This window comes from Paenibacillus antri (assembly GCF_005765165.1).
Lineage (GTDB): Bacteria > Bacillota > Bacilli > Paenibacillales > YIM-B00363 > Paenibacillus_AE > Paenibacillus_AE antri.
Map to the genome: position 1 here is coordinate 1 of NZ_VCIW01000020.1, position 57,671 is coordinate 57,671.

46 protein-coding genes (1 of these 46 running past the window's edge) are annotated in these 57,671 nt (G+C 60.5%); 11 read left to right on the forward strand and 35 right to left on the reverse strand.

What is annotated here, in order from left to right:
• The 5 genes from FE782_RS24285 to FE782_RS24305 all read right to left on the reverse strand — a co-directional run.
• Positions 1-97, reverse strand: a 97-nt coding sequence (locus tag FE782_RS24285; RefSeq protein ID WP_138196955.1) for an NAD(P)-binding domain-containing protein, incomplete at its 3' end; no start/stop codon positions are given.
• 30 nt (positions 98-127) lie between these two features.
• Positions 128-901 carry an SDR family oxidoreductase gene (locus FE782_RS24290; protein WP_138196956.1) on the reverse strand — a complete coding sequence of 258 codons (774 nt, stop codon included), beginning with the start codon at positions 899-901 and terminating at the stop codon, positions 128-130.
• Between the two features lie 32 nt (positions 902-933).
• Positions 934-2,478, reverse strand: a complete 1,545-nt coding sequence (locus FE782_RS24295) for a gluconokinase (RefSeq protein WP_138196957.1) — start codon at positions 2,476-2,478, stop codon at positions 934-936.
• Positions 2,475-3,752: a nickel pincer cofactor-dependent isomerase, group 22 gene (locus FE782_RS24300; protein WP_138196958.1), complete on the reverse strand. Its 1,278-nt coding sequence runs from the start codon at positions 3,750-3,752 to the stop codon at positions 2,475-2,477. The genes FE782_RS24295 and FE782_RS24300 overlap by 4 nt, the downstream gene beginning before the upstream one ends.
• Positions 3,753-3,788: 36 nt before the next feature.
• Complete coding sequence (locus tag FE782_RS24305) at positions 3,789-5,297, reverse strand: tagaturonate epimerase family protein (protein ID WP_138196959.1); 1,509 nt, start codon at positions 5,295-5,297, stop codon at positions 3,789-3,791.
• A 150-nt stretch (positions 5,298-5,447) separates the two neighbouring features.
• Between FE782_RS24305 and FE782_RS24310 the strand changes: the two genes are divergently transcribed.
• The gene (locus tag FE782_RS24310) at positions 5,448-6,449 is read left to right on the forward strand and encodes a LacI family DNA-binding transcriptional regulator (protein ID WP_138196960.1); all 1,002 of its coding nucleotides are present in this window, start codon (positions 5,448-5,450) and stop codon (positions 6,447-6,449) included.
• Here the strand turns inward: FE782_RS24310 and FE782_RS24315 are convergent.
• Positions 6,426-7,274 (reverse strand): helix-turn-helix domain-containing protein, encoded by an 849-nt coding sequence (locus FE782_RS24315; RefSeq protein WP_138196961.1) that lies wholly within the window; start codon positions 7,272-7,274, stop codon positions 6,426-6,428. The two genes, FE782_RS24310 and FE782_RS24315, sit on opposite strands and share 24 nt — an antisense overlap.
• Before the next feature lie 138 nt (positions 7,275-7,412).
• Between FE782_RS24315 and FE782_RS24320 the strand changes: the two genes are divergently transcribed.
• Complete coding sequence (locus tag FE782_RS24320; protein ID WP_138196962.1) at positions 7,413-8,696, forward strand: Gfo/Idh/MocA family protein; 1,284 nt, start codon at positions 7,413-7,415, stop codon at positions 8,694-8,696.
• Between the two features lie 487 nt (positions 8,697-9,183).
• Here the strand turns inward: FE782_RS24320 and FE782_RS24325 are convergent, their stop codons facing one another.
• The 9 genes from FE782_RS24325 to FE782_RS24365 form a co-directional block, all read right to left on the reverse strand.
• A complete protein-coding gene (locus tag FE782_RS24325; protein WP_138196963.1) occupies positions 9,184-11,157 on the reverse strand; it encodes a beta-galactosidase in 1,974 nt (657 codons plus the stop codon).
• 11 nt (positions 11,158-11,168) lie between these two features.
• Positions 11,169-12,311, reverse strand: coding sequence for a glycoside hydrolase family 183 protein (locus FE782_RS24330; protein ID WP_138196964.1), 1,143 nt, complete (start codon positions 12,309-12,311; stop codon positions 11,169-11,171).
• Between the two features lie 13 nt (positions 12,312-12,324).
• Positions 12,325-14,007 carry a DUF4185 domain-containing protein gene (locus tag FE782_RS24335; protein WP_138196965.1) on the reverse strand — a complete coding sequence of 561 codons (1,683 nt, stop codon included), beginning with the start codon at positions 14,005-14,007 and terminating at the stop codon, positions 12,325-12,327.
• Positions 13,967-16,255, reverse strand: coding sequence for a DUF6259 domain-containing protein (locus FE782_RS24340; RefSeq protein WP_138196966.1), 2,289 nt, complete (start codon positions 16,253-16,255; stop codon positions 13,967-13,969). The genes FE782_RS24335 and FE782_RS24340 overlap by 41 nt, the downstream gene beginning before the upstream one ends.
• A 62-nt stretch (positions 16,256-16,317) precedes the next feature.
• The gene (locus FE782_RS24345; RefSeq protein ID WP_138196967.1) at positions 16,318-18,429 is read right to left on the reverse strand and encodes a DUF4185 domain-containing protein; all 2,112 of its coding nucleotides are present in this window, start codon (positions 18,427-18,429) and stop codon (positions 16,318-16,320) included.
• 99 nt (positions 18,430-18,528) lie between these two features.
• Positions 18,529-19,620: a glycoside hydrolase family 172 protein gene (locus FE782_RS24350; RefSeq protein WP_138196968.1), complete on the reverse strand. Its 1,092-nt coding sequence runs from the start codon at positions 19,618-19,620 to the stop codon at positions 18,529-18,531.
• A gap of 34 nt (positions 19,621-19,654) precedes the next feature.
• The gene (locus FE782_RS24355; protein WP_138196969.1) at positions 19,655-20,479 is read right to left on the reverse strand and encodes a carbohydrate ABC transporter permease; all 825 of its coding nucleotides are present in this window, start codon (positions 20,477-20,479) and stop codon (positions 19,655-19,657) included.
• 16 nt (positions 20,480-20,495) lie between these two features.
• The gene (locus tag FE782_RS24360; RefSeq protein ID WP_138196970.1) at positions 20,496-21,380 is read right to left on the reverse strand and encodes a carbohydrate ABC transporter permease; all 885 of its coding nucleotides are present in this window, start codon (positions 21,378-21,380) and stop codon (positions 20,496-20,498) included.
• 81 nt (positions 21,381-21,461) lie between these two features.
• Positions 21,462-22,847, reverse strand: a complete 1,386-nt coding sequence (locus FE782_RS24365; protein ID WP_238392646.1) for an ABC transporter substrate-binding protein — start codon at positions 22,845-22,847, stop codon at positions 21,462-21,464.
• 262 nt (positions 22,848-23,109) lie between these two features.
• On the opposite strand from FE782_RS24365, the gene FE782_RS24370 reads away from it, so the two are divergent.
• Complete coding sequence (locus tag FE782_RS24370) at positions 23,110-24,159, forward strand: LacI family DNA-binding transcriptional regulator (protein ID WP_138196972.1); 1,050 nt, start codon at positions 23,110-23,112, stop codon at positions 24,157-24,159.
• Positions 24,160-24,286: 127 nt separating this feature from the next.
• Here the strand turns inward: FE782_RS24370 and FE782_RS24375 are convergent, their stop codons facing one another.
• From FE782_RS24375 to FE782_RS24390, 4 genes are all read right to left on the reverse strand, one after another.
• On the reverse strand, positions 24,287-25,600 hold the full coding sequence (locus tag FE782_RS24375) for an ABC transporter substrate-binding protein (protein WP_138196973.1): 1,314 nt from the start codon (positions 25,598-25,600) through the stop codon (positions 24,287-24,289).
• Complete coding sequence (locus tag FE782_RS24380; RefSeq protein WP_138196974.1) at positions 25,597-27,177, reverse strand: response regulator transcription factor; 1,581 nt, start codon at positions 27,175-27,177, stop codon at positions 25,597-25,599. Before FE782_RS24380 ends, FE782_RS24375 begins: the two co-directional genes overlap by 4 nt.
• Positions 27,178-27,218: 41 nt before the next feature.
• Complete coding sequence (locus FE782_RS24385; RefSeq protein WP_138196975.1) at positions 27,219-28,988, reverse strand: sensor histidine kinase; 1,770 nt, start codon at positions 28,986-28,988, stop codon at positions 27,219-27,221.
• A 162-nt stretch (positions 28,989-29,150) separates the two neighbouring features.
• Entirely contained in the window at positions 29,151-31,211 is a 2,061-nt protein-coding gene (locus FE782_RS24390) for a glycoside hydrolase family protein (protein WP_202914598.1), read from the reverse strand.
• Between the two features lie 258 nt (positions 31,212-31,469).
• Here FE782_RS24390 and FE782_RS24395 point away from each other — a divergent pair, with 258 nt between their 5' ends.
• Genes FE782_RS24395 through FE782_RS24405 form a run of 3 tightly spaced genes read left to right on the forward strand, consistent with a single transcriptional unit; the run spans position 31,470 to position 34,498 of the window.
• A complete protein-coding gene (locus FE782_RS24395) occupies positions 31,470-32,474 on the forward strand; it encodes a Gfo/Idh/MocA family protein (RefSeq protein ID WP_138196977.1) in 1,005 nt (334 codons plus the stop codon).
• Positions 32,471-33,403: an AraC family transcriptional regulator gene (locus tag FE782_RS24400; protein WP_138196978.1), complete on the forward strand. Its 933-nt coding sequence runs from the start codon at positions 32,471-32,473 to the stop codon at positions 33,401-33,403. The genes FE782_RS24395 and FE782_RS24400 overlap by 4 nt, the downstream gene beginning before the upstream one ends.
• 12 nt (positions 33,404-33,415) lie before the next feature.
• A complete protein-coding gene (locus FE782_RS24405) occupies positions 33,416-34,498 on the forward strand; it encodes a Gfo/Idh/MocA family protein (RefSeq protein WP_138196979.1) in 1,083 nt (360 codons plus the stop codon).
• Between the two features lie 64 nt (positions 34,499-34,562).
• Here FE782_RS24405 and FE782_RS24410 read toward each other — a convergent pair whose 3' ends face one another.
• The 5 genes from FE782_RS24410 to FE782_RS24430 all read right to left on the reverse strand — a co-directional run bounded on the left by FE782_RS24410 (position 34,563) and on the right by FE782_RS24430 (position 42,019).
• Positions 34,563-35,600: an HD domain-containing phosphohydrolase gene (locus tag FE782_RS24410; protein WP_138196980.1), complete on the reverse strand. Its 1,038-nt coding sequence runs from the start codon at positions 35,598-35,600 to the stop codon at positions 34,563-34,565.
• 39 nt (positions 35,601-35,639) lie between these two features.
• Positions 35,640-36,005 carry a response regulator gene (locus FE782_RS24415; RefSeq protein WP_138196981.1) on the reverse strand — a complete coding sequence of 122 codons (366 nt, stop codon included), beginning with the start codon at positions 36,003-36,005 and terminating at the stop codon, positions 35,640-35,642.
• A complete protein-coding gene (locus FE782_RS24420; protein ID WP_138196982.1) occupies positions 36,002-38,239 on the reverse strand; it encodes a response regulator in 2,238 nt (745 codons plus the stop codon). The genes FE782_RS24415 and FE782_RS24420 overlap by 4 nt, the downstream gene beginning before the upstream one ends.
• A gap of 340 nt (positions 38,240-38,579) precedes the next feature.
• The gene (locus FE782_RS24425) at positions 38,580-40,253 is read right to left on the reverse strand and encodes a type 2 periplasmic-binding domain-containing protein (RefSeq protein ID WP_158299523.1); all 1,674 of its coding nucleotides are present in this window, start codon (positions 40,251-40,253) and stop codon (positions 38,580-38,582) included.
• Positions 40,254-40,288: 35 nt separating this feature from the next.
• On the reverse strand, positions 40,289-42,019 hold the full coding sequence (locus FE782_RS24430; protein ID WP_138196984.1) for a sensor histidine kinase: 1,731 nt from the start codon (positions 42,017-42,019) through the stop codon (positions 40,289-40,291).
• Positions 42,020-42,226: 207 nt separating this feature from the next.
• Between FE782_RS24430 and FE782_RS24435 the strand changes: the two genes are divergently transcribed.
• Positions 42,227-42,727: a hypothetical protein gene (locus FE782_RS24435; protein ID WP_138196985.1), complete on the forward strand. Its 501-nt coding sequence runs from the start codon at positions 42,227-42,229 to the stop codon at positions 42,725-42,727.
• Positions 42,728-42,760: 33 nt separating this feature from the next.
• Here FE782_RS24435 and FE782_RS24440 read toward each other — a convergent pair whose 3' ends face one another.
• The 3 genes from FE782_RS24440 to FE782_RS24450 form a co-directional block, all read right to left on the reverse strand.
• Entirely contained in the window at positions 42,761-43,921 is a 1,161-nt protein-coding gene (locus FE782_RS24440) for an AI-2E family transporter (protein ID WP_138196986.1), read from the reverse strand.
• Positions 43,888-44,622 carry a GTP pyrophosphokinase gene (locus FE782_RS24445; protein ID WP_138196987.1) on the reverse strand — a complete coding sequence of 245 codons (735 nt, stop codon included), beginning with the start codon at positions 44,620-44,622 and terminating at the stop codon, positions 43,888-43,890. Before FE782_RS24445 ends, FE782_RS24440 begins: the two co-directional genes overlap by 34 nt.
• A gap of 82 nt (positions 44,623-44,704) precedes the next feature.
• Positions 44,705-45,451, reverse strand: a complete 747-nt coding sequence (locus tag FE782_RS24450; protein WP_158299524.1) for a helix-turn-helix domain-containing protein — start codon at positions 45,449-45,451, stop codon at positions 44,705-44,707.
• A gap of 299 nt (positions 45,452-45,750) precedes the next feature.
• Here FE782_RS24450 and FE782_RS24455 point away from each other — a divergent pair, with 299 nt between their 5' ends.
• Positions 45,751-47,856: an alpha-galactosidase gene (locus FE782_RS24455; RefSeq protein ID WP_138196989.1), complete on the forward strand. Its 2,106-nt coding sequence runs from the start codon at positions 45,751-45,753 to the stop codon at positions 47,854-47,856.
• A 60-nt stretch (positions 47,857-47,916) separates the two neighbouring features.
• On the opposite strand, the gene FE782_RS33215 is transcribed toward FE782_RS24455, so the two are convergent.
• The 7 genes from FE782_RS33215 to FE782_RS24490 all read right to left on the reverse strand — a co-directional run bounded on the left by FE782_RS33215 (position 47,917) and on the right by FE782_RS24490 (position 55,517).
• Positions 47,917-48,414, reverse strand: a complete 498-nt coding sequence (locus FE782_RS33215) for an alpha/beta fold hydrolase (RefSeq protein ID WP_338016917.1) — start codon at positions 48,412-48,414, stop codon at positions 47,917-47,919.
• A 196-nt stretch (positions 48,415-48,610) separates the two neighbouring features.
• The gene (locus tag FE782_RS24465; protein WP_138196991.1) at positions 48,611-49,429 is read right to left on the reverse strand and encodes a GDSL-type esterase/lipase family protein; all 819 of its coding nucleotides are present in this window, start codon (positions 49,427-49,429) and stop codon (positions 48,611-48,613) included.
• Between the two features lie 69 nt (positions 49,430-49,498).
• Positions 49,499-49,828 (reverse strand): DUF5634 family protein, encoded by a 330-nt coding sequence (locus FE782_RS24470; protein ID WP_138196992.1) that lies wholly within the window; start codon positions 49,826-49,828, stop codon positions 49,499-49,501.
• Between the two features lie 121 nt (positions 49,829-49,949).
• Entirely contained in the window at positions 49,950-51,458 is a 1,509-nt protein-coding gene (locus tag FE782_RS24475; RefSeq protein WP_138196993.1) for an alpha-glucosidase/alpha-galactosidase, read from the reverse strand.
• Between the two features lie 115 nt (positions 51,459-51,573).
• On the reverse strand, positions 51,574-52,500 hold the full coding sequence (locus FE782_RS24480; protein WP_439116455.1) for a helix-turn-helix transcriptional regulator: 927 nt from the start codon (positions 52,498-52,500) through the stop codon (positions 51,574-51,576).
• Positions 52,497-53,486 carry a Gfo/Idh/MocA family protein gene (locus tag FE782_RS24485; protein ID WP_138196994.1) on the reverse strand — a complete coding sequence of 330 codons (990 nt, stop codon included), beginning with the start codon at positions 53,484-53,486 and terminating at the stop codon, positions 52,497-52,499. The genes FE782_RS24480 and FE782_RS24485 overlap by 4 nt, the downstream gene beginning before the upstream one ends.
• A gap of 18 nt (positions 53,487-53,504) precedes the next feature.
• Positions 53,505-55,517 carry a putative bifunctional diguanylate cyclase/phosphodiesterase gene (locus tag FE782_RS24490; RefSeq protein ID WP_138196995.1) on the reverse strand — a complete coding sequence of 671 codons (2,013 nt, stop codon included), beginning with the start codon at positions 55,515-55,517 and terminating at the stop codon, positions 53,505-53,507.
• A 164-nt stretch (positions 55,518-55,681) separates the two neighbouring features.
• On the opposite strand from FE782_RS24490, the gene FE782_RS24495 reads away from it, so the two are divergent.
• The 3 genes from FE782_RS24495 to FE782_RS24505 are packed head-to-tail and all read left to right on the forward strand — an operon-like array spanning position 55,682 to position 56,788.
• The gene (locus FE782_RS24495) at positions 55,682-55,912 is read left to right on the forward strand and encodes a spore coat associated protein CotJA (protein WP_138196996.1); all 231 of its coding nucleotides are present in this window, start codon (positions 55,682-55,684) and stop codon (positions 55,910-55,912) included.
• On the forward strand, positions 55,909-56,190 hold the full coding sequence (locus FE782_RS24500) for a spore coat protein CotJB (RefSeq protein ID WP_138196997.1): 282 nt from the start codon (positions 55,909-55,911) through the stop codon (positions 56,188-56,190). The genes FE782_RS24495 and FE782_RS24500 overlap by 4 nt, the downstream gene beginning before the upstream one ends.
• 28 nt (positions 56,191-56,218) lie before the next feature.
• Positions 56,219-56,788, forward strand: a complete 570-nt coding sequence (locus FE782_RS24505; RefSeq protein WP_138196998.1) for a manganese catalase family protein — start codon at positions 56,219-56,221, stop codon at positions 56,786-56,788.
• Positions 56,789-56,872: 84 nt separating this feature from the next.
• On the opposite strand, the gene FE782_RS24510 is transcribed toward FE782_RS24505, so the two are convergent.
• Positions 56,873-57,671, reverse strand: partial view of a hypothetical protein gene (locus FE782_RS24510; RefSeq protein ID WP_138196999.1) — the 3' portion only. The gene runs 185 nt beyond the window's last position; 799 of the gene's 984 nt are visible here — the last part of the coding sequence; its start codon lies off the right edge, out of view — the gene reads right to left on this strand; its stop codon occupies positions 56,873-56,875.

The window sequence follows — 57,671 nt, forward strand, 5'->3', positions numbered from 1 at the left end:
GGTTATAGACCGCTACGGAGAACCCTTTGCTCTCCATGTTCAAGGCGAGGTTCTTCCCCATGACCGCGAGGCCGACGACGCCGATTTGCTGTTTCATGTTCGGTTTCCCCCTGTTGTTCGGTACTGGTTAGATCGTCATCGCTCCGAAGCCGCCGTCGACGCGAAGGAACGTGCCGGTCACGAAGCCGGACGCCTTCTCGGACGCGAGGTACACGGCGGCGCCTTGCAACTCCTCCGCCGCGCCGAAGCGGTTCATCGGCGTGTGGCCCAGAATGCTCTTCACGCGCTCCTCGGAGAGAATCTTACGGTTTTGCTCGGCCGGGAAGAAGCCCGGAATGATGCCGTTCACGCGGATGTTGTGCGGCGCGAACTCGCGCGCGAGAAACTGCGTGACGGAGTTGACGCCCGCCTTGGAGGCGGAATACGTGAACACCTTGGACAGCGGCGGTCCGGAGGAGACGGAGGAGATGTTAATGATGCTGCCGCCTCGGCCTTGATCGATCATATGCTTGCCGAACACCTGGCACGCGAGCACGACGCCCTTCAGATTGACGTCCATGATGCCGTCCCATTCTTCTTCGGTGATGTCGAAGAACGGCGTCGCGCTGTTGCGTCCCGGGCAGTTGAGCAGCACGTCGACGGAGCCGGACCAAGCGACGACTTCGCTCAGGACGCGGGCGAGGTCCGCCTTGCTCGTCGCGTCCGCTTGGAACACGGCGGCTTCGCCCCCCTTGTCCGCGATGCGAGAGCGCGCCGCTTCCGACGTCTCCGCGTTGCGGCCGACGACCGCGATCTTCGCGCCGTACGCGCCTAGCGCTTCGCCCATGACGGAGCCTAACGTGCTGTTTCCGCCGATGATAACGGCGGTCTTGCCGGTGAGATCGAATAAGTTCAAAGTCATGCCGAGAAATTCCCTCCTGGGTATGGGATTCGTTATTCCGACGGATGCGTTTGGAAACGAACGATGCGTCGGAACGGATCGACGAGCCGCGGGTATAGGTCGCTGTAGATCGAGAACAGCTCGTCGTACGTCGCCCGCGTCGCGGGGTTCGGCTCGTGCGTATGCGAAGACGCCGACCACGCCTTGGCCCCGGCGAAGTCGGGCCAGTCGCCGAGCGCGACGAGGCCGAGCGCCGCCGCGCCGAGCGCGGAGCTTTCGATCGCGTCCGGGACGGTGAGCGGCGCGCCGAGCACGTCGGCGATCGTCTGGCGCCAGAACGGCGACCGCGCGAAGCCGCCCGACGCGCGAATTTCGCGCGGCCGGCCGGCGGCGTCCGCCACCGCCTCCGCGACGGAGCGCACCGCGTAGCCGACGCCCTCGAGCACGGCGCGCACCATGTGGGGCTTGCCGTGCGCGAGCGAGAGGCCGAAGAAGACGCCGCGCACGTCGGCGTTCCAATACGGCGCGCGCTCGCCGGCGAACAGCGGCAGCGTCACGAGGCCGCCGCTGCCCGGAGGCGCCTGCCGCGCGAGCGCCGTGAGCGCCTCGTACGGGTCGATGCCGGCGGCGCGCGCTTCGTCCGCTTCCTTCGTCGCGAGATGATCGCGCACCCAGCGGAACAGCACGCCGCCGTTGTTGATAGCGCCGCCCGCGACCCACCGGTCGTCGGACAGCGCGTAACAAAACGTTCGGCCCTGCGGGTCCGTGCGCGGTTCGCGTACGATCGCGCGCACCGCGCCGCTCGTGCCGATCGTCACTGCGAACTCGTCCGGCTCGAGCGCGCCCGCGCCGACGTTGGCGAGCACGCCGTCGGACGCCCCGACGACGACCGGCGTGCCCGGCGCTAAGCCGAGGCGCTCCGCAACAGCGCGATCGAGTCCCTCGAGCGTATGCGTGGTCGGTACGAGCTCCGGCAGGCGGGAGGCGTCGATGCCGGCCGCGAGCAGCGACGGCCCGTGCCAATCGCGGCGCTCGAGCGAGAACAGTCCCGTCGCGCTCGCGATCGAATGGTCGACGACGAGCCGGCCGCCGAACCAGCCGGCGAGCACGTATTCCTTAATGCCGGCGAACGTCTTCGCCCGCGCGAAGATCGCCGGCTCCTTGTCGCGAAGCCACATCAGCTTCAGCAGCGGCGACATCGGGTGGATCGGCGTTCCGGTCGCCGCATAGATCGCATGCGCGTCGGTCTGCGACTTCAGAACGTCTACGTAGGAAGCCGCCCGGTTGTCCGCCCACGTGATCGAGGGCGTCAGCGGCGCGCCGCTCTCGTCCAATGCGATCAGGCTGTGCATCGCCGAGCTGAACACGACGCAGCGGACCGCGCCAGCTGCGATCCCCGCCCGCTCGACGGCCGAGCGGATCGCCGTCTCGACCGCGCGAGCGATCTCGTCCGGATCCTGCTCCGCCCGATCCGGGGCGGGCGTGTGCAGCGGATATTCGATGGACGTCACGGCGCGGACGGCGCCGGCGGCCGTATCGACGACGACGGCCTTCGTGCTCGTCGTGCCGATGTCTGCGGCTACGATATACGGCTTCATTTGGGCAAGTACCCCTCGCCGTCGAACGTCCACTCGTACGGCGCTTCCGAGACGATCTCGATGTCCGGGCGGTTCCGCGCTTCCTCGAGCAGCGTCGTCGAAATTTCGATTTCGCCGAGATGGAGCGTGTCGCGGATGCGCACGAGCCGGCAAGCGTGGAAATCGAGCACGTTGCACGTCTTCACGGCCGCCTTGATCGCGAGTTCGTCGCTCTCGAGCGTCGTCGCGAGCTTCGTCGGCGCGCACACCGTCGACGTGAGGCCGTTCAGGTACGTCGCGGTGAAATCCATCTTGTCCGCGAGCCGGCGCGTCGTGAAGTCGGCCGTGCCGACGCCGTTCGCGTTGCCCTTCGACTCCTTCGTCACGTCGAGGACGACCATCTTGTTCACGTCCGGCCCGCCGGACGCGTACGGCGTCGGATACCTGCCGGTGACGTTCGGGTCCATGCCGTCGCCGCTAATGTTCTTGCCGATGTAGTCGATGACGAGCACGTCGATCTGATCGAACAACAGCCGCGGCATGCGGGACTTCGCCATCTTCTGAAGCTCGACTTCGCGTTCGTACACGTTCTCCGCCGGCAGCACCTCGATATGGCACGTCTCGTCGTACGCGTTCTCGACCGCCGCGACGCCGAAGACGATCGGCAGCTTCTTCATCATAAGCGTCGCCATCTCCGGCACGAATTCGGCCATATACTTAAAGCCGAGCTGATGGCACGCTTCCGCGCCCTTCTGCTTGCCGAGACCGATCGCGATCATCTTCATGATGCCGCTCTCGATCGGACCGCGGAACGCCGTGTGCGGCTTCACGCGGTTGATGACGACGATGGCGTCGGCGGTCGACGCGATCTTATCGACGTACACCGGCAGGCCGTTCGCCAGGCGGTCGATCTCCACGACCTCCATCGACGATTCGACCGGCGCGCCCATCGTCGACTCGTCGATGCCGAGATGCTTCAACACCTCGGCCTGGCCCTCCGCCGTCGCGCCGCCGTGGCTGCCCATGCACGGCACGATGAACGGCGACGCGCCCGCCGACTTGATCGCGTCGATCGTCGTCTTGGTCAGGCCCGCGATGTTCGCGACGCCGCGGCTGCCGACCGCGACGGCCACGCGCTGGCCCGGCCGGATGCGGTCGATCGCGCCCGGCTTCGCGAGCTCCTGCCTCAGCGCCGCGAGCGGGTCGACCAGCTTCGAGGCGTCGAATTTCTGTCGGACGCGCACGATCGACGGTATCGGAATCGGCTTCAACATATCTCGGATCATGTCGCTCATGGGAAACCCCTTCCTTGTGGTTGTAATCGACGCCAACTATTTGCCTAATAAATCCAAGTGTTTCCCGATATGCGAAATTAGAGCCGTCTCATAGTCGCGTTCCCGGTCGCGAAGCGTCGCGTAGAATTCGTCCTTGAACAGCGACGCTCCCGTTTCGTCCTTCGCCGTCAGCAGAAGGCCGTACGTAATATGGATCAGCTGCCGCGCGTTATCCTCGTTCATGTATTCCGGCAGCTCCGCGTCGGACGTCTCCGCGAGCGGCTTCACCTTGGCGAAGTCGGCCGTGACGTGGTAGTACTTCAACGCCTCTTCCACATGCGCGGCGGCGTATTCGTGCATCCGGCGATACAGCGAAGGGTTGACGCGAGCGACGGTCCGCACCGCTTCGAGCCAGTTCGTGCCCGCGGTCTTCAGATGGAAGCGGCCGTTCGTATATTTCGCGACGAGCGGGAACACGCTGAATTTGTCGCTGCCGGAATGCACGCTCAGCTTATAACCGAAGTGATCGCAGATCGCCGCGTGCACGCGCAGCTCCCGCTCGAATTGATCGAGGTCGCCGATGTAATCGATCCCCTTCTGGAACTCGCCGCAAAACCGCGGCGCCATGCTGTACGGCGCGACGCCCTCGCGCTTCAGCTCGTTCGCCACGAACCAATGCGCGGCCGGATCGGTCGGCGTCGCCGTCTCGTCGATCGAAATTTCGAAGTCGATGGCCCGCCCCGCCGTCGCGATATAGGTCCGGTAAATATCGACCATGAAGCGAACCGCCTCGCCGTACACGAGCGCGTACCGCTGCAGCGCCGCGCGGCCGACCTCGATCGAAGCGCCGGCGATGTCGAACGTCCGGTCCGCATAGTCGTTCTCGATGCGTTCCCGGTACGCCGCGTCCAGCTCCGCGTACCGCCGCGCCACTTCCTCGTCGCTCGCCGAGCCGGCGCCGTTGTCGATATGCTCCGAGGCGTCCAGCGTCAGCATCGAGAAGCCGAGGCGCAGCGCGTATTCAATGTCCTGCGTCGTCTTCAGGTGGTCGCCGTCGGCGCCCCATCCGTCTCGATATCCTTCTTGGAAAACGGCGTACGACGCCGCATCCAGCACGTCCTCGTACGTGCGGCCCGTCAACGTCAGCTCCCGAATGCTCTGCTGCGCCAAAATCGGACGGACGTTCTTGCCCGCGACCGTCTTAATGTGTCCCGGCGACGCGAGCCCGAGCCGGTCGCCGAGGCCGATCGTCGCCATCCGCGTACCGATCGCGCGCGGCTTCGTATAGTCGAACGCGTCGTTCAGCGCGAGCCGGTTCGCGTGCGTCAACGGACACAGCTTGTAACGCACGTCCCCCTCCGTCGACTCGGTCCCTTCCAGAGCGGCGTATAGCGCGCCTCCGCCCACGACGAGCAGCTTCCGTTCGCCGCCGTCCTTCACCATCGCGATCGTCGCGCCGTCGGATTCCGCGAAGGACGCCGCGTATACGTTCGCCAAGCCTTCCAATGACGCGCCTGCCGCCAGCGCTTTCGCCGCGGCGATGACCTCGTTCGTTGCTGTCACCATGTCTCGATCTCCTCCAATTATAACAACGTTGTTATTCTTCCATGCGTCTATCATATGTTGAAAATTCGCTTTCATCAATGATAAATTTTACGGTATACTAAAAATAATAACAACGTTTGCATTTTTCGCCGGAGGAGGCTGCATCAGCGCATGAACGTCACGATCAAAGACATCGCCCGACTCGCGGGCGTCAGCTACTCCACCGTCTCCAAGGCGCTCAACGACAGTCCGCTCGTCAAACCCGACACGCGGCGGCGCATCGTCGAGCTCGCGCGGCAGCTCGGCTACGAGCCGAATCTCGCCGCGAAGAGCCTCGTCTCGAGGCGCAGCATGACGGTCGGCGTCCTGCTGCCGTCGCTCGAACGCGTCGCCTTGTCCGCGCTCGTCGGCCGCATCAACGACGCGCTCGCCGCGCGCGGCTACGAGGTGATCTTGTCGATTCTGCCTCCGACGTCGGCGATCCGGCTGTTTCAGCGGCTGCAGGTGGACGGCATCGTCGTGTTCGAGGACATTACGCCGGAAGCGCGGCATGTCGAGACGGTGACGACCGACATTCCGGTCGTCTCCATCGGCGCCTCGCATCTCGTCGGCTCCCGCTTCGCCGTCGTCGACGCGAAGCGCAAAGACGCGCTGCGCGAGGCGGTCCGATACTTGGCCGGTCTCGGCCACAAGCGCATCGCCTATATCGGGGACGCGCGGGAGTCCGACAGCAAGCAGCAGGAGAAGGTCGCCGGATTTATGGAGGGCGCGTTCGCCTTCGGCCTCTCGGCCGGCGACGCGCTCGTCCTCGACTCCGGCGGCAATACGTGGCGGCACGGCTACGACGCCGGACGGCGGCTGCTCGAGCTCGACGGCCGACCGACCGCGGTCATCACCGGCGCGTACGACGTCACGGCCGGCCTGCTGCGCGCCGCGCTCGACGGCGGCCTCCGCGTGCCGGACGATCTGTCGCTCGTCAGCTACGACCACATTCCGCAGCTCGCGGAGCTCGACGTGCCGGTGACGGCGGTCGGCGCCCCGGTCGACGCGTTCGGCGAACGGATCGCGGAGGCGCTGCTCGACATTATGGCGGACAGCGGCCCGATCCGCCGCGAGACGCACCTGGACGCCGTGCTGGAAGAACGCGCTTCAGCGGTTCGCTTCCCCGGCTGACCCGGCGGGACCGCCCGCCCGCCGCCCTTTGCGGTATTGCAGCGGCGAGCAGCCGCACACCTTCTTGAACAGCTTATGAAATTGGGCTGCGGGGCCGATGCCGATCCGCTCGGCGATGTCGATCATCTTCAGATTCGTCTCCCGTAGCAGCCGCTGCGCCTCGCGGACGCGAACGAGCTGCACGTACTCGGCGAAGCCGAAGCCGGTGCAAGCCTTGAACTTGCGGCTCAGGTAATACGGGCTGACGAAGAACCGTTCGGCCACGTCCTTCAGGAGCAGCGGCTCCGCGTACCGCTCCCCGACGTAGGCGGCCACCTCCGACATCGTCCGGTGCACGGCGGACGGCGCCGCTTCGTCGACCGGACGCTCCGCCGCCGCGCGAAATACGAGCAGCAGCAGCTGTCTCAGGAGCGCCTCGAGCATCGCGTCGCGTCCCGGCGCCGCGCCGCGGCTTTCGTCGATCATCTCGCGCGCCAGCGCTTCTCCCTTCCATCGTTCCTGCGGCGGCAGCCGGAAGACGCCGCTCTCCGTAGGCAGCGGGAACGTACCCATCGCCGTCTCCGCGAAATTCAACACGACGCGTTCGTGATCCGGCACCCCGGTATCGAGCGTCCGGTGGAGCTCCCCCTTTTCGATAAACACGAACTCTCCCGCCCGCACCCGGTACGTCCGGTCCCGAATGAAGTAATCGCGCTCTCCTTCGAACAAATAATACAGCTCGTATCCGTCGTGCGCGTGATCCTCGTCCATCGAATAATAGCCGATCCGCCTCGTATAATCGACTTGAATCGCGCCGTCGTCCGTTCGGAACTGATGCTCCGCCATGCCGATCGCCTCCTCGAGCAAGAATTGCAACTTTACGAGCCAAAACGAGCAATTTTATACGAAGATTATAACGTATCGTTCCGTTATATTAAATGGTAACGGATTCAAATATTTCTTTCGAACGAAGGGGACGGGCATATGAAGAAGAGATACGCATTGATCGGCACCGGCGGACGGGCGATTTTCTTTTACGGCGCTTTAGCCAAAGACTTTCGGGACACCTCGGAGCTGGTCGCGTTCTGCGATACGAACCAGACGCGGATGAATTACGCCAATCGGCTGCTGACGACGCGCTTCGAGCACCCTGCGGTGCCGACGTACAAAGCGCACGACTTCGAGCGGATGATTCGCGAGACGAAGCCGGACGCCGTCATCGTGACGACGATGGACCGGACGCATCATACGTATATCGTGAAGGCGATGGAGCTCGGCTGCGACGTCGTCAGCGAGAAGCCGATGACCGTCGACGAAGAGAAATGCCAAGAAATTCTCGACGCCGTGAAGCGGACCGGCAAGCAGCTGCGGGTCACGTTCAACTACCGCTACGCGCCGCACAATACGAAAATCCGCGAGCTGATCATGAACGGCGAGATCGGCGACGTCCATTCCATCCACTTCGAGTGGCTGCTCAACACGGAGCACGGCGCGGACTATTTCCGGCGTTGGCACCGCGACAAGCGGAACAGCGGCGGCATGCTCGTCCACAAGTCGACGCATCACTTCGACCTCGTCAACTTCTGGCTCGGCAGCCAGCCGCAGACGGTGTACGCGCAAGGCTCTCTGATGTTCTACGGCAAGGAAAACGCGGAGAAGCGCGGCGTCACGGAGTTTTATAATCGGACGCGGGGCAGCGGGGCGGCGAAGAACGATCCGTTCGCGCTCGATCTCGAGCGAAGCGAGGAACTGAAAGGGCTGTACGCGGACGCGGAGCACGAGGACGGCTATTACCGCGATCAGAGCGTGTTCGGCGACGGCATCAGCATCGAGGACACGATGGGCGTGCTCGTCCGATACAAGAACAAGGCGATTATGACGTATTCGCTCAACTGCTACATGCCTTGGGAAGGGTTCCAGGTGAACATTAACGGCTCCAAAGGCCGGATCGAGATGAAGATCGTCGAAAAGTCGTACGTCAACTCCGGCGGCAAGAAGGAAGACGAAGGCGCGCTGAAGACGAAGAGCATCAAGGTCATTCCGATGTTCGGAGAGGCGTACGAGGCGGAGATCGTCGAAGGCGTCGGCGGGCATGGCGGCGGAGATCCGATTTTGCTGAACGACATCTTCGGCGAGCCGGCGGAAGATCCGTACAACCGGGCGGCTTCGCACGTCGACGGCGCGATGTCGATCCTTACCGGCATCGCCGGAAACATCTCGATGCGCACCGGACTGCCGGTGAACGTCGACGGTCTCGTTCGATTCTAAACGCGAAAAAGGTTGCCTCCGGCAGGTTACGCTGCTCGGGAAGGCAACCTTATTTTCTGCCGAGACCCATCCGCGTTCAAGCTTAGGCTTCGGCTCGACAGCGATAGGGAACATGAAAATCCCCTATTTCTACGAAGTCTCCCTGAAACCGGAAAATAGGGAAAATCAAAGTTCCCTATTTGCGGGTAAGCCGCCTGAAAACGGGCATATAACGGCGAAAAGGAAACATCGCTGTTCCCTATTGATTCAAAGCGTCCGCATCGGCAGGGGCGGCACTAGCGAAGTCGCACGCAAATGTAAATCTGCAGGTAAATGCGCAGAAAAACGCCCGATATCGCGGAATGCCTGCGAAACTGCAGGTATTCCGCCATGAAAGGGGGCATGGAGCGAAAAACAACTGCAGATTCGCAGTTCGCCCCTGGCGAAAGGGATGCCGCGAACGAAACTGCTGTATTTTCACAGTTGTCGGCCACCCGCTTTCACCTTCCTACTTCTCCGCCGCGACGATCAGCGCATCCAACCCTTCGATCAGCGCCTCGCCGGACACGGTCCTCCCCGTGAGCGCGTCGACGCCTGCCTTCGCGAGCCGCACGCGCCTGGGCTCTCTCGCATAGTTCAAATAAAACGTGTACCTCATCCGCTCGCCGACCCGGTGCGTGACGTACACCTCTTCCGGAAGCTCCGGCTTCGGCACGCCGCGTTCGTCGGCGACGTCGCTCAAGATGGCGCGAAACAACTCCGCGCTGCCCATCGCTCCGACATAATACACTGTTCCCTTCCCGTACGCGTTCCTTGCGATCGCCGTTCTTCCCGCGTAAAACTTCTCTTGGTAGATGCCTGCCGTCTCCGCCTCTTTCGTCCGGAGCAAATCCAGCCAACCGTTCACGCGATACGACTTGCCGTTATAGAGGACGCCGTTCGAGTAACGGTCGGGCAGCACCTCGAACTCGTCGATTTCGACGCCCGCCAAGTCCGACAACAAGCCGGGCCACGGCGTGTCGATCGTCGCGTTCTCCCAAGTTTTCATCCCGCTTCGCGCGCCGATGACGAGGCAGCCGCCGTCCGCGACGTACTTCTCCAAATTTCGTCTCGTCTCTTCGCTGACCATCGCCAACGACGGCGCGACGACGAAAGCGTATCGGGCGAGATCCATGCAGGGATCTACTACGTCCGGCGTGATCCCCATACGAAGCAGCTCCCGATAATACGACGTCAAATGGCCCCGGTACGAAAAGTTCGGATATTGCTTCTGCGCCTCGAACGCCCAAATTTGATCGAAGCTGTGAAGCAGGGCGACCGGCGCTTCCACCTCGGTCGCGGCCAGCTCCGCGCCGACGGCCGCGAACTCTCGCGTCGTTCGCCGGATCTCTTCGTAAGCTCTCCGCGGCGTCCCGTCGTGGCGCAGGATGCCGTTCGGGTTTTGCTCCCAGCTGAACCGCCCCGACCTCCAGCGATAGTACAGAACCGCATTCGCGCCTCGAGCGATGTCTTGAATCGTCCAATACCGGACGAGTCCGGGCTCGATCGCCAAGTTATAATCGCTGTAATTGAAGTACCCGTTCTTCTGCTCCATAATCCAGATGGGCTCCCGCTTCGCGCTGCGGTGAAGGTCCAAATTCAGGCAGGTGTACGTATTGTCGGAGTCGACGTCCGGATACAAATCCACGCCCATTACGTCGAGATGCTTCCCGAGCTTATACAAATCTAACCCCAAGTAAAGCCCTAGCGAGTTGTGCGTGACAATGTGGGTCGGCGCGTGCTTCTTGACGATGTCGGCCTGCCGACGAAGATGGGCGACCGTCGCCTCGGAGCAAAACCGGTTGAAAGCCAGCGCCTGACTGACGGACTTCGTCAGCTGGTCCGCCGAGGGGAGCGTCACCTCGTCCCAAGAGCGGTACGACTGGCTCCAAAACACCGTCCCCCACGCGTCGTTCAAGCGCTCGATCGTCCCGTACGCGCCGCGAAGCCACGCTCGGAAATCGAGCAGGCATTCCTTGCAATAACACGGAACGGCCCGAAGCTCGTTATCGATCTGCCATCCGACGACGGCGGGGTGACGGGCGTAATGCGAAGCCATGCGATCGACGATTCGGGCGACATAGTAGGCGAATGCCGCGTTCGTATGGCAATGATAGCCTCGATCGCCGTGAATGCGCCCGAATTCATCCGTCCGCACGACTTCGGGATGCTTCCGTCGAAGCCAAACCGGAGACGCTTCGATCGGCGTCGCCAGCACGAACCGGATCCCTTCCTTCGAAGCCAAGGCGATGAAGTCGTCCAACCACTCGAAATCGAATCGTCCCTCCTCCGGCTCCAGCCTGGCCCAAGCCAAATCGGCGACGCGAAGCAGCCGGATCCCCGCTTCCTTCATAAGCCGGACATCCTCCGGCCACCTCTCCCTCGGCCAGTGCTCCGGGTAGTACGACGCCCCGAAAACCAATTCTCGCTCCGCGGCCGCCACGACATCGCCTCCTACGACTTCTTCTCCAAATCCGCCTTAAACCAGAACACATTATATGGGTCCCACAACGATAGCGCGAAATAGATCGTCTTCCCGTCGTTTTCCGTATATCTCGGATTCATATAAGGACCGTACAATCCGGGATATTCGTCCTTATCGACGAGAACGATCGGTTCGCCCCAGGGCCCCCACGGCGCCGCGCCTTCCCGAATGACGACTCCTTGCCCTTCCCGCAAGTACGTCATGAGCCACCGCTCCAAATACGGGTTCCAGACGACGGACAGCTCGCCGACCGTATCGTCGACGACCGTCGCCGCTTCCTTCGGCTCGCTCGACCAGATCGGCTTTCCGTCGTCGTCCGTTCCGGCGAAATATGCGTAGCCGTCGAGGCTTTCGATTCGAGACTCCTTCGCCTTCATGAGCTTCACGCCGCCGAAGCGGCCGGAAGGAACGCCCCAGAAGTAAATGTCGGCCTCCCCGTCCCCCTCTTGAATCCGATAAGGGCTGACTTGGATAAACCCGCTGTCGCCCGGCCACTTGACGTCGTCGAGCACCGTCCAGGTTTGCCCTTCGTCCGCGGATTTCGCGACGCCGGCGTAATTCGCGTCCCAATGGCCGGGCTCTCCCCAATGATTTACGGACATGTAGTACAGATACATCGTATCGTTCGCGTACAAACCGTGGGTCGGGATCTTCGTTATCTCCTCGAAATCGCGCTTGACCGAGGGAAGGAGCTCCTTCGCAAGGCCGATGTCGTCGACGATCATGCCGTCGAACGCGATGCCGTCGCTCGGATCCGCGTCCGTCGAATACGCCATCGCGTTGGAGCGCCAGAAGCTCCCCCCGCCTCCCGTCATGTCCGGCGGCCGTTCCCCGAACGTGTCGCCGAAGACGAAATACGTCGTATCCCCTACGTTGAACATCGACCCGAGATCGGTGCCGTAGACGGCATACCCATCCGTTCGATTCATGCCGTCCGCGCCGGTCAGCAACGCGACTTGCTCCAGACCGGCGACGCTCTCCAGGACGAAGGCGCTTCCGTCCGGTTCCAGCATCTTCTCCGTCGTCCCTCGCTCTCCCGTGCCGCAGGCGGCGGCCGTACCCGCGGCGACGCCGAAGGCGAGCGCGCATGCCCAAGCTCTCCGAAGCTTCATGTCGTCCGTTCCCCTATTCACTGTAGTAAACTTCCAGCTCCGCGACCGAAGTGAACTTCGAGGCGCCGCCCGGCGTTCCGACGATGCGGACGCCGTCTCCCTGCGTCTCGTCGAAACGGAATTCGTATTCGGCGAACGCGCCTGCCGTCTCGTCGAACGGATACGCCGGCGAAACGACGACGCCTTCGACGTCGATCCACTCGAAATTACGCCTGACCTGCACGCGGAAATCCTCGAACCATCCTCCGTCCTCGAACATGCCCCCGGTCGTGTATACAAGCTTATTCATCTTATAAGCCTGCGACCACGTCATTCCCCAGTAATCCTCCGACTTCGCTTCTCCGTTCCAGCTGTCCTCGGAACGGTCCTTCGCGCCTTCGTGAACCGACCGGCCGTTCCCGTAATGGTTGGACCGCGAGATCGGCGTCGCGTCGCCGCCGTTCTCCGGAAGGGCGAGATTCGAGCCGCTCTTCTTGTTGGCGGCTTTGCTCTTCTTATACGGGGTCACCTTCAATTGGCGCAGCGAGAAATTATATATTTCGACCCCGCCGACGAACGTGTTGCCGTTCACCCACATCGTCTTCCCGTCTTCGCTGATGAATTTGGACGGAATGACCGTCGCGTAGCCGCCGTGCTTCTCCGGCGTCCAAGGGTATACGCCGAAGTCCTTCGAGAAAAACCGCTTCCACGGTCCCCACGGCTTCGGCGCTTCGTAAAATTCGAACGTAAACTCCGTCCAGGACGCGTAAATATATCGCTCCAGCGGCTTGTTATACACGACGTTGCTCTGCGAGAGAACGGCCATGTTCGATAAACCCTCGCCCAGCAGCTCTTTGTAGACGCGGCGATCGTCCCTTAAGACCGGCTTTCTGTTTTCCAGCTTCCCCGGCTCGGTCCACCTCGCATGTCCGTATAGATCGCCTGCGTAATACTCCCACCTCGACGCGTCCTGCACGGCGTCCTTCGGCATGCGGGCCAAATACAGCTTCGTCGGATCGGGTACGGCGTCCGAGAACGAATCCCGCCAATTGCCGTCCAGCCCGTACGCGTACACGTAGTCGTCGAACGTGTTGTTCGAGCCGTCTTTGCCGTAATCGAGGAACATGATCGTCGTAAAGGTATAATCGTCGAACATCGGCTTCGACGGATCGAACGTCCACGTTTTCCCCTTATCGGTAGACTTTAGAATCGTAGCGGCCGGCGCGTCGTTGAACGCCGGGGCGCCCTGCTGCTTGTTCAGATCCTGCACCGCAAGATAGAGGTCGCCGTCGACGGACGCCATGCCCGTCGGTTTTTTGTTATACTTTTCCGGATCGCTCCATACTTTCCCTACCTGCTCTCCGGCGGCCAACCGCTCGCCCGACAAGTCGTCGCTCGCCGGATGCCCGTCGATGCGATTGACGACGATGTCCGCCCAGGGCTGCGACCAGTCGAAGCCTCTGCCGTCCCCCATCGCCGCGTAGAGCCGATCGTCGTCTGACCAAGCCGCCGGCCATAAATCGCCGTTGCTGTCCGAGAACGTCCGCGTCGTCTCGTCGACCCATACGGTGGAGAAGAAAGTACTCTCCTCGGGGATATAGATTTCGTCCTCGGGAACGTCCGGCCGCACGGCTTGCCCTGCGTCGCCCGTACAAGCGGATATCAGAGTTACCATACTAATGACTAGCGGGATCGCGATTAACGCTTTCGTCTTCACTCCAGTCCTCCAGACCCTTGTCGGTAATCTCCAGAATGACGACGCGCTTCGGCGGAATCGACAACCGAACGGCTCTCGCTTCGTCCGCCGCGATCTCGCCCCCGTCTTCGATCGCGTCGCCCTCGATGCGACGGACGCGATAAGACCCCGCGGGCAAGTCGTATCGCTTCATGTCCAGCTCGAAGGAGACGTTCCGCGCCACGTCCGTCACGTTCGCGAAGAAGAACGCCAAACTCTCCTCCCGGTACTGCCAAACGGAATGAACGATCGCGTCGGCCTCGTAGACGCCGGACTCGTTGTACTCCGGGAAGTTCTTATCGCAGTTGTAATGGAACCAGTCCAGCGACGCCGTCTCTCTATCGAATGACAGCGGTCGAAGCATCTTGCCGTACGCCAAATATTTGTTGCCCGGGCCGACCCGCATCCGCGCCAGCATCCCCAAGTATCGGGCGCGTTCGGGCGATAGCGCATACCCTCTCGGTTCGAAAATGTAATAGTGTTCCTCCGGGTCGTTTTCCTTCCCGTCGATCGCTTCCATCGGGCTGTACTCGTAATTCAGCTCATAGATACCGCCCCACAGGTACGTTCGCGCGGCGGCGAAGTAAAACAGGGAGCCGATCTCCTCCGTCAGCTTGCCCCAGCCGTCCATCCGCAGCGCCCCGAATTCGTTGTATACATAGGTGAACATCGGAATCAGCGCCGCCTCGCCGGTCATAAGCAAGTTCTTGAAATTGTACATTTCCAAGGGGGCCGCCGGACGTCCTCCTGCCCTCGCTTGGTAATAATCGAGTACATCCAGGAAAACCTCGTTCATCATTTCGGTTCCCATCGGAATATACCGTCCGGCCTTCTCGATCATCGCTGCCTTCGTAGCCGCGTAGTTGTCTCGATACGCCGCCGCGATCTGCCTGCCGGCGCCGACCGGATGGCCGTGCGATTCGTCCATGCACACCTTCAAAATGTTGTTGGCGGAGATGTCGTAGTAGATCGAATCGACGTCGGCCTCCGTCTGCAGCCGCTCGTCCCGGCGCACGTGCAATTCCCGGATGTACGGGGCCGCCGGACATACGAGCGAAAATTTGTACTTGTCGATGCTTCGAAGGGCGCCTTCCTCCGGGAACCGCTGCAGCGCTTGGCGGCCGAGCTCCGCGTCGGCGCCGTTCAGACCGAATAAATAGTCGAATTCGAACGGCGCGTACTTGTCCCCGTACGCCTTCATCGCTTCGAGATTGGCCGGGTGAAACCGCGTCGGAAACCAATCGTCCATGCCGCCCGGGACGCCGTTGTAGAAGTTCTGCGTGCGATGAACCCAATCGGGCCCGAGGATATGGAACATCGGCGTCCCGATGTATTTATGGTACTCGCGAATCCATGCGCTTCGGTCGTGACCGGCGTTCATCCCGAACGTGCATACCCCCGTTTCCTCGTTCAACCAGCGGGCGCGTTCGGTATCGGGCCGCTCCGACAGCGGGCCGCCTCGGCACCATAACTGCTGTACGGCCCACTGTTTGTATAGATCGGCGGCCTCGTACCACCCTTCTCCGTCGAGCGGCCGAACGACGACCGGATATTCGACGGTCATCCCCGTCCCCGGCGCCATCGATTCCGCGCCGTGAAAGAAGGACGCCTCCAGCAGGCCGTTCTCGTTCTTGTAGAAATTCAGCCATTTGGGATGCATCTCTCCGTCGTACGCCGCGAAATACAATCCGCCTTGCCCTTCGCCGTAGTACGCGAAAAACTGCATCGAAGCCCCTGAGAAGCTTTCCGGGTAAGGCATATGCCGCAGCCCGACGTCCCCGCCGAAGTGCTTCGACGGGTTGCGGACGCACAGCCCCGTCGCAAAGCTGTGGGCGACGTAGTCGTCGGCCCCCTCGTCCGTGATCGCTTGCAAATCCGGTATGATCGGGTACTCCAGGCCGACGACGGTCTCCTCCGAGTCGTTGCGAACCTCGGAGAAGAACCGGATCTCTTCCCGTTCGGCGGACGCGACGACGGTACCTATGACCGTCAACGCCTTCGCCACTACCCACTCGAACGCGATCGTCGTCTCGCCGTCCGGCGATTCCGAGATCGAATGCGTGCAGCGCTCGAATCGGCTCGTCGTTCCGCCGGCCGTCTCGATCCGGAAGGCGTCGGCCTGCATCGCGACCGCGTAATCGATCCGTTTCGCTTTATCGAACAGCTCCCGCACGGAGCCGGTCGCCTCGTCGAACCGGATCCGGAGACGCCGGGTTTCCAACGTCAACATAAACCCCATCACCGCGCTTTCTTCGAATTATATCGCTTCGCGAAAGAGAGGCCGCGCGAGCTTCATTGCTCCGCGGGAGCCTCGGCCAAATACACGCGCAGATCGTAGCCGGCGTTGTTGCCCGGAAGCTTGAACCCGCCGGCGAACGTCTCCGTCGCGCCCGAAGGGATGCTGTGCGTCACGCTGGCGTATTGCTCGATGTCGCCCTTCTTATCGTACAGCGCGACGACGAACGTCGCCGGCGCCGCCTCCGCCGTATTGTTGCGGACGGTCGCCTCCGCCGCGACGAACCCCTTCTTCGGCAGCTCGTTCAGGACGTTGCCGCTTGCGTCGCGGATCGTCGTCTCGCCGAGCGTGAACGCCTCGCCCGTCACCTTCACCGTGCGAACGGCCGGCGCCGCGGCGGTGCCTTCGCGGTCGGACACCGTGTAGGTCAGCGTATACGTCCCCACGATATTCGTGTTCACGGCGCCTTCCACGTCGATGAAGCCCGTCAAGTCGCCGTCCGCATCGTCCGTCGCCGTCGCGCCGGGATCGACGAACGTTCCGCCGAGCGGCACTTCCATCGTCGCGTCGCCGCGCAGCGTAAGGACCGGAGGCGTCGCGTCGATCGGATACAACGAGAAATCGTCCGCCTGCACCCATGTGTCGCCGGAGGCGTGCATGCCGGCGAAGATCGTCACGGAGGCATGGTCGCCCGAGTTGAAGCGAACGGTAAGCGGCGAGTACGAATCGAACCGTTCGAACTTTACCTCTTGCAGAATGCTCCCGTCGGAACCTCTGGCCCCGAAATAGCCCGCTTGATTGTCGGTCGACGTTCGAACGAACGCCTTAAGCCGGTATTCCGTATGCGGCGTCACGGGAATCGTCTGGGTCACCGCGTTCCACCCGCTTGCGTTCCGCAGCCAGACGTTGTTGCGGCCGCCCCGGGCGAACGTTCCTCGGTCGATGCCGCCGTTGCCGGCTTCCAGCGTCCACGGCGCGGAGACGGTGCCGGACGTCTGCGCCTCGAAGGACGGATCGGCGACCAGATTCGCCGCCGGCTCGCCGATCGACAGCGTGGACCGCATCAGGATGACGTTATACGGCCCCCACTCGGAGACGAGCATGTATAAGTCCGCGCCGTCGTTCGTCCACGGATGGATGAATCCGCCGTATAGTCCCGGATGATCCGCTCCCGTGACGACTTCCGTCTCGGCCGACCAAGGCCCCGTCAATTCGGAGGCGCTGCGCATGACGATCGCGTACCGGTTCTCGTTCAAGTACGTCATCACCCACTTGTCGAAATGAGCGTTATAGGCGACCGACAGCTCGCTGACGGGAACGTCGACGACGGGAGCCGCGGCGGCCTCGTCGTTCGCGACCCAACCGGAGCCGTTCCAATATTCGTAACGCTCCTTCGACAGCAACTCGGTCTCCGGCACTCTGGCCAAATACGCGCTGTCGAATCGTCCGGCCGGCGTTCCGAACATGTACGCGTAACCGCCTTCCTTCGCGTACGCCGCCTGGGCGAACTTGCTGCCTGCAGCCCACGTCGTCCCGGATTTCGTCCACGTTTCGCCTTCGTCGTCGGAGTAGGCGATTTCGGAGAAGTTCGTATTCCAGCGTCCGTTCGCGCCCCAATTTTTAATTTGCATGTAGTGGATATAATGGCGCGAACCGACCGTGACGCCCGCCGTCGGGATCGCCGTGAAGTCGCTGGCGCCCGACGTGTCCTTCGCGGAATGGATAATCTCCTTCGCGTAATTCGGCCGCGCCGGATCGGCGATCATCGAAGAAAACGTCAGTCCGTCGGACAGATCGGCGTCTCGGGACAACGCGAGCAGATTGCTCCGCCATCCTTCCCGCGCGCCGCCGCCGCCGAAGCCGCCCCATCCGTCGTCGTACGAATCGCCGAACGCGATCATGACCTTCTTGTCGGCCGGATCGGTCGTCGCGTCCCACACGATGCCGAGGTCGGTCGCCGTCAGGCCGTAGTTGTCCGCGGTCTGATTCGGATTCGGCGCGGTCTCCCCTTCCAACGTCCTCCCGGTCACTCTCGCCACCTTCACCGCTTTGCTTGCCGTCAACCGGAAATCGTCGTCCCCGTCCGCGCCTGCCGGAACGGGCGCCGCGGCGGCCGCGCCGCACAACAACGCCGCCGTTAAGATAACGTTTACATATTTGTGTTTCAAACGTCATTCCCCTCCTTACGATAGGTCGGCGCGAAGCACCCGGGAGTCTCGCCCCCGGACGCCTGCGCTCCGCATCGATTCAATCGTGTATTCGGCCGGTTAATAGTCGAAGCACTTCTTCAGATCCTCGTCGTTGAACGGCAGAATGTCCGGCAGCGGCAATCGCCGATGCACCGGCAGGATGATCGGATGATCCTTATGCGGCTCGGTCTGGTACCAGTACGCCGTGCTCGAGTAATCGTCGCTCCGGTGGTTGTTATGTCCGTGCTCGATCGTGACGCGGATCGACTCGTCGAATAAAATCGGATCTTCGATATGGAACCGGTACGCGGAAATTTTCCCCGACCAGTTCGGTCCGCCGCCGAGCGTAATGCCGTGATAAGGCGAGTGGTACTCCTGCTGCGGGCACCACGCGGTATTGAAATAATCTTCCATGCCCGTGCCGTGCAGCGAAGGCGGCCACGCCTCGCCGTCGATGAAGATCATGTCGTCGCCCTCGCCGTACCAGTTCCATTCCCGCGTGGCGCGCAAATTATGAATGTTCAGGTTGCAGCCGACGTAATGCCCCTTGCCGACCGCGTCCAACATCACATAATTGCCTTCGCCCGTCGTATTTTTCCCGCCGAATTCGAACAGCGCGTTGGAGATGTCGTCCGCGATCCCCTTCGTGAGTTCTCTGTGCCAAATCGCATGGAACCGAAGCGGACTGTCGATGTCGCGATCGTATAATTCATAATCGATATAGAAATAAAACTTGATCGGCCGGTCCGCGTTGGACTCGATCGTAAACCGCGCCTCGCTGCCGAACGGCATCGCGAAGAAGGAGTTCAGCGCCTGCCCGTCTTCCGGACTCATCGCGAGCGGCGCGGACCAGTAGTTTTTCGTGATGCCGTGGCCGATGCCGAAGAAGTCGCCTAACGGCGCTTGCACGCTCGGGTTTTGTTCGCCGTCCCAATACATGCGCAGCACGAGCTTTCGATACAGCGCTACCTCCGGAACCGGGTCGAACGGCGCCGTCGTGATCCAGATATGCGTCACGCAGCCGCTGCCGGCGATTCGGCCGAGATCGACCGTCTCCCCGGGCCGAACCGTCAAGTAATCTTTGTTTCCGCCCGTTACATCGTAGGAGGAAATTCGTTTCCTCTTCCCATGTCTTTCCTTGTATAAGTCCCTTAGTGAAGTGCCCAGCATGTCTCTTCCCTCCGCAACGATGTCTAGATGTCGATTACTTCAAACCGGAAATCTTAATGCCTTGAATAATGTAACGTTGGAAAACGAGAAACAATCCGATCGTCGGCAGCGCGCCGAGCGTCGCGCCCGCGAGCATCAGTCCGAACTCCGACCCGCGGCCGGATCTGAACTGCGCCAAGTATTGGCTGATTTGGAACAAGCTTTCGTCCGTAATCGTCATGACCGGCCAAATGTATGCGTTCCAGAACCCTAAGAATGCGCCGATACCGACGATGACGAACGGAGGATACGACATCGGCAAGAAGATCGTCGTATAGATTTTGAATCGGGACGCGCCGTCGATCAGCGCGGCTTCTTCGACGGCGATCGGAATATTCAAATAGAACTGTCGAATGAAGAAGATCGAGCCGGCCGAAGCCATCCCGGGGATGATCAGCACGGACATCGTATCCAGCATCCCCAGCCGGGTGACGACGACGAAGGACGTAACCATGATCGCCATGCCCGGAATGAACATCGTCGTGATCACGTATAACCAGAGCGCTCCCTTAAAGCGGAAATCCAAGCGGGCGAACGCATAGGCCGCCATGGAGTTGATCCATAATCCTACGGCCGCGAAGATCAACGCGCCGACGAAGGTAACGAAGGCGGCTCGCGTGAACGCCGGATCGTTCAATATTTCGCCATAGTTCGAAAACAGCCACACTTCCGGGAAAATTCGCACAGGCGTCTGAAGCACTTCCGTCTTCGCCTTGAAACCCGATATCGCCATCCAAAGAAGCGGAAACAGGGCGAAAATCGCGAACAGGAAGCCGATGACGGACACGGCCGCTCGCTGCGACGCACTCATTGTTTTCATGGACGTCCCTCCTCGATTATTCGTCGATCGCCTTTTCGGAATTGATGACTCGGAAGATGATCGCCGAGATGCTGCCCAATACGACGAAGAGCAGCAAGGCGGCCGCGATCGTATGGCCCATCAGCAGATCGTTCCGGAAATGCTCGAATATGTAGAAGTTCGGCAGCAGCGTAGCGTCGGACGGCCCGCCGTTCGTAAGAAACAGAGGCAGCTCGAGCTGTTGAATCGCGCCCACGAATCCGGTGACGAGCAAATAGACGGCAACGTTCTTGAGCAGCGGGATCGTTATGTGGAACATCTTCTGGATAGCCGACGCGCCTTCCAGCGACGCGGCCTCGTAATAAGATTCGGGGATATCGAGCAGCCCCGCCAGCATGATCAGCGCCGTGATGCCGAAGCCTAACCAGATCGCCGGGATCGCAAGACCGAACAGGACGATTTGCTTTTCCACCAGCCATCCGACCTTCTCGAACCCGAACGAACCGATGATCGCGTTCAGCACGCCGCCGTCGAAGTTGTAGATGATTTGGAAAATAATGGCCGTAATAATCCCGGATATGATCGTCGGGATATAGATGGACGTCTTCACGAAGCTCGACGCCTTCCGCCCCATCGCCCGCACGACATGCGCGAACAAGAAGGCGAGCACGAGTTGAACCGGCACGACGAGCAGCACGAATTTGAGGCCTACGCCGATCGACGTATAAAACCGATCGTCCGTCAATACGAGATAGAAGTTCCGAAAACCGACGAACACGGGGTCTTGATAGAAGCTCCAGTCGTAGAAGCTGATCCGAATCGCGTAGATCAGCGGGATGACGACGAAAATGCTCAACATGATCACGACCGGGGAAAGCATGAGGTACGCGGTGCCGTTGTTGTACCTCTTCTTGTTTTTCATGCCCTTGCCACCTCATTTCGAGTAGGAGAGCATCCGGAAGCGTGGAACCGCTTCCGGATGCCGCCGAGAAATACCCGTCGGTTACGGCTTCTTGCTCGCGTAGTCGTTCTTCGCGATGAATTCGTTGATTTCTTTCTCCGCTTGCGCCAGCGCTTCCGCGGGGCTCTGCCCTTGGATCGCGCGTTCGATCGCGGAGCCGAAGGCGAAGCTGATCGCCCAATCGTACGTCGGCTCGGCGAGGGAATACGGGACGATCTTCTCCGCGATCATCTTGCGGACTTCGTCGCTCTGCGCCTGCGGATCGGCGTTGATCGCTTCGTCGACCGACTTGCGCGGCGGGAACTTGGAGAATTGGCTCGTTCGGAAGTAATCGACCATAATTTCCGGATCTCCCGCGAGGAACCAAGAGATGAATTCGCCGGCTTCCTTCGGATTTTTCGCCTTGCCGTCCATGACGAACGACCAACCTCCGAGCGTAGCGGACGGCTTCGTGCCGTCGCCGTCCGGCGTCGGCATCGGCGCGACGCCGACATTCGGCAGAATGTCCTTGTAATCGTTGCGCAGCTGGCCGATGCCCCACGAACCGTTCACGGACATCGCCACCTTGCCTTGGCCGAAATCGGCCATATCCGTGTACCCGTTCAGCGCTTGCGCCGGAGCGACCTTCTCGTCATAGAGACGCTTGTAGAAGGCGATCAGGCTTTCATAATGCGCGTCCAGGTTCGCCTTCGACCAATCCTCGGAGATCGCCTGATGGCCGCTGTTCATCTGAAGGCCCCACGTCGTCCAGGAAAACTCGACCGCATTGCTCGCGATATGAAGACCGTACACGCCGTCCTTCGTCAGCTTCTTGCCGGCGTCGATCAGCTCATCCCACGTTTTCGGCGGATTCGCCGGATCGAGACCCGCCGCTTGGAACAGATCCTTGCGGTAGTACAGCACCGCGGACGGCTCGACAAGCATCGGATACGCATAATGTTTATCTTTATAAAGTACGAACTGTTCGACATTCGGGTATAAGTCCGCCCAGATCGCCGGATCGACGTATTCGTCGAGCGGCATGAACTGGCCTTGCATCGCCGCGGGCACGATTTTGCCGTAGTCTCTCGTATATACTTGAGGCGCTTTGCCGGCGGCTTGCGCGGCTTTCATCTTCTGATCCCAAGCGTCGCCCGGCACGATCGTCAGCTTCACTTCGATATGTTCGTGCGTCTTGTTAAACTCTTCGACCCACTTCTTGAACCAAGCGCTCGTCGACTCCTCGAACTGGTTGACCCAGAAGTCGACGACGACCTTCTCCTTCGGCGCGTCGTTCGTCGCGGCCGCGCCGCCGTCCGACTTCGACTCTGAGCCGCTTGCGGCGTCCCCGCCGGTTCCGCCGCCGCCCGATCCTCCGCTGCAAGCCGACAGAACGAGCGTCGTTCCCATGACCGCGGCGAGCAGAAGCTTTGCTGACATCTTTTTCATGTGAAGCATCCTCCCTTTTTTGTTGTACCTATTTAAACGCGCGTCGCGCATTTAAACCGATTTCGTCGAACGAGGGTGTTATCGTTTACACATCATGATGGCGCGATTTGGTATCGCTTTCAGTTTACCGGTAAAGTTATTATAATCCATGTTTTTCCCCTTGACAACACGGTAATTTTAATTTTCTTTTTTGTTTACTTTTCCGATCAACTTCGATATAGTTTTATCGATAAAGCCTTAATTCGATAGGTGAGAGCAGCTTATGAAGAAACGCGTGAAGTTAGACGATATCGCGAAAGTCGTCGGTCTTTCGAAGATGGCCGTGTCCTTGGCGCTGCGCGAGGACGTATCCGTCAGCAAGGACACGATTCAACGGGTCAAGGAAGTCGCCGATCAGCTCGGGTACACGCCGAATCGGTTCGCGCAAAGCCTCGTGAACGGGCGGTCCCGTACGCTCGCCCTGCTACTCGGCGGCTCGCTGCACGACGATTATCAGAACCAAATCATTCGCGGCGCGATCCCGTACGCGATCGAGAAGGGCTATACGCTCTCTATCGCGCCCGCCGAATGCGATCCTTCGCTGGAAGCCTCCTATATTCGGAAATACCAGAACTTGATGGTCGACGGCTTCATGGCGTTCCACTGCCGAACGGCCGAGCCGTACAAGCAGCTGAAGAAGAACGGCGTCCCCTTCGTGCTGTATACGAAGTATTTCGAGGATTTGGAATGCGACTACGTCGTCTGCAACGATTTTGCGGGCGGGTACGAGATGACGAGGCGGCTGCTCGAGTTGGGACATCGCAACATCGCTTTCGTCTACGACGAGTATTTAAAGCAGTCTTCCGAAGTGTTGAACCGAAGGCGCGGTTACGCCGCCGCGCTCGAAGAATTCGGCCTTCCCGCCGGCGCGGCCTCGGCGATCTCCTTCGACTTCGATTTCAAGTCGAATCAGACCGATCCGGAGCATCTGTTGGCGAAGAACTCGGCCTTCCGCGAGCGGATGAGCGGCGCCGGTCGACCGACGGCGCTCTTCGTCTGCAACGACGTGCTCGCTTCGTCCGTATACATCGTGCTGAAGAAGCTCGGCTTAAGCATTCCGGGGGACGTCTCCGTTGCCGGCTACGAGGGCGTCTATCTCGGCCAAATTCTCGACCCGCCGCTCTCGACCGTGCGAAGTCCGATTCAAGACATCGGTCGCAAGGCGTGCCAGATTCTCATCGATAAGGTCGAGGGGACCCTTCCGAAGTCGGAGACGATCCAGGTGAAGCTCGAGCCGACGGTCGAACTTCGGGGATCGACCGCTCCGCTGTGACCGAGCGAGAAAAAACCTGAACGCGCGAGTACCGGCGTTCAGGTTTTTTCTCGCTCGAGGCCAAGTATAAACCGGCGGAGCGGCTTGCATAACGGGATAATTTTACGGGGGTGGACGATTTTTGGATTTAGCGAAGCGCCTCCTCCAACCGACGATGCGTGTCCCGCACGATGACGCTCGCTTCCTCGTCGCCTTTCAGCAGCCGCTGCAGCGATTCGGAGTAAATTTGATTGATTCGCTCGGGATACTGAGGCTCCTGCCGCTCCGTCCCGAAGATGCGCTTCGTAAATTCCGCCCGAAGCCCTTGGTTGTAAAATCGCTCTCCGGCCTCCATCACCGAACGGCGAGGAGAGTACGCGAACTTGGCCTCGCTGCTCCACTTGAGCGGAATGTCCGGATCGCCGGCGAACGCCCATAGGATGAACTTCGCCGCTTCGTCCGCATGCGCGCCGGCACGGTTGGCGGCGATCTTCCATCCGCCGGCGATCGTGGTCCGCGCCCCTCCCTCCGGATAAGGAAGCGGCACGACGCCGATCGGCGCGTCCGCGTATTCGGTTTCGAGCAGCCGGACGTTCCATGACCCGCTCACTTGCATGGCCGTCTCGCCGTTCGCGATAATGGCGATGTCCGTCGTCGGACGGGACGGGTTCATATTCAGCAAGCCTCGGCTTCTCAAGTCGGAGAAGTACGAATACGTCCGCAGCGCGCCGTCTTCGTCGAAGCCCGAGCTTCGCCCGTCGCCCGACAGTACGTCCGCGCCCGTCTGCCATAGGAACGGAAGCCAAGAGAAATTTTGATATACGTTGCCGAACGTCTCGATCGTTAGGCCGCTCGTCCCTTTCGTCGTCAACGCCTCCGCGGCGGCTTTCGTTTCCTCCCATGTCCGAGGGGGAGCGAGTCCCGCCTTTGCGAACATGTTTTTGTTATAATACAGTCCAAGCAGCTCCGTCTCGAACGGAATCGCGAGCAATTCCCCGTCGAGCGACGCCGAAAGCAGCGCCGCAGGGTCGAAGTCCGCTCGGACGTCCGGCGCTAGGCGGCCCGTCAACGGATAGAGCAGCGAAGCGTCCGCGAAGCGGCGGATCGTCGCGGACGAGACGAAGAAGACGTCCGGTCCGTGCCCCGACGCGAACGGCGCGAGCAGCCGCGTGCCCGAGAAGTAGATGTCGCTGGAAATATACTCCACCTTAATGTCGATGTCGGGAAATTCCGCCTCGTACCGTTCGCCGAGCCATTGCCAGAACTCGAATTCCTTCGCCTGGTGGAACGACCACAGCGTGAGCACGGTTTTATCCTCTCCCGTCTCCTCCGCGCCGGACGAGCGGAGCAGGGCGGACAGCTCCGGATCGTCCATCTTCTTCCCCGGCGCGCAGGACGCCAGCGCCGCGAGGGCGGTCCAGGCGAGCAGCAGCTTGCGACCCGTCGCGCGTAACGCCTTCATCCCGGCGATTCCTCCATTCGGCAGAAAAACTGTCTGTATTCCGCGGGGGTGACCCCCGTCGTTTTCTTGAACAATCTGGAATAATATTTCTGATCCTGATACCCTACCATCCGCGCGATCTCGTACAGCCGGAGCGACGGGTCTTTCATCAGCTCTTTCGATTCGTCGATACGCATTCCCGTGACGTATTCGACGAAGGAAGATCCGGTCTCTTGCTTGAAGATGGAGCTGAAGTAGCTCGGGCTCATCTCCGCCTGCTCCGCCGCCTCCTCCAGCGACAGATCCCGGTTATAGCGCTCCCGAATGTAAACCAGCGCCTTGTCCATCAGCCGGTGATGTTTATTCCGCTTGTTCCAGCGTACGTTAGCGACGTATGCGGAAACCAGCTCGTCCACGTACGCGAGGAATTGCTCCAGAGTGAAATGCCGGTGCAGCAAATCCATCGGCTCGATCTCCTGCAGCACGTAAGGCGGAACGTTGGTCCGATGCATCGTCCGCACGACGGCCGTGAGCAATTGAACGCAATGGCTCCTCGCGGCTTGGAACGTCGGATTTTTGCTTCGGACTTCGTCCGCGAACCTGCGAAGCTCTTCGTTCGCCTCTTCCTGCCGCCCGTTCTGCATCGCCCGCAGCAGCGCGACCTCTCGTTCGACCGGATAATCGAGCACCGTTTCGTTCGTCGAAGACGCGCCTAGGAACGCATGCGAGGTACCATCGCCGTACACCCACTTGCCGAGCAGCGCTTCCTGCGCTTGCCGAAGCGCCTCGGGCAGCTCGCCGAACGCATGCGTATCTCCGCTGAGGCCGATGGAGATCGAGATGTTCACCCAGCGCTTCACCTGTTCGATCATCCGGAGGCACAGCCGATGCGTCCCGACTCCGGCCGGCAGCAGGAAGTATAGCTGCGCCCCGTTCGCGAACAAGAACCGACATTCCTCGGGACGGGCCGACGCCTCGGAAGCGAGGATTTCCTGCACGATGTTCCGCACCGCGAACGACACCAACTGGCGGTCGCCCCATTGATCCTCCGTAATGAGCTCGTCGAATCGGGCCACCTCGATCGCCATGAGCTGCAGCGGACCGGCGGCGTCCGGCATCGTTCGCTCCAGCCGCTCGCGGTATTCCCGGCCGTCCTCGACGCCGAGCAGCCAGTCCTTCCACAGCTTCCCAAGCGTCGGATCGTTGCGAGGCGCGGAATCTTGAAGCCGCTTCCGACTTTGAAGCTTCATTCGGTGAAGCGCGTCGCGGATGTCGTCCGGCTTCAACGGCTTCAGTAAAAAATCGAAAGCCCCGAATTTGACGGCGGTCTGCGCGTATTCGAAATAGCCGTACCCCGACAAGATGACGACATGCATCGAATACTCCTTCAACGCGCTGAGCAATTCCAGACCGTTCATCCGAGGCATGCGGATATCGGTAATGACGGCGTCCGGAAGCTCTCGCTTCACGAGCTCGAGCGCCTCCGTTCCGTTCTTGGCTTCGCCCGCTACGACCCATTCCGGATCCAACTGCGGAATGAGCTTCGTTAACCCCCGCCGAACCTTCGGCTCGTCGTCGACGACAACGATCTTATACATATGCAACAACCTCCCGGGAATTCCCGATGACGCTTACCGAATTATGCGATGCACGGGAGTACGATTTCGATTTCCGTGCCGAGGCCCGGCTCCGAACGGACCGTCACGCCGTAGTCGGGACCGAACTCGAGCTTGAGCCGATCGTCGATATTATAGATGCCGATGCCGTAATGCTTCCGATCCTGAATGAATCGCAGCCGTTCCTCGGAGATGCCGACGCCGTTGTCGCGAATCGTCACGCGCATGCGGCGTTCGGCTTCCCGAAGCGCGATCTCGACGCGGATGACGCCCCCGGCCTCGGTGTCTTCCATGCCGTGGAGGACGGCGTTTTCCAAATAAGGCTGAAGCAGTAATCTGGGCACCTTGTACGGCAGCGCTTCGGGATCGGCGCGAAACTCGATGGCGAATCTCCCCTCGAACCGAGTCTCTTGCAGGTACGCGTAGCTTTGCGCCCACTTCATCTCTTCCTCCGCGCTTACCCAAGCGCCGCCCGGCTTGATCGCGTAGCGCAAAATATCGCCGAGCGCCGTGATCATGGAGCTCATGTCGCGCTGCCCTCTCTCGATCGCCATCCAGTTGATCGTATCTAACGTATTGTAGACGAAATGTGGGTTGATTTGCGCTTGCAAGGCGCGAATTTCCGCTTCCTTCTCCTTGTCGGAGACGCTCCTGACTTCTTGGATCAGGTCGCGGATGCGGTCCCTCATGTAATTGAACGAGGACTGCAGCAGCCCCATTTCGTCCGTCGATTGCGCGGGCAGGCGGAAGTCCCGATGTTCCTTATGGATTTGTTTCATCGCTACGGCCATCTGCATGATCGGACGGCTGATGTAGATCGAAGTCAGCGCGCCGAGCACGATGAACAACGCGGCGAAGGCGACGATCGTGACGAAGAGGAATTGCTTTTGGTTTTCCGTCTGCGCGTCCAAGTCCGAGTGCGGCACGAAGGAATATATGATCCAATCGCTCTTCTGCGAGCGGATCGAGCCGACGCGATACGCGTCGCCGTTCAGGCGGTAATCGGCGAACGTCCCCCCGCCTTCGGCGATCTCGCCGAACGCCGGGAGCACCGCGAGATCGACGCGGTATGCCTCGGGGTTGCTGTGCCAGACGACGTTCCCTTGCCGATCCGCGATCAGTACGATCCCCTTCGGGCTTACCTTCACGTCCTTCAGCATCGCGTCGAACGCTTGAATGTCGATGTTCATCGCGAAGGCGCCGAGCGGCTGCATGACGTCCGCGATGTTCTTAATTTGCACGCCTACGGGCAGCAGGTGCGTCACCCGAGCTTTATAGGGATTGGGCTCGAGCTCGTAGGTCGACAGCCATACGATGCGCCCGTCCGCGTTCCGAATCCGCTGCCCCCATTCGGGATGCTTGCGGAACGCTTGCAGGAAGAGCTCCGAGCCTTTGAAATCCGCGAAATGGATCGCCCCGCCTTCGGTCAACACGTACGCGGAATCGATCCCCTCCTTCCCCCGGAGGAAGTCGCGGAGAAAGCGATCGACGGAGCCCCCCGTCGCCCGATCTCCTTCGCCGGACGTCTCCGGCCGCGCCAGCTCGCGGATCACGTCCTCGTGGTCGTAGATGCGTAACAGGTGATTTTCGTATTCGTTCAGCGTCTGGTCGACGTTCCGCCGCAGCAGCTCCAGCAGCTGCGCGGTGCTTTCGTCGGTTCGCTCCGACACGAAGCTTCGCGAGCTGTTATAAAACAACATCCCCGCGAGCATGAGGGGAACCAAAACGAAGGCGACCAGCGTAACGGTGAGCTTGACGCGGAGATTCATGTTTTTAAACGCTTTCATCACCATGGTCGACGAATGAACTCCCTCTGCGCGGCGCACGATTTCAGTCCAAAGTATATCACCGCTCCCGGGATCGGTAAATCGGAATTGGCGCGCTTCTCCTTGCGGCGGAGCCGGTCCCCGAACGGCGAAAGACCGCCGGGCATCGGCGCCCGACGGTCTTCCTCCTTACCAGCCATACCGCTGCAGCAGCTCCGGGCGATGCGCTCGGATTCGCAAGTACGCCTCCGCCGCCGCGCCGGCTCCCCAATCGAAGATCGAGAACTCCCCGATGCCGAGCCCCCGTTCGCCGACGCGGCCGTTATGCCCGTAGTTTTCCATCATAAACCCGTAATCCTTCTCGTCGAAGAACGGATACTTCGCTTCCCACTGCGCCTTCGTCTTCGGATTTTCCGGGCAATACATCATGACGAACGACGCGCGGAGCGCCGCCAGCCCCCGCTCGATATATTCCTCGCGATCGAGCAGCTCCCCGTACTCGAGAATCAGCTCCGCGAACAAGCTTTGCCGGGCGTCGTTCCACTCCGCGTCCCCGTTCATGACGCCGAAGCCGCCGACGGCGTCGATCGGTACGTACGGCGGCTGCCACGACGCCTGCGTCATGAGCATCTCGTCCAGGCAGCGTTCGCCGAGCTCGAGGTACCGGGCTTCGCCCGAAGCGGCGTGCGCCGCCTTGCACGCCTCGGCCGTCCAGAACATCGAGAAATTGCACTGCTTATACATATCGTTGCGCTCGAACTTTCGTCCGACGCGGTCCCCGCCGAACGGACTGCACGACCAATATGTCTCGAAATCCTCCCAACGCCCGTGCGGCACGACGTCCCGCGCGACCGCGTCGAGCGCCCGCAGCGCCGATGCCGCGTAACGCTCCTCCCCCGTCAGCTCCGCCAGCTTGAAGAGGAACGTCGCCGACGCCGACGACTCCGGGCTGTCGGCCAAAACGTCCAAGGGGCGCAGCGAGTCATAATCGAGCCACGCCGGGAAGAAGCCGTCGCCTCGCTGAAGCGGAAGCAGCGCGTCCGCATACTCGACCGCGTACGCGAGCAACGCCTCGTCGCGCTCCAGCTCCTCGTACCAACGCAGCATCCACAGCGCCGTCCAGCTCATGTCGAGCACGTGGTACGGCGCTCCCTTCACCGAACGCCAAGGCGCTACGGGGTTGCGGTTGGAATTGCCCCAATAGGCCGTGTCCCACCCTCTCGACCGATTGACGATCGTGCCGTCGGTCAGGGTCGCTTGTTCCATCTCCGTCGCCAGCACCGCCGGGAAGAAACCGGCTCGCCGCGGCGCCGCCAGCGCCAGCCGCTTCGTCTGCTCCGCGCGGCGGACCAGCGCCTCGTCGCCCGTCGCGACGCCGTGCCGGAACATGCCGTGCGCGGTGCGCAGCGAGCTGAACCACGCTTGATTCCAGATCGAGCGAAATTCGCGTTCGTTGACGGGGCCCGGGTAATTCGGGCTCTGGGTGACGTTGACGATGAAGGCGGCCGCGCCGACCTGCTCGCCGTCGAGCTCGAGACGCTGCCACACCGCGGACTCCCAGCTGCGGAACGCCCACCGATACGCCCGTCCGACCATCGTCGTAAGGGAAGACCCGGACGCCGCGGACGCGCGGAACGCGCCGGCACCCCATCGCTCCCACAGGAAGCGAAGGATCGGCCGCCACGGATTGGCGGCGACGGACGCGTCTTCGAACGCCAGTAAGTAGAAGGCGACCTCTACCGTTCCCTCCGCGTGCGCGGCGCCCGGCCGCTTCGCGAACAACACGTGCGCCGCTTCGTCCGGCTCGGTCTCGCTCATACCGATCGTCAGTTCGCGGTCCTCGGCGTTCAGGTCGAGATACCATGGCACGCCCTCGCGGCGGGTCATCGCGTCCAAGTCCGGGACGAGCGCCAAGACGCGGCGATCGTCCGCCGCCAGCAGCGCCGGCGAGCGGAAGCAGTGGCGGTCGACGACGTGCCGGTCGGTCGGCGTCAGATGCGGCGACCAATGCAGGGACGGCTCGAAGGCCGGCGAGACGCGCGCTCTCCAGTCGTCGGCTTCGACGCGCCGATCGAGCTCGAACCGGATCGAGACGCGCGTCGCATGTTCGTCGATCCGTTCCACGGATAGATGCGGCGCTGCGCCGCCCAGCGGATCGATCTCGATCGCCTTGACGAAGCTTTGAAGACGGCGGCCGAGACGCACTCGCGTAGAGTCCCGATCATGAAGCAGTGCCGAAACTGTTGTCATCATTTCACCCTCCGGATCGCGGCCGGGACGCTGCCGGCGCAGCGCCGCCGATCGTATCGTTTCCCTAAGCATACCTTGAATTCGCCCCGTTTTCTTTAGCTGATCTTACTCCCCTTTTAACAATTATTGCTTTCGCACGTTTTATTGGAATGACGCATTCCCACACATATAACGTCACAATATTATAGTTAATATCTTGTTGTCAGTGTGGTACATTAAGAGGGCAATGTCTTGATTTTATAGACGGGAGAGATTAGGGTGACCATCCGAATCGGCAAGATCAGCTACTGGCACGTACATGCGTGGGAGTACACGAAGTACGCGCAGGAGCACCCCGGCACCGAGATGGCTGCGGTGTGGGACGAAATTCCGTCGCGCGGCAAGGAAGCGGCGGAGAAGCTCGGCGTTCCGTTCTTCGAATCGCTGGACGACATGCTTGCAAACGGTAACATCGACGCCGTCATCGTCGACGCGCCGACGAACCGCCACCATGAAGTGATCGTCAAGGCGGCTCGCGCCGGGAAGCATATTTTTACGGAAAAGGTCGTCGCGGCCACGCTGCACGAAGTGAACGATATTTTAGCGGAGATCGAGAAAGCCGGCGTGACGCTGACCGTCTCGCTGCCGCGACTCAACGACGGCTACACGCTCGCGATCCGAGACCTTCTGGATCGCAAGCAGCTCGGCCAAGTGACGCTCGTCCGCGTTCGCTTGTCGCATAACGGCGCGACGGCGGGCTGGCTGCCGGCTCACTTCTTCAACGCCGAACAAACCCAAGGCGGCGCGATGATCGACCTCGGCTGCCATCCGATGTACCTGACGCGCCTGTTCCTCGGCGAGCCGATCGTCGACGTAACGGCTCAATACGGCTACGTCACGGGCAAGGACGTGGAAGATAACGCGGTGACGACGTTGTCCACGGCGTCGGGCGCCGTCGGCGTCGTCGAAGCGGGCTTCGTGAACGCGCACTCGCCGTTCGCGATCGAAATCCACGGCACGGAAGGCACGCTGCTGTACGGCACGCCGAACGAAACGCTGCTCCTTCGGACGAAGGTCGGCGGCCAAGCCGAGGCCGGCTGGCAGGAGCAGCCGATTCCGCCGAAGCGCGAGAACGCGTTCAGTCAATGGGTCGGCCACATTCAGAACGGCACGGCCGCGGATGAAAACGTCGGCCTCGCCGTAGAACTGACGAAGCTCATGGAAGCATCCAACCTTTCGGCTCGCGAACGCCGCGCCGTCCGTCTCGAGGAACTTCGGAAATGAGCAAGTTTCCATACGCCGTCATGCGGGAAAGACAGGACGCGCTGGAGCGGTTGGACATCCGGGTCCGTTGGGGCCGGTACGACATCCGCGTGCTCCGCTTTCATCTGACGACGTTCCCGCCGGGACGCGTCGTCGAGTTTCACAAGCATGACGAATTCGAGTTTCACTTTATCCCGAGGGGTAGAGGGAAAGTCGTTATGGAAACCGAGGAATACGCGCTGCGGGAAGGGATGTTTTACTTGACCGGCCCCGGCGTCATGCATTACCAGGAAGCCGACGCGGCGGAAGCGATGGACGAGCTGTGCTTGCACGTCGACATCGCTTCGCGCGACGTCGGGGACGAAGCGCTCGACGCCGCGGATCGCCTCGAATTCGCAGAGGCGGACGATTGCGTCGGGAAGCTTCGCGCGATGCCCCTCGCGCCGACGCTCGATCTGCACGACGCGATGCGGCACTTCCTTGAAGCGTATCAAGCGTGCAGCGAAGGCTCGCTGGGCCTCTACACGACGATCAAGCAGCACGTCGTCCAGATTTTGCTCAAGGCGACGCTCGCTTACGACGCCGGAGAGACGCGGCCGCAGCTCCCTTCGCGGGACATGAAGTCGTACCGGTATCGCCTCGCGATGCAGTACATTCGAGCGAATTACGCCGGCACCGTCACGCTCGCGGGCGTCGCGGAGAAGCTGAACATCAGCTCGCGGCAGCTGCAGCGCATCTTCAAGGAAGTTCGCGGGGAAGGTTCCTTTAGCAGTATACTAGAGGAAGTACGCCTGGAAGCCGTATGCAGGAAGCTTGCCGAGACGGACTTGTCCGTCGAACGGATCGCGGTGAGCGAGGGATTTTCGAACGGGAATTACTTGCATGCGGTGTTCCGTAAGCGGTTCGGCATGACACCGTCGGCGTACCGCAAGTCACACCACCATATCTAGGAGGACTTATTCATGGCCAAGACGTATCGCATCGCAATCGTAGGCTGCGGCGGCATCGCCAACGGCAAGCATATGCCGAGCCTCAGCAAGCTCAATAACATCGAGATGGTCGCGTTCTGCGACATCGTGGAGGAGCGCGCCGTCGCCGCCGCGGAGAAATACGGCGCGGAAGGCGCGAAGACGTATACGGACTACACGGAGCTGCTTAAGGACGCTTCGATCGATATCGTGCATGTGTGCACGCCGAACGACTCCCACGCCAACATCGCGATCGCCGCGCTCGAAGCGGGCAAGCATGTCATGAGCGAGAAGCCGATGGCGAAGACGGCCGCGGACGCGAAGCGCATGGTCGAAGCCGCGAAGCGTACGGGCAAGAAGCTCACGGTCGGCTATAACAACCGTTTCCGTCCGGACAGCCAGCACCTGAAGAAGGTTTGCGAAGACGGCGAGCTCGGCGAAATTTACTTCGCGAAGGCGCATGCGATTCGCCGCCGCGCGGTGCCGACATGGGGCGTATTCCTCGACGAAGAGAAGCAAGGCGGCGGTCCGCTCATCGATATCGGCACGCACGCGCTCGATCTCACGCTCTGGATGATGAACAACTACGAGCCGAAGGCCGTCCTCGGCACGTCCTACCATAAGCTGTCCCAGAAGGAAAACGCCGCGAACGCTTGGGGTCCGTGGGATCCGAAGAAATTCACGGTCGAAGACTCCGCGTTCGGCATGATCGTCATGAAGAACGGCGCGACGATCCAGCTCGAGTCGAGCTGGGCGCTTAACACGTTGGAAGTGGACGAAGCGAAGTGCACGCTGTGCGGCACGGAAGGCGGCGCGGACATGAAGGGCGGCCTCCGCATCAACGGCGAGAAGCACAGCCGCTTGTTCACGAGCGAAGTGAACCTGAAGTCCGGCGGCGTTGCGTTCTACGACGGCAAGTCGGAGAGCGACGCGGACCTCGAGATGAGAATGTGGATCCAGGCGATCGACGAAGACAAAGATCCGGTCGTCACGCCGGAGCAGGCGTTCGTCGTCTCGCAGCTGCTCGAAGCGATCTATGAGTCCGCGCGTACGGGCCAGGCGGTATACTTCGACTAAACCGAATGTTCATAAGAAACGGGACGCCGCACACGATCGTGCGGCGTCCCGTTTTTTCGTTTCTTTACCCGCCGAGCCGTCCATCCTCATACAACTGCAGGAACGCGTTTACGACCTCCGGGTCGAAGTGTTGCCCTCGCTGCCGCTTGATTTCGGCGATCGTCTCCTCCGGCGTCCAAGCCCTCTTGTAAGGGCGCTCGTGAGTCAAGGCGTCGTAATAATCCGCCAATGCGACGATTCGCGCCGGAAGAGGGATGTCCTCTCCCCGAAGCCCGTCCGGATACCCGGTACCGTCCCACTTCTCGTGATGAGACCGCGCGATCGCGGCGGCCAGCTTCAACAGCGCGAAGGAGCTTTCGCTCATAATGCTGGCGCCGATCGCCGTATGCACCTTCATCCGTTCGAACTCGTGAGGCTCGTATCTCCCAGGCTTCAAGAGGATCTCGTCGGGGATGCCGATTTTTCCGATGTCGTGCAGCGGGGCCGCCATCCGAATCGTCTCGACGTCTTCCTCGGACATCCCCATGCGGCCGGCGATGAGGCCGGCCAGCTCGCCGACGCGCACGGTGTGCCGTCCGGTAATATCGTCCCGGTACTCCGCCGCTCGGCCAAGCAGCTGCAATATTTCCAGCTTGCTCTTCTGCAGCTCTTGCGTCCGTTCCCTGACCCTCTGCTCTAAGGTGTTCTTATGTTGTTGAAGCTGGATATGAAGCTGCCTCGTCTTCAGCAAGTTATTGATGCGCAGCACGACTTCTATCCGATCGAACGGCTTCGTCAGGAAATCGTTGACGCCCGCCTGCAGCCCTTGCTTCTTCAATTCCGGAGTGACGTCCGCGGTCAGCATCATGATCGGCAAATACGCATCCGCCCCGGCCCGATCCCGAATCAGCTTCATCACCTGTAAGCCGTCCATTCCCGGCATATGCATATCGAGCAGCACGATATCCGGCTCGATCGCATCCATCATCGAAGGAATGCGTTGCGGATCCATGCTGCTATGGATGTTCGAGAATCCCGCTCGACCTAGAATTCGTTCAAGCAGCGATACATTGTGTTCTTGATCGTCGACGATAAATACGTTCGCGTTAAGAATGTCCTCCATTTTCCCTCGTACCTTTCCGTCCCTTGAGATGACGCTCGTTTACGATTGCAACGCTTTGCCGATTTTATCCAACAGACGTTCCAGCACGACCGGCTTCGTGTCGAAGTCGTCGCATCCGGCCGCGTACGCCTTCTCTTCGTCCTCGGCCATCGCATGGGCGGTCAGAGCGATGACCGGAATGTGCTTCGTCTCGGGGGCGGACTTCAGCCGCCGCGACGCTTCCCACCCGTCCAACATGGGCAGGCTCAAATCCATCAACACGACGTCCGGCAGCAGACGCGTCGCGAGCTCGACCCCCTCCTTGCCGTCCTCGGCGGAGACGACCCGATATCCCTTTCGCTCCAGGCGCCGGGTCAGCATATCTCGATTCATCTCGTTATCTTCGACCAAGAGAATGGTTATCACGCGGGTTCCGCCTCCGTCATTAACTTGCGTATATCCGACAGCAACGTTTTGAAATCGATGGCGCCCTTCTGCACGATATTCCGGACGTAGCCGTTCAACTTCTGCCGGTCTTCCGACGTTATCGTCTTCGCCGTGACGACGACGATCGGCACGTCGCGCCATGCGTCCCGCTTGCGCAGCTCCGTTATGAATTGGAATCCGTCCATCTCGGGCATCATCAGATCCAGCAAGATCAAGGCAGGCGTCTGTTGCTCCATCGCTTCCAATGCGAACCGGCCGTTGCGAGCCTGCGTCACCGAATAGCCTTCTTTCACCAGGAGCTTAGTCATTAATTCGCTCGTCGTCGCATCGTCTTCGATGACGAGAACCCGGCGTTCATCTCGACCCGAGACGTATTTCTCCATGACTTTGATCAACCGTTCCCGTTCCACCGGCTTGACCAAGTATTCGGAAGCGCCCAGCGTGTAGCCCAGCTGCGTGTCGCTGGTCAACGACCAGATGACGACGGGAATGTCGGCCACGTCGGGATCGTTCTTCAGCTGGGACAGGACGCTCCAACCGTCCATCCCCGGCATTAAGATGTCTAGGCAGATCGCCTTCGGCTTCAGCTTCTTCGCCAATTCGAGCCCTTGCTTCCCGTTATCGGCGAAGGCGAGCTCCCAGCCCTCCTTTTCGAAATACCGCTTCATGATTTGCTCGTTGAACGGCTCGTCGTCGATCAACAACACGCAGGGCTTCTTCCGTTCCGCTTCGGGAGGCGCTTCCGCGACGGCCGCTGCGGCGGGAGAAGCGGGGTTCGAGATCGATTCGGGGAGCCAGCAAGTGAACGTGCTTCCCGCTCCGTACACGCTCTCGACGTCGATATCTCCGCCCATTATGTGGCAGAACCTTCGGCTGATCGCGAGCCCGAGCCCCGTTCCGCCGTACTTCCGCGTCGTCGACGAATCGGCTTGCGTGAACGGCTGAAACAGCTTCTCGATTTGCTCGGGGGTCATGCCGATGCCGGCGTCTCTCACCCGGAAGCCGTAGCCCGGTCGTCCGCTCCTCGTTTCGCGGTAAACCTCGAAGTCGATCTTGCCGCCGTCCGTGAATTTGCTGGCGTTACTTAGCAAGTTCAGCAGAATTTGCCTGAGCTTCGTGACGTCCGTCGTCATCGGACCTTCGATCGATTGAACCTGAAGCCGGTTTCCCTTCGCATCCATCAGCGGCGCGACCGTGCTCGCGATCTCTTGGACCAACGCCGACATTTCGCATGTTTCGACGAACAGCTCCATCTTCCCGGCTTCGATCTTCGAGATGTCCAAAATATCGTTGATCAACGCGAGCAGGTGATTCCCCGCTTTGCTGATTTTGCCGAGGTCTTCGGCGAACGTCGACTCGCCGATTTCCTCCGCTTCCTCCTTGAGCATCTCGCTGTACCCGATGATCGCGTTGAGCGGCGTGCGGAGCTCGTGACTCATGTTGGCTAAAAATTGACTCTTGATCATATTCGCTTTAATCGCCTCGTCATGCGCTCGCTCCAACTGGGCGGTCCGTTCCTTGACCAATTCCTCCAGTTGCTCGTTAAACTGACGAAGCTCTTGATTCATGCGGTAAATCTCTTCGGTCTTCCATCGAATTTCCGAATCCTTCAAGGAAAACCGCTTCGAGATAAAGATGCCCAGAAGGCATAACCCCAACGTAAACAAGGTGCCTCCCGAGATGAAGTACGCCAGCCATTTCTGATCCAGCAGCACCCCGGTCGCGATGCCGCCGTCTTGCGCGACGCGAAAACGGGCCGCCGCCATGCCGGTATAATGCAGGCCCGCGATGGCCGCGCCCATGATGAGTCCGCTGCCCGCCTTCTTCCACCACGTGCCCCGTCCCCCGCCCTTACGGAAATAGAACGACAGCCATAGCGCGGCGACGGAGGCGGCGAGCGCGATCCCGACGGAAAGCGCGAAGAGGGCCGGATCGTAAGTGATTCCGATTTGCATGGCGGCCATCCCGATGTAATGCATGCTCGTTACGCCGGCGGCCAGCAGCAACCCGCCGCTTATCAGCTCTTTCGCGCCTAACTGGCTGCTGCGGCTAACGATGTATAATGCGACGAACGCGCCTAGGATCGAGGGGATGACGGACGCCGAAACGACGAGCAAATCGTATGCGACGGGAACCGGAAGCGAGAACGCAAGCATTCCGACGAAATGCATCGACCAAATACCTAAGCCCATGGCCGCGGCTCCGAAGAGCATCCACCACCACCTCCTGAGCCCTTCGGCCGAACTGATTCTTCCGGCGAGATCCAGAGCCGTGTAAGAAGCAACGACGGCCACCACATACGAAAAACCGACCAGTATCGGGTCATGAGAACCATGAATGTGTTCCAATGATATTCCTCCTGTACTCTCTCTTCCGCGCTTTCCTCTTTACGAAGGACCTTAAGGCATAACTATTAGTATATTTCAGAAAACTCGACAATTTCTGAACAATTTTTGTCGAAAACACTCGAATAACGATAAAGAAGGAGCCTGTCGTTGCGTCCCCGTTTTCGCAGCGACAAGCTCCCCTTTCCTTTCAGTCCGCGCCTTCGGTTTATTCGACCGAGACGTCCCACGCGTTCACTTCCCGCGTAATTTCGTCGCCGCCGTGCTCCCGCCAGCTTCGAACGAACGCGTCGAACGCGTCCGCCTCTTCTTTGCCGTAAACGATCTTTAGAAAGGCCTCTTTCTCCAGCTTCTGCAGCGCCGGCCACTTCGTCCGCATCGCGGGGGTCGGCACGCCGAGGAATTGATCCTTCTGCGCGTAAGCGAGCTGTCGGTCCCCCACGATCTTGCCCTCGAGGAACAGCTTGGAGCTGGTTTCCGCCAGCTTCTTCTCGTACGGCGATTCGATCTGCCCGCGATACACGCGCTGCTCCAAGCTTTCCTTCAGCACGCCCTCCGGCGTACTGCCGGGAGCGATCAGAAGCAAGTTCGCTACGGTCGTCGTCGCTCCCTTGAAGTCGTAAACGTACTTGCCGTCTACGATCTTATAATCGTAGTTTTCGCCGAACCCGTGCATGAAGTCCGATTCCGGATCTTCGATGAGCGCGCCGTATACTTCGTCCCAATAGCGGAACAACGCTTCGATATACGGGAAATCCTTGCGGAAAATGTAGCTTCCGTAGGATACCTTCGAGCCTCGCCGCCCGATCTTGCCGTCCTCCCCGGCCGGGAACGGAATCGGCCGATACTCCGGCTTGAAGCCGTTCTCGTCCTCGTGCACCTCGCCGAGCGGCCACCCGCCCATCCACCCCGGTCCCGAAACGACGCCCGCTTGTCCCTCCACGAAGAGGTTCGCCGCGGTCAGCTCGTCATGCGTGCCGAAGTCGCGATGGAGCCATCCCTGGTCGTACCACGTCCGAAGCCGAGCAAGCGCCTGCTTGACCTCCGGCTGCACGGAGCCGTAGGCGAGGCTGCCGTCCGGCATTCGATTCCATTGGTACGGCTGATCGCCGTAGGCGCCGAACAGGAAGCTCGCGTCGGCGAGCCAGCCGTTCAGAGAGTTCTTGCCGGCCAAAGCGAGTCCGAACGTATCTTGCTTCCCGTTCCCGTCGGGGTCCTCGTTCGTGAACGCGTCCAGCGCCGTCTCAAGCTCTTCGATCGTCGTCGGCGGAGCGAGCCCCGCCGCGTCGAGCCAGTCTTGGCGAATCCAAAGAATCGGATCGCCGACCTTGCCGTCCGATATTTGCGGCAATCCCCACTTCTTGCCGTTCGCCGTCACCGTCTTCCAGACGTCCGGATTTTTCGAGTACGCTTCCTTCATCCTGGGCGAGGCGTACGTCTCGAACGCTTCCTCGATATCCATGAACCGTCCGGATTCGGCGATGTCGTCGAGCAGCTGCGGCAGTACGGCGTCGTTCAGGTACAACACATCGGGGATCGGCTCGTCTCCCGTAAGCGCCAGCTTGGTCTTGTGCAGAAGCGCGGCTTCGTCGACCAGCACCCACATGCTGTTCTGAATAATGCCTAGCTTCTCCTTCGCCCACCGCGAGATCGGATTGTCGTCGATCGAATCGGGCGGAATCAGCTTGCCCATCTCGCTGTCGTTCAGCACCCTCGACGTCGTAACGACGACCGGAGGGTCGTACGGGATCGACTGCCCCGTCTCCCCCGCCGTCTCCGGCGCCGGGTCGACGGGGGTGTTCGCGTCGGCGCAGCCCGCGAGGCCGATCGCCAGGACGAGCATCCCCGCGAGTATCGTACGGCTTTGGTGAACATGCATCATTGTACATCCGCCTCGTTTTCTAAATATGGATACCGTCATTCCGCCTCTTCCGCCGCATCCACGGGCCAGCGCAGCGTCGCCCGAACGCCCCCCGACGCCGAGCGGGAAAGCGACAGTCCCGCTCCGGCGCCGTACCGATGCGCGATGCGTTGGTGCACGTTCCGCAGCCCGCGAATGTCGCCGGACGATTCCGGCGAGGCGAACGAATCGTTCAATCGCTCGAGCTCGTCGTCGGACAGGCCGACGCCGTCGTCTTCCACCGCGAAGACGACGAACCCCGCCTCGATGCGCCCCTGAATCGAGATCGAGCCCGGCCCTTCCTTCGGCTCGAGGCCGTGGGCGATCGAATTTTCCACCAACGGCTGGAACAGCAGCCTTGGTACGAGAATCGATTCAAGCGCTTCCGGGATGTCGACGCGATACGTAATTTTCCGCAGCTGCATGTCCATAATTTCCACGTACGCGTTAACGAACGCGATTTCTTCGCGCACCGTGGCGTCCAACGTTTCGTTCCTCGTCGTATATCGGTAATAGTCCGCCAAGCTGTAAGCCATCGAGATGACCGGCTCCGTTCGCTTCAGCTGCGCCATGCTGACGATGAACGCAAGGCTGTTGTACAGGAAGTGAGGGTTGATCTGCGACTGGAGCTGCTTCATGACCGCTTCCTTGGCCCGCAGCTCTTCGCGGTACACTTTCTCGATCAAATGCTGCATGCGCGCCGCCATCCGGTTGAACTGTCCGAACAGCCGCGTGAAGTCCCCGTGCCGGACGTTCAAGATCCGCGTCGACAGGTCGCCGCGTTCCAACCGCTCCGCGCCGGCGCCCAACAGCCGGATCGGCACCTGCACCTGCGAGTAGATCAAATACGCCGCGCCGGCGCCCATCAGCAGCAGTAGGGCCGCCGTAACGTAAAACAAGTTTCGGCTGAACGTTACCGGCGCGAGAATGTCCTCGAGCGGCGCGTAATCGATCAAGCTCCAAGGCAGCTCCTCGGACGACAGTCCGTACACCAAATACCGTTCGCCGTCCACCGTCACGACGCGATGTCCTTCCTTCATCGTCTCGCCCCCGACGGCGCCCGCGTCGATCAACCGGCGGATGAAATCCATATCCGCGCTCGTGTTCGGCAGCACCTCGTTCGCTCCCCCGTAGAGGAACGGGTCGTTATTCCCTTTGGTCTTGAAGCTGTCGAGCAGGGAGACGATGTTGTCGGCCATCAGGTCGACCTCGACGACGACGGATGCGCGGTTCAGGTCGCTCGAGGCGGACGCCGGTTCGACGAAGAAACGCGTGAACGCCTGTTTCTCGATGTCGTTCACCCGGATCGTGCGGAATCGCCACTCGTTCGACAGATTCGCTCGCAAATACGACTCGTCGTACGGAAGCAGCGAATACGAAGAGATCGCGTGACCCGCTCCCGGAAAGTACAGATTGATCCGGTTCATCCAAGCCGCCGACATGCTGAACAGCTTCAGCTTGTTCTGCAGATCGTCGAGCAGCATGGCGTAATCGTACCCGTCGGCCGGAATGAGGTTCCCCGCGAGCGCCGCGAAATCGGGATCTTGGGAGATCAGGTTGGAATATTGAGACACCTGGTCCAAGGCGCCTTCGATTTGGTGCATGAAAATCGCGAGCCGATTTTGGTTCGCGATCGTAATCTGTTCCTCGACGATCCCCGTGCCGACCCGCTGAGAGAGCGTGTACAGCGCGATGACCGGAGTCATCAGGGTAACGATCAACAGCATGACTTTCGTTATAAGCTTCATACGTCCTCCGCCGCGCACTTTTCCTAAAAGAAAGATTCGACGCGAAGCTGCGCATTCCTGTTCCGCCGCGATTGGAACGGAATCCCATCCGGCGGGCGGAAACCCGGCCTTAAGTCCAGTCGCGCCATGCAACCGAAGATGGGAGACGCAAGTCCCGGATTGCGATAAAATGTGGAAAGTTCTTCACTTACGGAAAGAGGGATACGAATGAGCGTTAGAGGCATTTCGGGAGCGGTGCTGCTCCTATTGGGGGCGTTCCTGTTCATGAATCAAGGGGAGACGTTCGACGTCGGCGACATCTTCGGCTACTTCTGGCCGTCGATCTTCGTCATCCCGCTCGGACTGTTTTTCCACTGGCTGTATTTCGGGGTGACCGGGCGCAAGGGCGTCGGCGTGCTCGTTCCCGGCGGCATTCTGCTGACGGTCGGCGTCGTATGCCAAATCTCCATGCTGTACGACGCGTGGCACATTATGTGGCCGGGCTTCATCTTGGCGCCGGCGGTCGGACTGTTCGAGCTGTATTGGTTCAGCGGACGAAATAAATATTTGCTGATCCCGATTAACATCCTGACGGTGATCTCGCTGCTGTTCTTCGCCGTCTTCTCGATCGGCTCGGTCTTTAACTTCTTGTCCGGCAAGCCGTATATCGCGATCGTGATGATCGTCGTCGGCGCGATCGTGCTCATGAGCCGCAAGAAGCAAGCATAAACTCGCCCATTGGGAAAACGAAGCCCGTCGCGACTACGCGACGGGCTTCTCCGCGTCGTCCGAACGCTGCCGAACGAAGCGATACATATGAACCGCGACGACCTTGGACACCGCGTATCCCGGGATCGCGAACAACAATCCGATCGGACCGAAGAGGGAGCCGACGACCAGCAATAACAAAATGATGGTCAACGGATGGATGTTCAGGCCTTTGCCCATAATCCACGGCGACAGCAGATTGCCCTCGAGCTGCTGCGCGACGACCGTTACGATCAACACCTTCAGCGCCATGTCCGGCGATTGCGCCAAGCCGACGAGCACGGCCGGAGCGGCGGCCAAGAACGCGCCCAAATAAGGAATGACATTCGTGATCATCGCGATGAACGCCAGCAGCACCGCGTACCGCAGTCCGATCAGCTGAAAGCCGACGAGCATCAGCAACCCGACGCAAACGGCGACCGTCATCTGCCCCCGGATGAAGAACCCGATCGTGCGGTCCATCTCGGACATCAGCTTTCGGGCGTCCGCTTGCCTCGCCTTCGGAATCATCCCGATGAACCCTTCGAACATCTTGTCCCCGTCCTTCAATAGAAAATAAAGAACGAACGGGACGATGACGACCAACAGGAACGCGTTCGCTACGGCGCCGAGCACGTTCGTCAGATTGGAGCTGACGAGGTCGACGAGCGTCATCGCGTACCCCGAGGCCGTCGCAGCGATCGATTCGACGTCAAGGTTCAGTCGATGCAGCCATACGGCGAACGCCTCGGATCGGGCGAGTTCGTATCCCACGGCGACGGCGCGTTCCACGAAATTCGGAAGGCCCGCGATCAATTGCGCGAATTGCGTCTTGATCATCGGCCCGACCGACAGCCCGAGCAGCGCGAGCGCCCCCGCCGCGACGAAGTACAGCAGCAAGATGGCGAGCGACTTCGGCACCCGTCGCTTCACCAGAAATTGCATCGGCGGACGCAGCAAGAAAAACAACACCCCCGCGATGAGCAGCGGCCCGACCAACGTCCGGAACGCGACGACGAGCGGTTGGAAGATGAAATCGATCTGCGCGCCCAGCCAGACGATGAGAAACAGAAGCAGAACGCCGACGCCGATTCGAAACAGCTTATTTTCTATAGGACAACTCCTCCTCGCCCGAGCTTCACTTACGATTGTTCTTCGACTAGCCTGAGCAGCGATTCGGGGATAGCGAACGACTGTCGATCGATCAGCAGCCGCATCTCGCGATCCTGCGCCGAGGCGGACGTTTGCTTGATCTCGTCGACCTCCCTCCGAAGCCGTTCCATCTTCTCGTCCAATTCCGCCGCGGTGTCGGCGGCTTCCTTCAATTCGGCGAGCAGCCGCTCGGGAACGGAGCCGTTATACTTATAGAAGATCTTGTGCTCGAGACTCGCCCAGAAATCCATCGCGATCGTTCGGATTTGCACTTCTACGGCGACGAGCTCCTGGCGATCCGACATAAAGACCGGTACCTCGATCAACAGATGCAGACTTTTATATCCGTTCGGCTTCGGCTGTTTCAAGTAATCTTTAACAGATACGAAATTCAAATCGTCTTGGTTCCGCAGCATGTCGGCGATCCGGTAAATATCGGATAAAAACGAACATGTAATGCGGATCCCGGCGATATCCTTCACGGAGTTCCGGACGTCGGCGAGAGACGCGACGCCGCCTTTGCGGATCAGCTTTTTCATAATGCTTTCCGGAGATTTCAATCTCGACTTCGTATGTTCGATGGGGTTGTACTCGTGCAGCAGTTGGAACTCCTCTTGCAAGATTTCGATTTTCGTCTCGACCTCGCTGAGCGCGAACTTGTACATCATCATGAAGCGGGTCAACTTGTTTCGAACGGTTTTCCATTGATCGATAGGGTGATCCATAACGGCTTCCTTCCGTGCATCTTTTCGATGTTTGTCCATTACAGCTTAACCGGATGTTCGCATTCGCATCGCTTCCGGTCCCTTACAGCAGCTTCAACGTCTCGCCGACGTCCGGCGTTCGGTTTGCGCGATAGGCCGACGGCGAGACGCCGACGTACCGATGGAACACCTTCCCGAAATAGCTCGCGTCCGCGAAGCCGCACCGCTCCGCCACGGTTTCGATCGGGAGTCGGCTTTGGCGCAGCAGGCGCGCGGCGGCCTCGACCCGCTTCCTCCGCAAATATTGGATCGGCGACGCCCGATAATACTCGTTGAACTTCTTGCAGAAGTGATGCTTCGTTACTCCGGCCAAGTCCGCCAATTCGCCGAGCGAGAGATCCTCCGCATAACGGTCCGCCATCCATGCGGCCGCGAGCGCGTACGGCTTCGGGATGTCCCGGCGGCTTCCCTTGCCTTCCGCCCTGCGCTTCGATAGCGTCAACAGCCATTCGTACAGCCTCGCCGAGACGTCCCACATATCTTGGAACGCGCCGTCGGCCGCCGCGCGGTACAGCAGCATCAGCTTCGTCACCGTCTCCGAGTCCGGTCGGAAGTCGGAGACGGGCCCCTCCGCCTCGATCCATTCCTTCCAAAGCGACGAGGCTTGGATGCCGGACAATCGGACCCAGAGAAACTCCCACGGCTCTCCCGAGGACGGCTCGGCACCGTCGCGAAGAACGCTTGCCCCTTCTTCGCCGGATACTCGCGTCCGTCCGCCTCGAGCCGCCCTTCGCCGGATAACGTATATTGGAAAATCAACCCTTCTCCCCCGCGCGTCATGCCGTCCCACGAATAGTTCGACTCCCTCACGGCATGAAGTCCGATCGATATCAACCGGAACAGCTCCGGCCTTGGCGCCTCCACATATCGAAACCCGTACGAACCGGAAGACAACACAATCTCACCTCGAGCGAACGATTCATTCCTTCTTTCTAATCATACTTCGAGCGCCCGACGAATGCCAACGCGACAGAAACAAGCAGAACAATATCGTCCCAATCGAATCACTTATTTCCTATTGAACCCAACGATCCTGTTCCTTACAGTGAAGATAAATTCATCCCATTACGAAGCTTGAGGGGGATTTCGATGAACGTGGAACGGTTCGAATATCGATTTCAGGATTGTTATGTTCTAGCGGACGAAACGACGCTAACGGTCGGGAACGCGCTCTTGGAGCAGCGCTTCGACGTTCGGGACGGCGCGCTCCGCCCGGTTTCCGTGCGGAATGTTGCGCTCGGCGACGAGTGGCTGCGGCAGGAAGAAGCGTGCGCTCCATTGTTCCGTCTGCCGGGAATGCCGGACTCGCCCGCGCGCCGGGCGTTCCTCTCGGCCGAAGCGGACGACGATCTCGGCACGGCGGAAGCGCATCTGCGCGTTCGGCTGGACGTCGCGTACCGCGATTCGGCGCTGCTCGTTCGGACGACGTGGCGACTATATCCGGGGAGGCCCTTCGCGCAGCAGGAAGTCTCGGTCAAGCGGCGATCGCCGGAGGACGAAGCCGCATCGCTCGACGGGTTCGCGATCGATGTTCCGGAACGGGAGTCGAGAGGCGACCCCGATCCAACGGAGCGGCAGGATTATATCTATTCGCTGCCTCTCCGGGAGCTGCATTGCCGGTACGAAGCCGTCGAGCTGCGCGATGTGACGGATCGAACGAATACGCTCGTCCGGCTCGCGCAAGGGCGGCTGTTCCCCGCAGGGCGCGACTCCCTCGACGGAAACCTCTTATTTTTGGAAAAGGCGCTTACCCCCTCCGGCCTTCTGGTGGTGAAGGAAGGTCCGACGCCGGCGGGGCGGCTCGGCGCGAACGCGCCCGATTTCGCCTTCGAGGGACGGCGCCTGATCGTGCAGGGCTCCGGATTGGACGCGGAGCATCTCGCCGCGCCCGACGACGACTTCCTGGCCGCGTACGGCTCCGCGATCGGCGTCTACGACGGCACCGAGACGGGCCGCTCGGACGTATTGGACGCCTACCACCGCGGCATTCGAATCATCCGTCCGGAGCTTGATTTCTTCCTCATGAGCAATACTTGGGGAGACCGTTCGAGGGACGGGCGCGTAAGCGAACCGTTTCTGCTCGCCGAGCTCGAAGCCGCCGCCCGGCTCGGCGTCACGCATGTGCAAGTCGACGACGGGTGGCAGGCGGGGACGACCGTCAACTCCGCCAACGCCGCGGCCGAGGGGGGCGGACGGTGGAGCGGCTATCATGCGGCCGGTTCGGATTTCTGGCGGCCGCACCCGGAGCGTCTGCCGAACGGACTTACGCCGATCGCGTCCCGCGCCGCGGAGCTCGGCATCCAGCTAGGCTTGTGGTTTTCGCCGGACTCGGACGATGACTTCCGCCATTGGGAGAAGGATGCCGACATCCTCCTCTCGCTGCACCGGACATACGGCGTCCGCCACTTCAAGATCGACGGCGTCATGCTGCGCTCCAAGCGCGGCGAGCGGAATGTGCTGCGCTTGATGCGCAAGGTCGTCGCCGAATCGGGCAACGGCGTGTACTTGAATTTGGATACGACCGCTCAAGTACGCTTAGGGTATTTCGGTCGGACGCAATACGGCGGCATCTTTTTGGAAAACCGGTACACGGATTGGTCGAACTATTACCCGCATTGGACGCTCAGAAACCTGTGGATGCTGTCGAAATACGTTCCTGCTCGTAAGCTGCAGATGGAGTTCCTGAACGTCCGACGGAATCAGGATCGGTACGGGGACGACCCGCTCGCGCCAGACGCATGCGGACCGCTGTACGGCTTCGCCGCCGCCCTGTTTTCCAATCCGCTCGCTTGGATGGAGCTGTCGGGGCTCGAGCAGCGGGATGCGGATGCGTTATCGCGCCTCGTTCGACTCGTCGCTCCATACCGCGACCGGATCCTCTCGGGGCGCGTGCTTCCGATCGGCGACGAGCCGTCCGGCGCGGGATGGACGGGACTGCAAGCCGCGGCGGGCGACAGCGAAGGCTGCGTTCTCGTCTTCCGGGAGCGAAACCTGGAACCGTCCCGCCGCTTGAAGCTTTGGGGACACGGCAACGCCCGGCTTCGGTTCGAACGCGTGGCGGGCATCGCCGATGCGAACGCGTTGCTAGAGAATGGGGTTCCTTACGATGCCGCGCCGGACGAAGAAGGGCGCTACCGGTTCGAGCTGCCCGCGCCTCTCACCTTCGCGTTGTATACGTACCGAGTCGAGCCGTAAGGCGCTCCGCGAAAGAAAAAAGGGGCTGTCCCAATGGGACAGCCCCGAACGTTTGCAAGCCTATTCGTTCCGTTCCACGAACGCCGCGATCGGCGCCGGGTCTTCCAGACTGTGCGGATGATGCGCGACGCCGGGCTTCAGCACCGTCTCGACGAAGCCGCCGAGCTCCGGGTACCGGCGTTCGAGCCGAGCGCCGTTCTCCGCGAACGGGACGACCTCGTCGGCGTCTCCGGCGATCAATAGGATCGGGATGCCGGCTTCGGCGACGGGGCCGAGAGAATCGAGCGGATTGCCGTCGAACGCCGCCGCCGTCTCCATCGTTAGGCCGTAGACGGCCAAGCACTCCTCCCAGCACGAGCGGTCGCCCGGGCCTTCCCCGAGCCCGCCCGGCCAGCTGCGGATGTCTAACACCGGCGCGTCGAGGTAGAGCGAAGAGACGCCTTCGGGATGAGCCGCGGCGTAATTGAAGGCGTACAAGCCGCCTCGGCTGAAGCCGAACAACGCCGCCTTCGGGGACAAGCCGAACGCGCGAACGACGCTCGCCCGGAACCGCTCCATGCGGCGCACCGCTCCCGGACAGCCGTACTGGTCGGGAATCCGGTAATACGCGAGATGGTATCCGCGCTCGAGCAGCGCCAGATCCGCTTGCGCGAACGCCCCGAAAAACTCGGCGCGCCACACCCAAGGCTTCCCCGTCGTCGGAACGGACGGCGAGATCAGCAGTCCTTCGCGCCCGTCCACGTAGAAGTCCGTTCTACGGTAGCCGTTCCACTCGGATTCGACGACGTCGTAGACGTCCTCGCCGCGAGGCGCCGCTCCGGAAGCGCCCGCGGCTTCCTCCGGCGCGCGCTCCAGATGAACGTTTGAACAGCCGCGAGAGCAGCGTCTTCGCAATGATCCAGTGGCCTCTCGCTTCCGGATGGATGCCGTCCCCGTACCGAAACGAAGGGTCGGCCGCGCGGGCCGCTTCGATGTCCCGTAGCAGCGGATCGTGCACGTTCACGACCGCGTCGACCTCCGGGGCCAGCGAGAGCACCCACTGCTTGTACACGCTTAACACGTCTTCGTTGTAAGCCGGGTACGGACGAAGGTAGCTGTATTCCCCTTTCGCGCCGGCCGTCGAACCGCGATTCTCCTGCGCCCCCATCGAGGCGTAGTCGAACGGCGGAGGCGTGACGAGGATCGTCTTGGCTCCCGCGCCCTTCGCCTTCGCGACGGCCTTCGCCAGCCCTTCGCGGTACGCTCCGAATCGATCCTCGGACAACGGATAATAAATGCCGTCGTTCATGCCGTAACAGAGGACGACCCAATCCGGCCGGCTCTCCGCAAGCGCTTGATCCAGCCGCTCGTGCAAGCACGGCCGCGGCCAAGGGTGATCCGGCTCGCTCAGGCCGGACACGGTTTCGCTGCTGACCCCGCGATTCACGAACGTCGGTCGGCGCTCCGGCGCGTGACGCTCGAAGTAACGATCCATATACGCGATATAACGGCCGTCATTCGTAATGCTGTCGCCGAGAAACAGGACGGTCGGCCGATCCGGCAGCGCCCCGTCCTTCATCCACAATGTCCCCACGCTTCTCTCGCTCCCCTAGGAATTTTTCCCCATTTTAGAGAGCGAGGCGCGTCCTGTCAACCGGAACGGTTACTTTCTTGTAAAAATTCCGGCGGCATCCAACGCCGCTTCGACGTCGGGATACCCTTCGCCGGCGACGCGATTGTCGATCTCCAGCGTCCAACGGTCCTCGACCGGCCGATACCCGCCCGCGGCGGTCGCCGCATGAAGCCTCCGGATCAGAATGAAATCGTTGCCGCGACGGACGCTGTATCCGGCGTGCAGCCGGTCCTCCTTCTCCTTCCCGACGAAGGCGACGCAGGAGTCCACGGCGAAGTCCGCCATGATCCGCGCCGCGGACCGCTCCAGCTCGTCCTCGATCGCCTGCAACGGGGTAGAAGCATTATGGGTTGTCGTCATCTCGAGTACCCTCCCTGATTTTTCCTTACTTTGCCCCGTTAGGATGCGAGGAATACTTCCAAGCGTCGCCTTGGAAAAAGAAACGGTTCCGGCGCAACGCGCCGGAACCGTTCCAATCGTCTTACGCTTTCGCTTCCGCCCGGTCTTTCCCCTTGTCGGCTTCGGACGCGTTCTTGTTCGCCGCCTCGCGGTCGAGCTTCATCTCCTCGACCGTCTTCACGGCGAGGCGCGCGGCTCCCTTATAGCCTTCGCGCGTCGGCAGCAGCGGCCCCTTCGCGAGCCGCTCTTTCGCCTCTAGAATGGCCGCGCCGTACTGCGGCAGCCACTTCTCCTGCGCGACGAGCATCTCGTCGACCATCTGCCAAATCTCCTTCGGATTGCAGACGGCGCCGACGAGCGGGTCCATCATGAACGCTTGGCGCAGCAGCTTGTCGTCGCCGCGCACCGCCGCTTCGACGGCGAGACGCTGCACGTTCACGCTGACGGTGCACACTGCCGCCGGTCCGAGCGGCAGATCGCCGACTTTCGTCATCGAGATGCCGTTGCCGTCCACGTAACCGGGCGCTTCGATGACGCAATCGTTCGGCAGATTCGAGATGACGCCGTTATTGATCACGTTGAAGTGACCTCGATACACGCGCCCCGTCTCTAGACCTTCGATAATGTAAGAGCCGTGTTCCTCGCTTCGCTGATCCGCGGCGTACGCGCGAGCCGGCTCCTTCATCCAATTCGGGAAGTCGGTCTCGAACCAGTTGCGGCCTTCCGTGCACACGCGAAGGTAGCCGCCGGTTTCCCCGTTAATCCAGCTGCCGAGGTCGATCCAGTCGTTGATTTCGTCCGGGCGCTTCCGGTACCACGGCACGTATTCGCTTAAGTGGCCGTTCGATTCCGTGCTGTAGTAGCCGAAGCGGCGCAGCATATCGATGCGCACCTTCTCCGTACGCGCGTAATCCGGGTGATTTTCGAACGCTTCGAGCAAGCCCGCCGTCAAATCTTTGCCTTGATGGCGAATTTGGATGTACCACGTCTGATGGTTGATGCCCGCGCAAATAATGTCGACGTCCTTCTTCTCGAGGCCGTACACCTTCGCGATCTGATGGTGGCCGCCCTGCACGCCGTGGCATAGGCCGACCGTATTCACGCCGCCGTACGTGTTGCACGCCCACGTCAGCATCGCCATCGGGTTCGCGTAATTGAGCAGCAGCACGTCTTCTCTGGCGTTTTCCCGGATGTCCTTGCAGATGCTCAGCATCTCGGCGATGCCGCGTTGGCCGTACATGATGCCGCCTGCGCACAGCGTATCGCCGACGCATTGGTCGACGCCGTATTTGAGCGGAATGTCCACGTCCGTCGCGAACGCCTCGAGTCCGCCGACCCGAATCGTGCAGATGACGTACTTCGCATCCTTCAGCGCGGTCCGGCGGTCGGTCGACGACTGGATTTCGATCGCGAGTCCGTTCTCCCGGATGTCGCGCTGGCATAGCTCCGTCACCATCTGTAAATTATGTTCGTTGATGTCCGTGAACGCGACCTCGATGTCGCGAAACTCCGGCACGCTGAGCAAGTCCCTCAGCAAACCGCGCGTGAAGCCGATGCTGCCCGCGCCGATGAAGGCGATTTTGAAAGACATGGTCCATTCCTCCGTATTCATAAGTGATACGCAACTTGCACTTATTGTAGCAAGCCGAGCGGAGGAAGCGTTATCAAAATCATGACTTCTTAAGGGCCCCCGGTGTCAAAAATCCTCACCTTCGCTCCCCGTCGTCCCAGCGGTGCGCGTCCATCGTCTGCCGGAATTGCACCGGCGTCATGCCCGTGTGGCGCTTAAACAACGCATGGAAGTATTGCCGGCTCCCGACGCCGACGTAATCGGAGATGTCCGCGATCGGAATGTCGGTGCGCAGCAGCAGCATCTTGGCCTTCTCCATCCGCAGCCCCGTCAAATATTCGGTGATCGTACGCCCCGACTGCGACTTGAACAACCGGTGCACGTACCCCGGGTGCAAATTGACGGCGGCGGCGACGTCCTTCGCTTGAATGTCTCGGTCGTAATGCTGCCGCATGAATTCGATGCACTTGCGCACGTAGAGCTCCGCCTGCGGCGCCGCCTCCGATTCGGCCTCGTCCCGAAGGCGCGCGATGCGGATGAGCAGCTGCGCGAACAGCAGACTCACCAACGGACCGCCGCCGTCCGCGCCGCGACCGCCGCCGGCGTCCAACGCGTCGAGCTCAAGCACGAGGCCCCTAAGCGCATGGTACACTTCGTCGGGGTCGCGGAGCACCGCGTAAGTCACCGGCGCTTGCAGCAGCGCCGCGAGCGCTTTCTCTTCGCGCGCGAGGGCGCGGATCGACGGCACGCCGGCGCCGCTCGTCGCGAAGCCGAACTCGACGTTGAGCATGCGGCACGAGCCTTCGACGATGAGCCGATGCGGTACGCCCGCGGCGACAACGATGAATTCGCCGTGCGACAGCGTAACGTCTTCCGGGGGCCCGCCGTCGCGCGCAACCTCGATTCGGCACGAACCGCGAATCAAATACATGATCTCCGTAGAATCGTGCCGATGGAACGGCATATCGAACGCGTTCCATTGGCGGAAATAATACGCGTACGCCGCCGGACGGACGTCCTCCGCCCATGCGACCGCGGGGAACAGCATCCCTGCCGCGCTCATCTCGCCTTGCGGTCGGCCGGATAGACGAGCCCCATCTGCCGGCGCGCTTCGTCCATGACGCGCATCGTCGCGAGCGACGTCGCGAAATCGTTGACGTTCGATTGCGTCTCGCCGCGGCGCGCCGTCTCCATGAAGGCCTCGATCTCGTAACGCATCGTATGTTCGGACTGCGGCCGAGTCAGGTCCTCGACGGCGCCGTCCCGCGTCCGCCGCTCGACGCGCGTCGGCTGGCTCATCTTATCGAAGACGAGGTTGCCGTCTTCGCCTTGAATTTCGCACGGCGCTTCGGAAAACGTAATCTTCGAATACGTTACGACCGCCTCCATCCCGTCGTACGCCAGGATGAGGCTGCCCTCTCCGTCGACGCCCGACGAAAGCAGGACGCCGTTCGCCTTCACGGCGCGCGGCGGTCCGAACAGGCGGATGACCGGATATAAGCAATAGACGCCCAGATCCATTAACGCGCCGTTCGACAACGTCGGGTCGAAGGCATTCAATACGGTGCCGGCCCGGTACGCGTCGTACCGAGACGAATATTGATTATACGAGGCTTGCACGCGTCGTACCGTTCCGATTCGGCCGATATGGTCCCTTATCGCCTCGAAATTCGGCAAGAACGTCGTCTTCAGCGCTTCCATGAGCAATACGCCGTTCCTTCGGGCCGCCTCGACCATCGCCGTCGCCTCGGCTTCGTTCGAGGCGAGCGGCTTCTCGCACAGCACGTGCAGCCCTCGATCCATGCAGCGGATCGCCTGCTCCGCATGCGCCGCGTTCGGACTCGCGATGTACACCGCGTCGATCGTCCCCGAAGCCGTCATCGCGTCGAGGTCGTCGAAGCGCAGCGGGATGCCGTTCCGCTCGGCGTAGGCCTCCGCCCGCTCCGCCGAACGGGAATACGCCGCCTCCGCCCGAAATCCTTCGACCGTGCGTCCCGCTTGCAAAAATTGTTCCGTAATCCAGTTGGTGCCGACGATACCGAATCGCATGCTCCGTCCCCGTCCTTCCTATCCGTTCGGTTCGGATCGAATCCGATCCAACCATTGTTCCGCCGCTTCCCGCCTGAGCGGCTCCGAATAATAATACCCTTGGATCTCTTCGCAGCCGATCGAAGCGAGGAAGCGAAGCTGATCGGCGCGTTCGACGCCTTCCGCCGTCGTCCGAAGCCGCAGCTCGCGCGCCATCGACAGCATCGCCTTGACGATCGCTTGATCTTCGGCGCTATGGGGAAGACCCTCCACGAACGACTTGTCGATCTTCAGCCGGTCGACGGACATCCGCTTCATATAGGCGAACGCGCTGTAGCCCGTGCCGAAGTCGTCGATGCCGATGCGCACGCCGAGCCGGCGCAGCTCGCCCAATTGCTTCCGCGTCCGTTCCTCGTCCCGCATCGCCGCGCTTTCCGTCATCTCCAGCTCCAGCTGCTTGCCTTCCAAGCCCGATTCTATCAGAATCGTGCGCACCTTATCAACGAAGTCGTTCTTGCGCAGCTGCTCGAACGAGACGTTGACGGAAACTCGCAGCTTCTCGCCGTATTTCTCGTTCCATGCTCGAATTTGCCGGCACGCTTCCCGCATCGCCCACTCGCCGAGTCCGACGATCGCCCCGTTCTGCTCCGCGAGCGTGATGAACTTCTCCGGCCGGATCGGTCCGCTCCCCCGATTCCATCGAAGCAGCGCCTCGAAACCGGCGACGCGGCCGGTTCGCAGATCCAGCTGCGGCTGATAATACAGCTCCAAGCCGCTGCCGTGCTGCGCCCCCTTCAGCTCTTGCTTCATTCGGTGATCTTCGAAGTCGAACGCATCCAACGCTTCGGAGAAGACGTGGTACGCGTCCCGCCCCTTCTCCTTGGCCCGGTACATCGCGAGATCCGCCCGTTTCATCGCTTCGCCGGCCGTCGTCGCGTGCGTCGGCACATGCGCGATGCCGACGCTGGGCGTCACCAGCATTGAATGTCCCTCGTATTCGATCGGCTTCGGCACCGACCGGAGCATGCGCTCCGCCGCCGCGACCGCCTCTTCCAACGACCTGCCGGGGCCCACGACGAGAAACTCATCCCCTCCGAGCCTGCCGACGACGTCGCCTTCGCCCATCGCTCCCCTCAACCGTTCGGCCGTCTCCAGAAGCAGGACGTCCCCCGCTTGATGGCCGAGCCAATCGTTCACTTGCTTGAATCGGTCCAGGTCGATCAGCATGACGAAGCAAGGCTCGCCGGTCCGAATGCGTTCTTCCAGATAATCCGTTATAAACATCCGATTCTTCAAACCGGTCAGCGAATCGTGGTAGGCGATATGTTCCAGCTGCTCGTTTTTTCGTTCCAGCTGTTCCTGCTTCGCGACGAATTGACGTTCGCCGATAATGACGGTCGTCATCGTCATCAGAAGCAGCGTCAGAAATTCGACGATATAGAAATCGTAATTCTCTGCGTAGCCGAAAGCTTCGACGAACGTCAACGAACATCCGAGGAAGGCATGACTAATGAGGAACGCTAGAAAGACGATAAAGCCGTAACCGCTCTTCTTTCGTTCCGCTTGGTCGATGCGCAGCTGCCTGACGAGACGCATCGTAAGAAACACGAAGGCGATCGCGTAGCCGACGCCGTTCGCGAACAGCAGCCAGTCGACCGTACGGGGATCGGCGCCGAACAGGAAGGCCGAGCCATACACCGCCGAGAAGACGCCGCCCATCAGAATCGCTACGGATAACTGCCTATACGCCGTTCGGGAGCGGTGCGAGACGTCCTTCGGGAATAACCTCCCTGCCGCGCGCCGGATCGCGGCGGCATGCAGCAGCGAAGCTACCGCCATCAAGCCGAGGGTGAGCGCGTCGATGCGAAACAGCCCGAAGCATTGAAGCGTCAGCGATTGCGTCGTCCATAGGACGGCGCCCCCGAAATACGGAGCGACGGTCTTCAGCCGCTTCATCCACGCGAATCCGGAATGCAGCGGGAGCAGCAGAACGATAAAATAAGCCATATTCGCGAGAAGCGATAGCAATAGATAGATTCGTTGTTGTTCCAAATAAGCGGCCTCCCGCCGGCGATCCCCGAAATTCCCTTCATTGTAAGGTCGCGGAAAGCTTCGAACAACGGAAATATAAACGCGACAAATAGGACTGGACTAATCCGGCCGAAGTGTGCATATGCATATCAACGGAGTATTTCGTATCCGCGGGAGGTAATGACATGTCAACGACAAGGAAAAGCTACGAGCCGTTTGTCGGTCCGTTCGATCCATGCCCGCCGATCCGTATCAAGACGTACGAAACGCCCCCTCAACTCTACTTAGGATTCCAACCTTACGGATTGCCGCAGTTCGGGCCGTCAGAGGCGCTGAAGCGCGGCACATTATGGCCAGCCTTATATGCGCCTTACACGAACCCCTATGAAACGCCGAAGGGAGCGAAGCGAGAATGACGCACTCCTCCCAATGGAAAGAAGACGATTGGAAGACGTATTACGACTTAATGCGGCAGATGCAAGAGACCGACTTCGTCCTCGTCGAGTTGAATTTGTATTTGGATACGCATCCGGACGACCAAGCCGCGATCGCGCAATTCAATCAATACGTTCAGCGAAGCATGGCGATCAAACACCAGTTCCAATCGCTGTTCGGACCGCTGTATCACTTCGGAGTCAGCTATTCGCCGATGCCTTTCGCCTGGAAGGAAGCGCCCTGGCCGTGGCAGGTATAATCGAACGAAGCAAGGGGGGAACCCGAACATGTGGGTGTACGAGAAGAAGCTGCAATATCCCGTACGCGTAAGCAAGTGCGATCCGATGATGGCGAAGTTCTTAATCGAGCAATATGGAGGAGCCGACGGCGAGCTGGCGGCCGCCCTTCGGTACTTAAACCAACGGTACACCTTGCCGGAAAAGGTCATCGCGATCGTCAACGATATCGGAACCGAGGAGCTGGCGCACCTCGAGATGATCGCGACGATGATCTATAAGCTGACGAAGGACGCGACGCCCGAGCAGTTGAAAGCCGCGGGACTCGGCGATCATTACGCGAACCACGATAAGGCGCTGTTCTATCATAATGCCGCCGGGGTGCCGTGGACGGCCGCCTACATTCAAGCGAAGGGGGATCCGATCGCCGACCTGTACGAGGACGTCGCCGCGGAGGAGAAAGCCCGGGCGACGTATCAATGGCTCATCGACATGACCGACGACGTCGATCTGATCGACAGCCTGACCTTCCTGCGGGAACGCGAAATCGTTCACTCTCAACGGTTCCGGGAAGCGGCGGAGATGCTGAAAGTCGATCAACAAACGAAGAAAATATTTTGACGACGCCAAAGTCCGCGCCCCTACGAGAGGCGCGGACTTTTTTTGCGCTGCAAGCTTATGCTGCGAATGCATTCCAGCTGATCGCTAGCGGCAATCCGGGCCAACCGGTTCACTCATCTTACTTGCATGTATCAAGAAATGTTTTATATTGTCTAATGAAATCCCACTATGAAACCTTCTAACTTCAAACAATGTCCATTCTTCGACATGTTTTATTTTTGCTAAATACGTTCGCTTTCCTTTGCGCTGCTCATAAAGAAAATCATTATACTTCTCGACCTTTTCATGAGCCTCGCCTTCGATTATTTCTTTAATCCTTTTTTCATAAAACGCGGTTGCGCTGTCCGCCCATGCGATTAGTTCGCTTCTGGGCGTTGTCGAACACCGTATCTCCTCTACTCCTTTTAAATAAAACGTACAGTCATCTATATCGTACTTGGACGAAAACAGAAGATGCAATAAGTTCCAAAAGTATTCCGCCTCATGTTCGAGATCCCATCTAGCGCAATATCCAGGATGTATCGTCACATGGGTAGAAATAAACCCCGCATAAAGTAAATGTAAATCGCAAACTTTCCTGAAGGAACTAGGAATTAGATGTTCGCTTCCTAGAAAGGAAACGATTTCGTCCGTAAGTATAATTTGTTTAATGTCGGTCACTTTTTCTCTCTTTACGTTAATGAACAGATCCGTCGCAGCACTAAATCGATCCGTTACTAAAATTTCTCCTGTCAGGTTCGGTTCCTTTTCTCTGAATTCAATTAGCGAATTACGAATTACTTCTTCGAAAACTTGAAAGCCTTCTATTATTTCATCAAAAGTATCCAAAGCGTAAGGAGGAGATACGACTTCAATAATGCTATTGGAATATTCAGGGTGAATA

Coding starts and splice junctions, on each gene's coding strand:
- FE782_RS24290 (WP_138196956.1), bottom strand. CDS start 901: ATGACTTTGAACTTATTCGATCTCACCGGCAAGACCGCCGTTATCATC.
- FE782_RS24305 (WP_138196959.1), bottom strand. CDS start 5,297: ATGGTGACAGCAACGAACGAGGTCATCGCCGCGGCGAAAGCGCTGGCG.
- FE782_RS24315 (WP_138196961.1), bottom strand. CDS start 7,274: ATGGCGGAGCATCAGTTCCGAACGGACGACGGCGCGATTCAAGTCGAT.
- FE782_RS24320 (WP_138196962.1), top strand. CDS start 7,413: ATGAAGAAGAGATACGCATTGATCGGCACCGGCGGACGGGCGATTTTC.
- FE782_RS24355 (WP_138196969.1), bottom strand. CDS start 20,479: ATGAAAACAATGAGTGCGTCGCAGCGAGCGGCCGTGTCCGTCATCGGC.
- FE782_RS24425 (WP_158299523.1), bottom strand. CDS start 40,253: ATGATGCATGTTCACCAAAGCCGTACGATACTCGCGGGGATGCTCGTC.
- FE782_RS24370 (WP_138196972.1), top strand. CDS start 23,110: ATGAAGAAACGCGTGAAGTTAGACGATATCGCGAAAGTCGTCGGTCTT.
- FE782_RS24480 (WP_439116455.1), bottom strand. CDS start 52,500: ATGAGCGCGGCAGGGATGCTGTTCCCCGCGGTCGCATGGGCGGAGGAC.
- FE782_RS24500 (WP_138196997.1), top strand. CDS start 55,909: ATGACGCACTCCTCCCAATGGAAAGAAGACGATTGGAAGACGTATTAC.
- FE782_RS33215 (WP_338016917.1), bottom strand. CDS start 48,414: ATGGAGCGGTTCCGGGCGAGCGTCGTTCGCGCGTTCGGCTTGTCCCCG.
- FE782_RS24400 (WP_138196978.1), top strand. CDS start 32,471: ATGAGCAAGTTTCCATACGCCGTCATGCGGGAAAGACAGGACGCGCTG.
- FE782_RS24390 (WP_202914598.1), bottom strand. CDS start 31,211: ATGACAACAGTTTCGGCACTGCTTCATGATCGGGACTCTACGCGAGTG.
- FE782_RS24330 (WP_138196964.1), bottom strand. CDS start 12,311: ATGAAGCTTCGGAGAGCTTGGGCATGCGCGCTCGCCTTCGGCGTCGCC.
- FE782_RS24340 (WP_138196966.1), bottom strand. CDS start 16,255: ATGTTGACGTTGGAAACCCGGCGTCTCCGGATCCGGTTCGACGAGGCG.
- FE782_RS24445 (WP_138196987.1), bottom strand. CDS start 44,622: ATGGATCACCCTATCGATCAATGGAAAACCGTTCGAAACAAGTTGACC.
- FE782_RS24375 (WP_138196973.1), bottom strand. CDS start 25,600: ATGAAGGCGTTACGCGCGACGGGTCGCAAGCTGCTGCTCGCCTGGACC.
- FE782_RS24495 (WP_138196996.1), top strand. CDS start 55,682: ATGTCAACGACAAGGAAAAGCTACGAGCCGTTTGTCGGTCCGTTCGAT.
- FE782_RS24360 (WP_138196970.1), bottom strand. CDS start 21,380: ATGAAAAACAAGAAGAGGTACAACAACGGCACCGCGTACCTCATGCTT.
- FE782_RS24385 (WP_138196975.1), bottom strand. CDS start 28,988: ATGGTGATGAAAGCGTTTAAAAACATGAATCTCCGCGTCAAGCTCACC.
- FE782_RS24300 (WP_138196958.1), bottom strand. CDS start 3,752: ATGAGCGACATGATCCGAGATATGTTGAAGCCGATTCCGATACCGTCG.
- FE782_RS24350 (WP_138196968.1), bottom strand. CDS start 19,620: ATGCTGGGCACTTCACTAAGGGACTTATACAAGGAAAGACATGGGAAG.
- FE782_RS24365 (WP_238392646.1), bottom strand. CDS start 22,847: ATGAAAAAGATGTCAGCAAAGCTTCTGCTCGCCGCGGTCATGGGAACG.
- FE782_RS24435 (WP_138196985.1), top strand. CDS start 42,227: ATGAGCGTTAGAGGCATTTCGGGAGCGGTGCTGCTCCTATTGGGGGCG.
- FE782_RS24475 (WP_138196993.1), bottom strand. CDS start 51,458: ATGTCTTTCAAAATCGCCTTCATCGGCGCGGGCAGCATCGGCTTCACG.
- FE782_RS24505 (WP_138196998.1), top strand. CDS start 56,219: ATGTGGGTGTACGAGAAGAAGCTGCAATATCCCGTACGCGTAAGCAAG.
- FE782_RS24295 (WP_138196957.1), bottom strand. CDS start 2,478: ATGAAGCCGTATATCGTAGCCGCAGACATCGGCACGACGAGCACGAAG.
- FE782_RS24310 (WP_138196960.1), top strand. CDS start 5,448: ATGAACGTCACGATCAAAGACATCGCCCGACTCGCGGGCGTCAGCTAC.
- FE782_RS24485 (WP_138196994.1), bottom strand. CDS start 53,486: ATGCGATTCGGTATCGTCGGCACCAACTGGATTACGGAACAATTTTTG.
- FE782_RS24380 (WP_138196974.1), bottom strand. CDS start 27,177: ATGTATAAGATCGTTGTCGTCGACGACGAGCCGAAGGTTCGGCGGGGG.
- FE782_RS24405 (WP_138196979.1), top strand. CDS start 33,416: ATGGCCAAGACGTATCGCATCGCAATCGTAGGCTGCGGCGGCATCGCC.
- FE782_RS24470 (WP_138196992.1), bottom strand. CDS start 49,828: ATGACGACAACCCATAATGCTTCTACCCCGTTGCAGGCGATCGAGGAC.
- FE782_RS24420 (WP_138196982.1), bottom strand. CDS start 38,239: ATGCTCTTCGGAGCCGCGGCCATGGGCTTAGGTATTTGGTCGATGCAT.
- FE782_RS24455 (WP_138196989.1), top strand. CDS start 45,751: ATGAACGTGGAACGGTTCGAATATCGATTTCAGGATTGTTATGTTCTA.
- FE782_RS24410 (WP_138196980.1), bottom strand. CDS start 35,600: ATGGAGGACATTCTTAACGCGAACGTATTTATCGTCGACGATCAAGAA.
- FE782_RS24430 (WP_138196984.1), bottom strand. CDS start 42,019: ATGAAGCTTATAACGAAAGTCATGCTGTTGATCGTTACCCTGATGACT.